Annotated in this window: 53 protein-coding genes, 2 pseudogenes and 1 riboswitch (2 of these 56 running past the window's edge); of the genes and pseudogenes, 17 read left to right on the top strand and 38 right to left on the bottom strand. The window is 67.2% G+C overall.

Going from position 1 to position 55,812, the window contains the following annotated elements:
- The 10 genes in view from SAZ01S_RS00720 to SAZ01S_RS00675 are tightly spaced (at most 12 nt apart) and all read right to left on the bottom strand, a layout consistent with a single transcriptional unit that may run on beyond the window.
- A protein-coding gene (locus SAZ01S_RS00720) for a ferredoxin family protein (RefSeq protein ID WP_245824464.1) crosses the window boundary here: on the bottom strand, positions 1 to 70 show its start. The gene continues 248 nt to the left of window position 1, outside the view; 70 of the gene's 318 nt are visible here — the first part of the coding sequence; the start codon lies at positions 68 to 70; the stop codon falls past the left edge of the window.
- The gene (locus SAZ01S_RS00715; protein ID WP_084579047.1) at positions 61 to 1,368 is read right to left on the bottom strand and encodes an FAD-dependent oxidoreductase; all 1,308 of its coding nucleotides are present in this window, start codon (positions 1,366 to 1,368) and stop codon (positions 61 to 63) included. Before SAZ01S_RS00715 ends, SAZ01S_RS00720 begins: the two co-directional genes overlap by 10 nt.
- Before the next feature lie 10 nt (positions 1,369 to 1,378).
- Positions 1,379 to 2,467 (bottom strand): electron transfer flavoprotein subunit alpha/FixB family protein, encoded by a 1,089-nt coding sequence (locus SAZ01S_RS00710; RefSeq protein WP_084579045.1) that lies wholly within the window; start codon positions 2,465 to 2,467, stop codon positions 1,379 to 1,381.
- A gap of 12 nt (positions 2,468 to 2,479) precedes the next feature.
- Complete coding sequence (locus SAZ01S_RS00705; RefSeq protein WP_084579043.1) at positions 2,480 to 3,331, bottom strand: electron transfer flavoprotein subunit beta/FixA family protein; 852 nt, start codon at positions 3,329 to 3,331, stop codon at positions 2,480 to 2,482.
- 2 nt (positions 3,332 to 3,333) lie between these two features.
- Positions 3,334 to 3,684, bottom strand: a complete 351-nt coding sequence (gene nifW / locus SAZ01S_RS00700) for a nitrogenase stabilizing/protective protein NifW (protein WP_084579041.1) — start codon at positions 3,682 to 3,684, stop codon at positions 3,334 to 3,336.
- Entirely contained in the window at positions 3,681 to 4,400 is a 720-nt protein-coding gene (gene cysE, locus SAZ01S_RS00695) for a serine O-acetyltransferase (protein WP_084579039.1), read from the bottom strand. The genes nifW and cysE overlap by 4 nt, the downstream gene beginning before the upstream one ends.
- On the bottom strand, positions 4,397 to 5,542 hold the full coding sequence (gene nifV, locus SAZ01S_RS00690; RefSeq protein ID WP_139809860.1) for a homocitrate synthase: 1,146 nt from the start codon (positions 5,540 to 5,542) through the stop codon (positions 4,397 to 4,399). The genes cysE and nifV overlap by 4 nt, the downstream gene beginning before the upstream one ends.
- A 9-nt stretch (positions 5,543 to 5,551) precedes the next feature.
- Positions 5,552 to 6,751 carry a cysteine desulfurase NifS gene (nifS, locus tag SAZ01S_RS00685; RefSeq protein ID WP_084579035.1) on the bottom strand — a complete coding sequence of 400 codons (1,200 nt, stop codon included), beginning with the start codon at positions 6,749 to 6,751 and terminating at the stop codon, positions 5,552 to 5,554.
- An 11-nt stretch (positions 6,752 to 6,762) separates the two neighbouring features.
- Positions 6,763 to 7,674 (bottom strand): Fe-S cluster assembly protein NifU, encoded by a 912-nt coding sequence (nifU, locus tag SAZ01S_RS00680; RefSeq protein WP_084579033.1) that lies wholly within the window; start codon positions 7,672 to 7,674, stop codon positions 6,763 to 6,765.
- Positions 7,675 to 7,685: 11 nt separating this feature from the next.
- Positions 7,686 to 8,006, bottom strand: a complete 321-nt coding sequence (locus tag SAZ01S_RS00675) for a HesB/IscA family protein (protein WP_084579031.1) — start codon at positions 8,004 to 8,006, stop codon at positions 7,686 to 7,688.
- 245 nt (positions 8,007 to 8,251) lie between these two features.
- Here SAZ01S_RS00675 and SAZ01S_RS00670 point away from each other — a divergent pair, with 245 nt between their 5' ends.
- Entirely contained in the window at positions 8,252 to 8,857 is a 606-nt protein-coding gene (locus SAZ01S_RS00670; protein WP_084579029.1) for a hypothetical protein, read from the top strand.
- A 15-nt stretch (positions 8,858 to 8,872) separates the two neighbouring features.
- Here SAZ01S_RS00670 and SAZ01S_RS00665 read toward each other — a convergent pair whose 3' ends face one another.
- Positions 8,873 to 9,244, bottom strand: a complete 372-nt coding sequence (locus SAZ01S_RS00665) for a Rieske (2Fe-2S) protein (RefSeq protein ID WP_084579027.1) — start codon at positions 9,242 to 9,244, stop codon at positions 8,873 to 8,875.
- A gap of 98 nt (positions 9,245 to 9,342) precedes the next feature.
- On the opposite strand from SAZ01S_RS00665, the gene SAZ01S_RS00660 reads away from it, so the two are divergent.
- On the top strand, positions 9,343 to 9,657 hold the full coding sequence (locus SAZ01S_RS00660) for a hypothetical protein (RefSeq protein WP_084579025.1): 315 nt from the start codon (positions 9,343 to 9,345) through the stop codon (positions 9,655 to 9,657).
- 5 nt (positions 9,658 to 9,662) lie between these two features.
- Here SAZ01S_RS00660 and SAZ01S_RS00655 read toward each other — a convergent pair whose 3' ends face one another.
- From SAZ01S_RS00655 to nifH, 11 genes are all read right to left on the bottom strand, one after another.
- On the bottom strand, positions 9,663 to 10,046 hold the full coding sequence (locus SAZ01S_RS00655) for a group III truncated hemoglobin (RefSeq protein ID WP_245824461.1): 384 nt from the start codon (positions 10,044 to 10,046) through the stop codon (positions 9,663 to 9,665).
- Positions 10,043 to 10,681 (bottom strand): nitrogen fixation protein NifQ, encoded by a 639-nt coding sequence (locus SAZ01S_RS00650; RefSeq protein WP_084579021.1) that lies wholly within the window; start codon positions 10,679 to 10,681, stop codon positions 10,043 to 10,045. Before SAZ01S_RS00650 ends, SAZ01S_RS00655 begins: the two co-directional genes overlap by 4 nt.
- The gene (fdxB, locus tag SAZ01S_RS00645) at positions 10,668 to 10,958 is read right to left on the bottom strand and encodes a ferredoxin III, nif-specific (RefSeq protein ID WP_245824459.1); all 291 of its coding nucleotides are present in this window, start codon (positions 10,956 to 10,958) and stop codon (positions 10,668 to 10,670) included. The genes SAZ01S_RS00650 and fdxB overlap by 14 nt, the downstream gene beginning before the upstream one ends.
- A complete protein-coding gene (locus SAZ01S_RS00640; protein ID WP_084579020.1) occupies positions 10,955 to 11,155 on the bottom strand; it encodes a CCE_0567 family metalloprotein in 201 nt (66 codons plus the stop codon). The genes fdxB and SAZ01S_RS00640 overlap by 4 nt, the downstream gene beginning before the upstream one ends.
- A 10-nt stretch (positions 11,156 to 11,165) precedes the next feature.
- Entirely contained in the window at positions 11,166 to 11,627 is a 462-nt protein-coding gene (locus tag SAZ01S_RS00635; protein ID WP_084579018.1) for a NifX-associated nitrogen fixation protein, read from the bottom strand.
- The gene (gene nifX, locus SAZ01S_RS00630; protein ID WP_084579016.1) at positions 11,627 to 12,031 is read right to left on the bottom strand and encodes a nitrogen fixation protein NifX; all 405 of its coding nucleotides are present in this window, start codon (positions 12,029 to 12,031) and stop codon (positions 11,627 to 11,629) included. Before nifX ends, SAZ01S_RS00635 begins: the two co-directional genes overlap by 1 nt.
- Positions 12,028 to 13,401, bottom strand: coding sequence for a nitrogenase iron-molybdenum cofactor biosynthesis protein NifN (gene nifN, locus SAZ01S_RS00625; RefSeq protein ID WP_084579014.1), 1,374 nt, complete (start codon positions 13,399 to 13,401; stop codon positions 12,028 to 12,030). The genes nifX and nifN overlap by 4 nt, the downstream gene beginning before the upstream one ends.
- Positions 13,401 to 14,876 (bottom strand): nitrogenase iron-molybdenum cofactor biosynthesis protein NifE, encoded by a 1,476-nt coding sequence (nifE, locus tag SAZ01S_RS00620; protein ID WP_084579012.1) that lies wholly within the window; start codon positions 14,874 to 14,876, stop codon positions 13,401 to 13,403. Before nifE ends, nifN begins: the two co-directional genes overlap by 1 nt.
- A gap of 43 nt (positions 14,877 to 14,919) precedes the next feature.
- Positions 14,920 to 16,479, bottom strand: coding sequence for a nitrogenase molybdenum-iron protein subunit beta (nifK, locus tag SAZ01S_RS00615; protein ID WP_084579010.1), 1,560 nt, complete (start codon positions 16,477 to 16,479; stop codon positions 14,920 to 14,922).
- A gap of 89 nt (positions 16,480 to 16,568) precedes the next feature.
- Entirely contained in the window at positions 16,569 to 18,071 is a 1,503-nt protein-coding gene (nifD, locus tag SAZ01S_RS00610; RefSeq protein ID WP_084579008.1) for a nitrogenase molybdenum-iron protein alpha chain, read from the bottom strand.
- Positions 18,072 to 18,145: 74 nt separating this feature from the next.
- Positions 18,146 to 19,027 (bottom strand): nitrogenase iron protein, encoded by an 882-nt coding sequence (nifH, locus tag SAZ01S_RS00605; RefSeq protein WP_084579006.1) that lies wholly within the window; start codon positions 19,025 to 19,027, stop codon positions 18,146 to 18,148.
- A 349-nt stretch (positions 19,028 to 19,376) separates the two neighbouring features.
- Between nifH and SAZ01S_RS00600 the strand changes: the two genes are divergently transcribed.
- Both SAZ01S_RS00600 and SAZ01S_RS00595 read left to right on the top strand, forming a co-directional pair.
- Positions 19,377 to 19,808, top strand: coding sequence for a response regulator (locus tag SAZ01S_RS00600; protein WP_084579286.1), 432 nt, complete (start codon positions 19,377 to 19,379; stop codon positions 19,806 to 19,808).
- Positions 19,809 to 19,814: 6 nt separating this feature from the next.
- A complete protein-coding gene (locus SAZ01S_RS00595) occupies positions 19,815 to 20,237 on the top strand; it encodes an ArsC/Spx/MgsR family protein (RefSeq protein WP_084579004.1) in 423 nt (140 codons plus the stop codon).
- On the opposite strand, the gene SAZ01S_RS00590 is transcribed toward SAZ01S_RS00595, so the two are convergent.
- The 5 genes and pseudogenes from SAZ01S_RS00590 to SAZ01S_RS00570 form a co-directional block, all read right to left on the bottom strand.
- On the bottom strand, positions 20,215 to 20,646 hold the full coding sequence (locus SAZ01S_RS00590) for a TOBE domain-containing protein (RefSeq protein WP_084579002.1): 432 nt from the start codon (positions 20,644 to 20,646) through the stop codon (positions 20,215 to 20,217). The two genes, SAZ01S_RS00595 and SAZ01S_RS00590, sit on opposite strands and share 23 nt — an antisense overlap.
- Positions 20,647 to 20,675: 29 nt before the next feature.
- Entirely contained in the window at positions 20,676 to 21,017 is a 342-nt protein-coding gene (locus SAZ01S_RS00585) for a (2Fe-2S) ferredoxin domain-containing protein (RefSeq protein ID WP_084579000.1), read from the bottom strand.
- A gap of 3 nt (positions 21,018 to 21,020) precedes the next feature.
- Positions 21,021 to 21,338, bottom strand: a complete 318-nt coding sequence (gene grxD / locus SAZ01S_RS00580) for a Grx4 family monothiol glutaredoxin (RefSeq protein ID WP_084578998.1) — start codon at positions 21,336 to 21,338, stop codon at positions 21,021 to 21,023.
- Positions 21,339 to 21,356: 18 nt separating this feature from the next.
- Positions 21,357 to 21,590 carry a BolA family protein gene (locus tag SAZ01S_RS00575; protein WP_084578996.1) on the bottom strand — a complete coding sequence of 78 codons (234 nt, stop codon included), beginning with the start codon at positions 21,588 to 21,590 and terminating at the stop codon, positions 21,357 to 21,359.
- A 158-nt stretch (positions 21,591 to 21,748) separates the two neighbouring features.
- A pseudogene (locus SAZ01S_RS00570) lies at positions 21,749 to 22,399 on the bottom strand (molybdenum ABC transporter ATP-binding protein); the annotation flags it as partial.
- Positions 22,400 to 22,539: 140 nt separating this feature from the next.
- On the opposite strand from SAZ01S_RS00570, the gene SAZ01S_RS00565 reads away from it, so the two are divergent.
- A complete protein-coding gene (locus SAZ01S_RS00565; protein ID WP_084578992.1) occupies positions 22,540 to 25,857 on the top strand; it encodes a hybrid sensor histidine kinase/response regulator in 3,318 nt (1,105 codons plus the stop codon).
- 79 nt (positions 25,858 to 25,936) lie between these two features.
- Here the strand turns inward: SAZ01S_RS00565 and SAZ01S_RS00560 are convergent, their stop codons facing one another.
- Positions 25,937 to 26,578, bottom strand: coding sequence for a response regulator transcription factor (locus SAZ01S_RS00560; RefSeq protein WP_084578990.1), 642 nt, complete (start codon positions 26,576 to 26,578; stop codon positions 25,937 to 25,939).
- A 13-nt stretch (positions 26,579 to 26,591) separates the two neighbouring features.
- On the bottom strand, positions 26,592 to 28,541 hold the full coding sequence (gene acs / locus SAZ01S_RS00555) for an acetate--CoA ligase (RefSeq protein WP_084578988.1): 1,950 nt from the start codon (positions 28,539 to 28,541) through the stop codon (positions 26,592 to 26,594).
- 182 nt (positions 28,542 to 28,723) lie between these two features.
- Between acs and SAZ01S_RS00550 the strand changes: the two genes are divergently transcribed.
- Complete coding sequence (locus SAZ01S_RS00550) at positions 28,724 to 30,178, top strand: DcaP family trimeric outer membrane transporter (RefSeq protein ID WP_084578986.1); 1,455 nt, start codon at positions 28,724 to 28,726, stop codon at positions 30,176 to 30,178.
- Between the two features lie 55 nt (positions 30,179 to 30,233).
- Positions 30,234 to 31,967, top strand: coding sequence for an MFS transporter (locus SAZ01S_RS00545; protein ID WP_084578984.1), 1,734 nt, complete (start codon positions 30,234 to 30,236; stop codon positions 31,965 to 31,967).
- Positions 31,968 to 32,185: 218 nt separating this feature from the next.
- On the opposite strand, the gene SAZ01S_RS00540 is transcribed toward SAZ01S_RS00545, so the two are convergent.
- Positions 32,186 to 32,932, bottom strand: coding sequence for an HAD-IIB family hydrolase (locus SAZ01S_RS00540; RefSeq protein WP_084578982.1), 747 nt, complete (start codon positions 32,930 to 32,932; stop codon positions 32,186 to 32,188).
- Positions 32,933 to 33,597: 665 nt separating this feature from the next.
- On the opposite strand from SAZ01S_RS00540, the gene SAZ01S_RS00535 reads away from it, so the two are divergent.
- The 3 genes from SAZ01S_RS00535 to SAZ01S_RS00525 all read left to right on the top strand — a co-directional run bounded on the left by SAZ01S_RS00535 (position 33,598) and on the right by SAZ01S_RS00525 (position 37,565).
- Entirely contained in the window at positions 33,598 to 36,330 is a 2,733-nt protein-coding gene (locus SAZ01S_RS00535) for a TonB-dependent receptor (protein ID WP_245824457.1), read from the top strand.
- A 423-nt stretch (positions 36,331 to 36,753) separates the two neighbouring features.
- Entirely contained in the window at positions 36,754 to 37,014 is a 261-nt protein-coding gene (locus SAZ01S_RS00530; protein WP_245824455.1) for a hypothetical protein, read from the top strand.
- 11 nt (positions 37,015 to 37,025) lie between these two features.
- Positions 37,026 to 37,565: an SAM-dependent methyltransferase gene (locus SAZ01S_RS00525; RefSeq protein WP_139809858.1), complete on the top strand. Its 540-nt coding sequence runs from the start codon at positions 37,026 to 37,028 to the stop codon at positions 37,563 to 37,565.
- A gap of 187 nt (positions 37,566 to 37,752) precedes the next feature.
- On the opposite strand, the gene SAZ01S_RS00520 is transcribed toward SAZ01S_RS00525, so the two are convergent.
- Complete coding sequence (locus SAZ01S_RS00520) at positions 37,753 to 38,658, bottom strand: LysR family transcriptional regulator (RefSeq protein ID WP_084578974.1); 906 nt, start codon at positions 38,656 to 38,658, stop codon at positions 37,753 to 37,755.
- Positions 38,659 to 38,745: 87 nt separating this feature from the next.
- On the opposite strand from SAZ01S_RS00520, the gene SAZ01S_RS00515 reads away from it, so the two are divergent.
- Positions 38,746 to 39,780, top strand: a complete 1,035-nt coding sequence (locus SAZ01S_RS00515) for an aldo/keto reductase (RefSeq protein WP_084579284.1) — start codon at positions 38,746 to 38,748, stop codon at positions 39,778 to 39,780.
- Positions 39,777 to 40,949, top strand: coding sequence for an MFS transporter (locus tag SAZ01S_RS00510; protein WP_084578972.1), 1,173 nt, complete (start codon positions 39,777 to 39,779; stop codon positions 40,947 to 40,949). Before SAZ01S_RS00515 ends, SAZ01S_RS00510 begins: the two co-directional genes overlap by 4 nt.
- 10 nt (positions 40,950 to 40,959) lie before the next feature.
- Here SAZ01S_RS00510 and SAZ01S_RS00505 read toward each other — a convergent pair whose 3' ends face one another.
- On the bottom strand, positions 40,960 to 41,646 hold the full coding sequence (locus SAZ01S_RS00505; protein WP_245824453.1) for an anti-sigma factor family protein: 687 nt from the start codon (positions 41,644 to 41,646) through the stop codon (positions 40,960 to 40,962).
- On the bottom strand, positions 41,643 to 42,128 hold the full coding sequence (locus SAZ01S_RS00500; RefSeq protein ID WP_084578970.1) for a sigma-70 family RNA polymerase sigma factor: 486 nt from the start codon (positions 42,126 to 42,128) through the stop codon (positions 41,643 to 41,645). Before SAZ01S_RS00500 ends, SAZ01S_RS00505 begins: the two co-directional genes overlap by 4 nt.
- Before the next feature lie 87 nt (positions 42,129 to 42,215).
- Here SAZ01S_RS00500 and SAZ01S_RS00495 point away from each other — a divergent pair, with 87 nt between their 5' ends.
- Positions 42,216 to 43,451, top strand: a complete 1,236-nt coding sequence (locus SAZ01S_RS00495) for a S8 family serine peptidase (protein WP_084578968.1) — start codon at positions 42,216 to 42,218, stop codon at positions 43,449 to 43,451.
- A gap of 109 nt (positions 43,452 to 43,560) precedes the next feature.
- Positions 43,561 to 44,460 (top strand): hypothetical protein, encoded by a 900-nt coding sequence (locus SAZ01S_RS00490; protein WP_139809856.1) that lies wholly within the window; start codon positions 43,561 to 43,563, stop codon positions 44,458 to 44,460.
- Positions 44,461 to 44,781: 321 nt separating this feature from the next.
- On the opposite strand, the gene SAZ01S_RS00485 is transcribed toward SAZ01S_RS00490, so the two are convergent.
- Positions 44,782 to 45,669, bottom strand: a complete 888-nt coding sequence (locus SAZ01S_RS00485; protein WP_084578964.1) for an AraC family transcriptional regulator — start codon at positions 45,667 to 45,669, stop codon at positions 44,782 to 44,784.
- A 138-nt stretch (positions 45,670 to 45,807) separates the two neighbouring features.
- Between SAZ01S_RS00485 and SAZ01S_RS00480 the strand changes: the two genes are divergently transcribed.
- The 3 genes and pseudogenes from SAZ01S_RS00480 to SAZ01S_RS24690 form a co-directional block, all read left to right on the top strand.
- Positions 45,808 to 46,785, top strand: coding sequence for an SDR family NAD(P)-dependent oxidoreductase (locus SAZ01S_RS00480; protein ID WP_084578962.1), 978 nt, complete (start codon positions 45,808 to 45,810; stop codon positions 46,783 to 46,785).
- 786 nt (positions 46,786 to 47,571) lie between these two features.
- The gene (locus SAZ01S_RS00470) at positions 47,572 to 48,108 is read left to right on the top strand and encodes a hypothetical protein (protein WP_139809854.1); all 537 of its coding nucleotides are present in this window, start codon (positions 47,572 to 47,574) and stop codon (positions 48,106 to 48,108) included.
- A 528-nt stretch (positions 48,109 to 48,636) separates the two neighbouring features.
- Positions 48,637 to 48,744, top strand: a pseudogene (locus tag SAZ01S_RS24690) (PEPxxWA-CTERM sorting domain-containing protein); the annotation flags it as partial.
- 168 nt (positions 48,745 to 48,912) lie between these two features.
- On the opposite strand, the gene SAZ01S_RS00460 reads toward SAZ01S_RS24690, so the two are convergent.
- The 4 genes from SAZ01S_RS00460 to SAZ01S_RS00445 form a co-directional block, all read right to left on the bottom strand.
- Positions 48,913 to 50,415 (bottom strand): PepSY domain-containing protein, encoded by a 1,503-nt coding sequence (locus SAZ01S_RS00460; protein ID WP_084578958.1) that lies wholly within the window; start codon positions 50,413 to 50,415, stop codon positions 48,913 to 48,915.
- A 2-nt stretch (positions 50,416 to 50,417) separates the two neighbouring features.
- Complete coding sequence (locus tag SAZ01S_RS00455; protein WP_084578956.1) at positions 50,418 to 52,397, bottom strand: TonB-dependent receptor plug domain-containing protein; 1,980 nt, start codon at positions 52,395 to 52,397, stop codon at positions 50,418 to 50,420.
- Between the two features lie 178 nt (positions 52,398 to 52,575).
- A riboswitch (cobalamin riboswitch) is annotated at positions 52,576 to 52,795 on the bottom strand.
- Positions 52,796 to 53,699: 904 nt separating this feature from the next.
- Entirely contained in the window at positions 53,700 to 54,683 is a 984-nt protein-coding gene (locus SAZ01S_RS00450) for a DUF6607 family protein (protein ID WP_084578954.1), read from the bottom strand.
- Positions 54,684 to 54,700: 17 nt separating this feature from the next.
- A protein-coding gene (locus SAZ01S_RS00445; RefSeq protein WP_084578952.1) for a TonB-dependent hemoglobin/transferrin/lactoferrin family receptor crosses the window boundary here: on the bottom strand, positions 54,701 to 55,812 show its 3' portion. The gene runs 1,090 nt beyond the window's last position; only the last 1,112 of its 2,202 coding nucleotides appear in the window; its start codon lies off the right edge, out of view — the gene reads right to left on this strand; the stop codon is at positions 54,701 to 54,703.

Raw genomic sequence — 55,812 nt, 5'->3', positions numbered from 1 at the left:
GGTTCTGGTACAGCTTTTCCTCGACCCTGCCCTGCGGGGCGTTCGTCTGCGTCATCGTCGTCATCGCCATGCCCTCGCCAGTTTGAGTGCGTCGCCGATCATCCCGAACAGGCTGCGTCCCTCGCGGAACGAGCGCAGGATGGCCTTCTCCTTGCTCACCTTGTCGACCCCGTCGACGCGCAGCCAGGTCTGCGCCGCCTTGCTGATCAGCTGCGGGTAGAGGCCGAAAAAGGTCCGCTTGTTGTGGTGGAGCAGCGCCGGGATGCCGCGATATTTCTTGAGGTCCTTCATCACGAAGCTGTCGGCGAGCCGGCGGGTATATTCGGCGAGGCATACGGCATCGAGCGGCTCGCGCCGGCGCTTCAGCCACGCCACCGTCTCGGCCGCGACCCGCCCGGTGGTCATCGCCAGGTTCGATCCCTCGCGGTGCACCGCGTTGACGAACTGGCCGGCATCGCCGACGACGATCCATCCATCGCCCACCAGTTGCGGCATCGCCTTGTAGCCGCCCTCGGGGATCAGGTGCGCGGCATATTCCTTGATCTCGGAGCCGGCGAGCAGCGGCCGGATGCTCGGATGGTTCTTGAACGCGTCGAGCAGCGCATAGGGCGTCACCTCGCCCTCGGCGAAATCGGCGACGATGCAGCCGATGCCGACCGAGATCGATTCCTCGTTGGTGTAGAGAAAGCCGGTACCCGCCATGCCCTTGGTGATCGTGCCCATCGCCTCGATCACCACGCCTTCGTTGCCGGAGAGGTTGAAGCGCGCCTCGATCGTCTCGCGCGGCAGGAAGTGCATTTCCTTGACCGCCAGCGCGACCGACTCGGGCGCCACCTCCGGCCGGAGCCCCGAACGCTGGCCGACCAGCCCGTTCACGCCTTCGGCCAGGATCACCACATCGGCGAAGATCGCCCCGCCCGTCCGATCAGTGCGCACGCCGATCACCCGATCCTGGCCGTCCTTGACCAGTTCGGTCACCGTCGTCTCGCACAGCACGATTGCGCCGGCCTGCTGGACGCGGCGGCTGAACCACTTGTCGAACTGCGCGCGCAGGATCGTGTAGCGGTTGGGCTTCTCCTCGTTGAAGTCGTCCGAGCGATAATGGACGCCGGTATGGCTGCGGTCGTCCATCGTCCAGATGCGCTGCTCTACGACATGGCGCTCGAGCGGCGCGTCGTCGCGGAAATCGGGCATGATCCGCTCCAGCGCATCGGCATAGAGGATCGCGCCCTGCACGTTCTTCGAGCCCGAATATTCCCCGCGCTCGATCTGGAGGACCTTCAGCCCCTCCTTGGCCATGACATAGGCAGCGGCGTTGCCCGACGGGCCCGCCCCCACCACGATCGCGTCGAAGCGTTCGTCGATCATCTGCCCTCTCCTATCCTGCCAGCCGGTTGACCGAGAGCCGGCGCGCGAACGCCTCGGTCAGCGCCGGCAGCAGCGTCACCGCGTCGGCGACGATGCCGAGATGCGCGAACTCGAAGATCGGCGCGTTCGGATCGGTGTTGATCGCCACGATCAGGTCGGCGCCCTCGACGCCGACGCGGTGCTGGATCGCGCCGGAGATGCCCGCGGCGATGTAGAGCCGCGGGCGGATCGTCTTGCCGGTCTGGCCGATCTGGCGGTCGGCGGTGATCCAGCCCTTCTGCACGAGCGGCCGCGAGCCGCCATATTCGGCGCCGAGCACCTCGGCGAGTTGCTTCACCAGCTGGAAATTCTCGGCCGATTGCAGCCCCAGCCCGCCGGCGACGACGATATCGGCATAGGCGAGCTGCGCCTTGTCCGAATCCCGATCGGCGACGAAGTGCACCACCTTGGTGACGATATCGTCTTCGGCGAGCTCCAGCGGGTGCTCGACGATGGTGCCGGTGCGGCCGGGCACCGGCTCGGGCATCGCGAGCACGCGCGGGCGCACCGTCGCCATTTGCGGCCGGAAGTTGAGCGTGAAGATCGTGCACAGCAGCGAGCCGCCGAAGGTCGGCCGCGTCGCCGCGAGCGAGCCTTCCTCGTCGATCGCCAGTTCGGTGCAATCGGCGGTGAGGCCGGTCTCCAGCGTCGTCGCGACCGATCCGGCCAGGTCGCGGCCGAGATTGGTGGCGCCGAGCAGCAGGATCTCGGGCTGGTAGCGGTTGACCAGATCGGTCAGCGCCTTGGTGGCGACTTCGTTGCGGTAGTGTGCGAGCACCGGATCGCAGACCAGATAGACCTTGTCCGCGCCGAACTCGAAGGCGTTCGTCGCCGCCCGGTGCAGCGCCTCGCGGCTGTCGCCCATCACCACCGCCGCCAGTTCGACACCGCGCTTGTCGGCCAGCTTGCGCCCTTCGCCGAGCAGCTCGTACGAGACGCTGTGGACCTGGCCATGCTCCAGCTCCATCGCCACCCAGACATGGCGATAGTTCTGGAACTTCTCCGGCAGCGCCTTCTTGGTGCCGGCCCGGCTTGCCGGAGGAGGTGTCGCTTCAGCCATGTCGCTTCTCCCTCATGCTTGCCGCGCGAACGCGTAGAGATCGGCCTCGACCGCAGGCGCGCGCGCGAAGATCCCGGCGATCGTCGCCTCGGCGAGCGCGGCGGGGCCGCCCTCCGCCGTCACGATCTCGGCCTTTTCCGCGCGCGCGGTAGGCGCGAAGACCTTCTTCACGATGGTCGGCGAGCCGCGCAGCCCGCATTTGAGGAGATCGGCGATGCCGACATCGGCGGCATTCCAGGTCAGGATCTCCTGCCGCGCGGCGCGCAGCGCATTGTCGAGCGTGCCGCGGCGCATTTCGTTGGTCGCCTCCAGCATCGTGATCAGCACCGGCAGCGCGGTGTCGAGCGTCTGGGTTCCTCCCTCGGCGCGGCGCTCGACGGTAATGCGACCGCGGTCCGCTGCCACGTCGACGATCGACGAGACATAGGTCAGCTGGTTGTAGCGCAACCGCTTGGCGATCCCCGGGCCGACCTGGGCGGTATCGCCGTCGATGGTCTGCTTGCCGGTGAAGATGATCTCGGGCGCGCCGAAATCGGCTGCGATGCGGCCTAGCGCCATCGACAGGGCATAGCTGGTCGCCAGCGTGTCCGATCCGGCGAAATAGCGATCGGTCAGCAGCACCGCACGATCGGCGCCGAAGGTGAGTGCCTTGCGCAGCGCCTGCTCGGCAGTGGGCGGGCCCATGGTCAGCACGGTCACCGCGCCGCCGTGGCGGTCGCGCAGCCGCAGCGCCTCTTCCAGCGCGAACAGGTCATAGGGGTTGATGATCGTCGGCACGCCCTGCCGCATGATCGTGTTGGTCACCGGATGGACGCGGATCTGCGCGCTGTCCGGCACCTGTTTGATGCAGACGACGATATGCATGGCTATTCCCCTCCCGCGCCGGCCAGCGCCGACAGCGGCACGAACGGACGGTTCGGCACCGGCTTGGGTGCCACCGCGTCCTGGTGGACCTTGAACACGCGCTGCTCGATGGGCGAGGAGGCGACGAAGTCGGCATAGGCCTGCGCCAGATGCACCGCGCACAGCGACCGGATTGAATCGTCGGCAAGCCCGTCGAACGCGCCTTCCGCGCGGCTCTTCGCCAGATACTGGCCCATCCGCCGCAGGATATGCAGCCGGGCGACATGGACCTGCTCGGGCACATAGGGCACTTCGAGCGCGCCGAAGAATTCCTCGGCGGAAGACAATGCGTTGAGTTCGTCGAGCACGCTCATGCCGCCCCCTCCCCGTCCTGCCGGCCGCGCTCGCGATGCGCGAGCCGTGCCTCGAGAAACTCGATGCGATCGACCAGCGAGCGGATCGCTTCGCCCACCGGATCGGGCATCAGGTGATGATCGAGATCGATGCGGCCGCCGATCAGCCGGCGATCGCGCCGATCGCGGACCAGCCGGCCTGGGATGCCGACCACCGTCATCCCCGGCGGCACCGCATCGACGACCACGCTGTTCGCCCCGACCCGCGCCCCCGCGCCGATCGTGATCGGCCCAAGGATCTTGGCACCCGCGCCGATCAGCGCGCCGCTCTCCACCGTAGGATGCCGCTTGCCCGCGGACCAGCTCGTGCCGCCCAGCGTCACGCCGTGATAGAGGGTGACGTCGTCGCCGATCTCCGCCGTCTCCCCGATCACCACGCCCGCGCCGTGATCGATGAACAGCCGCCGCCCGATCGTCGCCCCCGGATGGATATCGACCTGGGTGACCAGCCGCGCGAACCAGCCCAGCAGCCGCGCCGGGAAGCGCAGCCCGCTCCCCCACAGCCGGTGCGCGAGCCGGTGCCACAGCAGCGCGTGCACGCCCGGATAGGTGAGCAGCACTTCGACATGGCTGCGCGCCGCCGGATCGCGGCCGCCCACGCAGGTCACGTCCTCCACCAGCTGGCGGACCAGCGAGGGGGGCGCCGTCCGCGCGGCGAAGAGCGCGACCGCGGTCATTCCGCCGCCACCGCGATTCCGGATCCCGCGTAGAAGCCGGCGAGTTCGTCCTCGCTGACCGCGCGCTTGGTCCGCACCGCACGCGCGCGGACTTCCTCGAGGATGCGCTGCACCCGATCGTGATCGGCATCGAAGCCGAGCGAGCGCAGCTTCGCGCGCACCGCGGCGCTGCCCGAATGCTTGCCGAGGATGATCGTCCGTTCGCGCGCGAACCGCGCGGGATCGAGCGCCTCATAGGTGCCGGCGTCGCGCAGCAGGCCCGCGACATGGATGCCCGATTCATGCGCGAAGGCGGCGCCGCCGACGATCGGCTTGCACGCCGGGATCGGCCGCCGCGCCGCCTCGGCTACCATCTCGGCCAGGCCGGTGAGCCTGCTCAGCGCGACATTGGTGCGCCGCCCCTGCGTCTCGCCGACCGCCGCCACCACTTCCTCCAGCGCGGCATTGCCCGCGCGTTCGCCCAGGCCGAGCACGCAGACGCTGGCATGCGTCGCACCGCCGCGGATCGCCGCCAGCGTGTTGGCGGTCGCCAGGCCGAGATCGTCATGGCCGTGGAATTCGAGCTCGAGGTCGCTGTGCGCGCACATCCGGCGGAGCACGTCATAGGTGTCGAACGGATCGAGCACGCCCAGCGTGTCCGCATAGCGGAAGCGATGCGCCCCCGCCTCCTCCACCGCCACCAGCACACGCAGCAGGAATTCCAGATCGGCCCTGCTGCTGTCCTCGCCGCCGACCGCGACCTTCAGCCCCTTGTCGAGGGCATAGCCGACGACATCGTCGATCCGCCGCAACAGATCGCCGCGATCGGTGCCGAACTTGGCGCGGATCTGGCGATCCGATACCGGTGCGGACAGGTTGACGCGCGTGACGCCGGTACGCAGCGCGGCATCGACATCGGCGCGGGTCATCCGGCACCAGGCAATCACCTCCGCGCGTTCGACCGTGCCGGCGATCGCGGCGATCGAGTCGATCTCCTCCGCGCCCATCGCCGGGATGCCGGCCTCGATCTCGTCGACCCCGGCGGCCTCCAGCGCCCGCGCGATCGCGAGCTTCTCTTCGGCGGTGAAGGCAACGCCCGGCGCCTGTTCGCCGTCGCGCAGCGTGGAGTCGTTGATCAGGACGGGAGGGAGCAGGCTCGGCATGATCGCACCTCAGGCATAGGTGGGGTTGAAGGCGGCGCTGGTGTCGCGCTCGCGCCAGAACGGAGACATGTCGCGCAGCCGCGCGATGATCGGCGGCATCGCCTCCAGCACGCGGTCGACGTCGACCTCGCTGTTCTCGCGACTGAACGAGAAGCGGATCGCGCCGTGCGCCGCGGTGTAGGGCACGTTCATCGCGCGCAACACATGGCTCGGCTCAAGCGAGCCCGAGGTGCAGGCCGATCCCGAGGAGGCGGCGATGCCTTCCTTGTTCATCAGCAGCAGGATCGCCTCGCCCTCGATATATTCGAAGGCGACGTTGCTGGTGTTGGGCAGGCGATGATCGGCATCGCCGGTCACGAAGCTGTTGCCGATCCGCTGGAGCAGCCCCTTTTCGAGCCGGTCGCGCAGGCCCGCCACGCGGGTCTGCTCGTCGGCCATATGGGCGAGCGCGAGTTCGGCCGCCTTGCCCAAGCCGACGATCGCCGGCGCGTTCTCGGTCCCCGCGCGACGCCCGCGCTCCTGGTGGCCGCCGCGGACCAGCGGGCGGAAGCGCACCCCCTTGCGCACGTAGAGCGCGCCGATCCCCTTCGGCCCGTGCAGCTTGTGGCCGGAGAGCGAGAGCATGTCGATTTCGCTCTCGGCCAGATTGAGCGGGATCTTGCCCACCGCCTGCACCGCATCGGTGTGGAACAGCGCGCCGGCCTCGTGCGCCAGCCGCGCGAGCTGCTCGACCGGGAAGATCGTGCCGGTCTCGTTGTTGGCCCACATGATCGAGACGATCGCGGTCTTCGGCCCCAGCGCGGCGCGATAGGCGTCCAGGTCCAGCCGGCCGCGCGCATCGACGCCGATCACATGGACCTTCACCCCCCGCGTCTTCTCCAGATGCGCGACGAGGCTGAGGATCGCCGGATGCTCGACCGCGGAGGTGATGATCTCGTCGCGGCCGATCTGCGTTTCGAGCGCCGAGAGGATCGCGGCATTGTCCGCCTCGGTGCCGCCCGAGGTGTAGACGATCTCGTGATCATATTCGGCGCCGAGCAGCGCCTGCAACTGCTGCCGCGCCCGCTTCAGCGCACCGCCGACCTCCGCACCAAAGGCGTGCATCGACGAGGCATTGCCGAACTGTTCGGTGAAATAGGGCAGCATTGCCGCGACCACGTCCGGATCGGTGCGGGTCGTCGCATTGTTGTCGAGATAGACCGGGGTCATCGCATCCTCCCTCAATGCCGGTTGCCGACGGGAATGACGAGCAGCGGCATGCCGAGCGCCTCGACCAGCCGCGCCTGCACGCCGTCGATCGTCGCGCCGGAAAGATGGCAGCCGACACAGGCGCCGGTGAGCCACACCATCACCCGATTGCCGTCGACGTCGACGAGCTGGCAGTCGCCACCGTCGCGCTGCAGGCTGGGGCGCAGTTCCTCGATCGTCTTCTCGATCAGCCGGATCTTCTGCAGCGTGGAGAGCTGCCCGCCCGCCTGCGGCTGCACCGGCTTCTTGCGCACCGGGCGTATCGGTGCGGTGCGGTCAAAGGCCTCTTCCGCCGGGAGCACGCCCTCGGCGACCATCGCGCCATTGACGCGCTCCAGCACGTCCTCGATCGCCTCGGCGCAGGTCGAGCAGCCACCGCCGGCCTTGGTATAGTTGGTGATCGCCTCGACCGTGGTCAGGCCGTTGGACCGCACGGTGCGCTCGATCATCGCCTCATCGATGCCGAAGCATTTGCAGACCAGCGCGCCTTCCTCATGGTCGTCGACCCAGGCTTCGCCGCGATAATTGGCGACGGCGGCGTGCAGCGCCTCATAGCCCATCACCGAGCAGTGCATCTTCTCCGGCGGCAGGCCGCCGAGGAAATCGGCGATGTCCTGGTTGGAGAGCTGCAGCGCCTCGTCCACCGTCTTGCCGATGATCAGCTCGGTCAGCGCCGAGGACGAGGCGATCGCCGATCCGCAGCCAAAGGTCTGGAACTTGGCATCGGTGATGATCTGGGTCGGTTCATCGACCTTGATCATCAGCCGCAGCGCATCCCCGCAGGAAATCGCGCCGACATCCCCCACCCCGCTCGCCTCTTCGAGGACGCCCGAGTTCTTCGGGTTGTAGAAATACTCTTTGACCTTGTCGGTATATTCCCACATCGCCGCGTTCCTCAGCCAAAGGATTTGCCGCACGAACAGCTGTTCGCCGCGTTCGGATTGTCGAAGGTGAAGCCGGAGCTCTCCAGCGCGACCACGAAGTCCACCGTGGTACCGGCCAGCAGCGGCTGGCTGGCGGGATCGACGAACACCGCGATGTCGTCGAACCGCACCACCGCGTCGCTCGCCTCGGCATCGCGGACCAGGCCCATGACATATTTGAAGCCGGCACAACCGCCCGCCTCGACCTGGATCCGCAACCCCCCGGGGGTGTCGCTGGCCCGTCCGATGGCGGTGCGTACCGCCTCCACCGCGCTTTCCGTGAGCGTCAGCATCTGCGCCTCCCGAAGCCTCGCACATCGAAGCTTCCTGACCCAGAGAACAGCAAGCATCGTGCCATTCGCTGTGAGGCCGCAAATCGCTGGCATCACCATCGGCGGCGAACCGCTTTTGTAGGATTCGTCACAATCACGACAATGCGGGGCTGTTTCGTTGCCCACAAAAGGCGGCTGGCCGGAGCACGCGCGCGGATTGGACCACTTCCTGCATGGCGCCGCGCGCTTGCGAAGAAGGAACGCCAATGACGACCATCGACATCATCACGCTCGACCGCACGCCGTTCGGCGCGCTCGACACCCAGGGCCGCCTGCTCAACGCGGTTCTGAAGGAGCCGCTGCCCGATTCCCGCCGCTTCGGCTATCGCGGCGACATCGCGCTCAAGTTCCAGGAGCAGTTCGCCGACGAGAAGCGGCCGCCCGAATACAGCATCGAGCAGGTGCTCGCCGCAGCGGACGTGGAAGCCGGGACGATCCCGGTGCTCGCCGCCTATCTGCACAATTTCGCCTGGCTGCGGGACGCCGAGACGGTGCTGGCGCCCTGGCTCGACGCGGCGGGGACCTATGTGTTCTTCGCCAACAACATCGATCTGCTGAAGAAATACCGCGTGCCGTTCGGGCCCGCCATCGCCCATGTCCTGCCGCTCGATGAATCGACGGTATGGAAGGAGACGCTGGAGCTGGTCGGGCTCGACAAGAACGACCTCAAGAAGCTCGACGGCGCGGGCAAACTCGCCAAGGTGCTCGACGAACTCAAGGGTATCCGCGGCAAGTTCGAGGATATCAGCTATGACGAGGGCGTCGCGCGGATGGAGCCGGTGCGCAACCGCAACGCCAACCGGCCGGTCTGAACGGAAGGCGGGGCCTTACCCCGCCTCCACCAGCTCCACGTCGGCGACACACACCTCGTCCTCGTCGATCACCAATGCGACGGGAGTGAGCGCGGCGCCGACGCACGGCCCGTCGATGCATGCCCCGCTCGCCAAGTCGAACAACGCGCCGTGCTTGCCGCACTGGAGCCGGGTGCCGCTGCTGTCGAGGAACTGCCCGCGCTCCCAATCAAGGTTGGTGCCGGCATGCGGGCAGCGATTCTCATAGCCGAGCAGATGCTTGCCCCAGCGGATCACCACGATCGGCCAGGGCCGGGGCTGGCCCTCGGCATCGCGGCGGAGCAGCACGAAGCTGCGCGGTTGGCGGCTCGGCAGCGCGGACAGGGGGCAGATGGCGTACAGGGTCATGGGGTCCTCCACGCGCCGCCATGCAAGAAGCGGGACAATCGCGCGCGATGTGGCACGCGGCTTGAATGTCAGCCCCTTGCATCACGGGGAGATCGCCAATGCCGACGCTGATCAAGACGACGCAGGACGGCCGCAAGCTCGAAGTCGCGGGCCTTGCGGTGACGCTGGACGGCAAGCTCGAATGTTTCGAGCTGATCGAGGTCGCCGCGCATCCGCGGCGGCGCGCAATCCTGGACGTCGCGCCCGAGGCGACCCATCTCGCCGGCCGGGTGACGTTGACCGCGGCGGAAGCGGCACGGGTGCGCGCGGCGTTCGCCGAGGCCGAGGCGGCAGTGCTGAAGGAACCGCGCGCGATCGCCGAGCGCTTCCGCCTGGCGGTGCAGCGTAAGGCCTGTGCCGAGGGGATCGAATGATTGCCTTAGGCGGCGGGCGGCTTGGGCAGCGGTAGCAGCCCGGCCTTGAAGCTCGCGGTCATCTGCCGCGCCCGGCCCAGCGCGCGCCCGGCAGCGGCGGGCGGCAGCGTTTCGCCGACGGCTTGCTCGAACGCTGCCATCCAGCGATCGAAATGCGCTGGTTCCACTTTCAGATGGGTGTGGTGGACATAAGGATGATCGTTGTAGCGATGCGTCCCCAGCACGACATGGGACCAGAAATCGTCGACGACCTGCATATGCGCCTCGAGATCCGCGATCGTCGCCCGGAACATCGGCCCTAGCAGATCATCAACGAGCGCCAGCGCGTAGAAACGCCGGACCAGCTGCCGGATCCTATCCTCGCCCACCGCTTCCGCCACGTCGCTCACAGCCGCATCTCCATCGGTGCCGCCCGCCGGGCGCGGGCGAGCAGGCTCTCGCCATCCTCCCCGCCGAAACAGGCATCGAAATCGTCGCATTCGCTGCACACCGGCGCGGTGCACAGCCGGAATTCGGCGGCGCTGCAGAGCATGCGGTAGAAGAACTTCTTCCACTTCATGTCGCTGCTGTTCTTCCTGGCGAGCCGCGGGAAATAGCGCTGCATCAGCGCGCCCAGCTCGCGCCGGCTGCCGAGCCCGAGATCCTGCCAAAGATGGTTCGGCCGCATGCTGCGCCGGGCGACCATGCGCACCAGGAAATGTTCGAGCGGCGAGCCCTCGCCGGCGTGCATCCAGAGCAGGTCGCGCAGCGCCGCCTCATCGGCGCTCGGCGCGGCCGCCCCTTCGGCGAAGGCGCGCAGCAACGGGAGCGCGTCGGGGAAGAGCAGCGTGAACAGCGCCCGCATCTCGACTGGGTCCAGCCCCGCCGCTTCGTGCAGCGTCCCCGCCTCGGCGCATTCCTGCGCGGCGATACCGAGGATCGAACCGACGACATGGAGCGCGAACGCATCGCTGCCCGCCGCCATGCCATGCCAGGTCAGCCGCGCATGGAGCCGTTCGCCGACGGGAAGCTCAGGCGGCAGCATGCGTCTGGCAGCTGGTGGGGCAGACGCGCGCGCAGGCGCCGCAGCCGATACAGGCATCGGGATCGTGCACCGCCATCACCCGCTTCTCGATCTCGTCGTCGTCATCGTCGAGCGGCACGATGTCGCCATCCTCGGTCAGGCCCTGCAGCGTCATCACGTCGCGGCCGCAGACCTTGAAGCAGCGACCGCAGCCGATGCACAGTTCGGGATCGATCGCGACCAGATAGTCGGGCGTCCAGCTGCGTCCGCCGCGGGTGAGCGTCGCCGCCATCGTCATGCCCGTTCGAGCAGCTTGAGCTCGGCGCGCTTCGCTTCCAGCGCGGCGAAGGCGTCGCGGGTGCGGAGCGCGACGTCCATCACGCCCTCCCAGCCCTGCGGCAGCTCCTCGGACAGGTCGTGCAGGTCCATCTTGGCCTGCATCGCCCGCGCGGAGAGCTTCTTGATCTCCGCCTTGATCGCTTCCAGATCGTCCATCGCCTTGGCCTCAATAATTCGCGACGTCGGGGAATTTCTCGATCATCGCGACGCCCGACCGGACGAGCTTCTCCCCCTCCTCGTTCAGCTTCTCGACCGAATCGAAGCCGAAGCGGTGGACGTCGCGCAGCTGCTTGTTGACCACCACCAGCCGTCCGCCGAGCAGCACGATGCGGCCGAAGCCTTCATGGCTCATCTTCATCATCGGCTGGACCATCACGCGGGCGCGCCGCTCGATCTCCAGGCAGGCGGTGTTGTAGAACAGCTCCAACCGCCACAGCGTGTCCGGATCCGGATCGCCGATGATCGGCAGCGCGCGCCGCGCTTCCTTGTCGATGATGAACGGCTCGAGCAGTTGCAGATCGCCCTTGCGGTCCCACGCGCCGTGCGTGTCCTGCGCGCGGATCTGCTGCACCAGCCCCTTGGCGAAGCCGGTGATCGCATCGGCTTCCAGAGTTGCGGCTTCGGTCATCAGGCGTCCTCCTCGTCGAATTCGAAGCTGCGTTCATGGCCCTTGCCCATCACCTTGCGCAGCCAGGGCGGCGGGTTGCCCTTCAGCACGTCCTGCAGCTTGCCGAGCAGTTCCTCGATCGGCTCGGGCTGCGGCACCTTCATCGGATGGATGTTCTGCGCCACCACCCGCGCGGCCCCCGATCCGCCGATCGCCGCGACATAGAGGATCGCGCAATCCTTGATCGCCGCCAGCTTCGGCGCCAGCTTGTCCTCGTCGCCATCTTCCTTGAGGTCGCCCTCGAACGCCTCCACCCGGTCGAGCGCCCAGCCCTCGGGCTCCAGATCGTAGATCGCGATGTTCTTGGCCCAGCCGAAATGCGCGTCGACGCGCGCCAGGTCCTGTGTTGCGAAGGCGACTTTCATTGCAGCGAACCTCCCGGTTGATGATCGGCCTGCGCGGCGGGCCATTCCCGCCAGCTCTCCGGATCGGCGCTATGGCCATGCTCCATCAGCAGGTTGGCGATGGCGAAGATCAGGTCGCGGCTGCCGCGATAGCCGACGCTCACCAGATGCCCGGCACCCAGCCGGTCGAACATCGGCAGCCCCATGCGGAAGAACGGCAGGTGCAGCCGCGCCGCCGCCTGGCGGCCATGGCTGTGGGTGATCAGCAGGTCGCAATCCCCGGCGCCCGCCTCCAGATCCTCGAGATCGCCGATCAGCACCCGCTCCGCCGGCACATCGGCGAGGATCGGGCTGTCGGTCGTCGTGACCGCGGCGGCGATCTCCGCGCCCATCTCGTGGAGGAAGCTGCCGATCGCGAGCAGCAGGTCGGGCTCGGCACCGATCGCCACCCGCTTGCCGCCGATCTGGAAATGGCCGTCGAGCATCGCGTCGACCAACTGGCCCCGCTCGCGCCGGACCTTGCGCGGCGCCGGCCGCCCGGTGATGTCCATCAGGAAGCGGACCAGCGCGTCGTTCGCCGCCAGCCCGGTCAGCCGGTCGAAGAGCCGGAAAGGCACGCCGGTCCGCGCCTCGAGCGACAGCGCCGCGCCGTGCATCTGCCGGCCGATCGCGATCGTCCAGGCTGCGCTGCCCATGGCGCGGATCTCCTCCACCCCTGCCCCGCCCAGCGTCGTCGGGGTGAAATCATTGGGGATGTGCCCGTCGAGCGAGCCGGCCAGGTCCGGCACGAACAGCGGATCGAGCCCGAACGCCTCGAACAGGTCCCGCAGCGCATCGATGTCGCCCGGGGTGAGGTGGCAGCCGGCAAGCACATTGATCCGCGCCGGATCGCGCACGCTGCCGGGCGCCGGCGCATCGACCAGTTCCTCGACGATGCGGGTGACGCACTTGGCCCAACCGTCCTGGAAGGCATCCTTGAAGTCGGGCGTCGAGACATAGACCAGCGCGATGTCGTCCAGCTCGGGATGGCGTTCGCGGATCAGCTTGAGGAAGCCGTCGACATCGTCGCCCTTGGTCTCGGTCACGCCGGTCGAGCAGATGCCGATGATCTCGGGCTTGGCGCGGGTGGCGATGTTGACGATCGCCTGCTCGACATTCTCCAGCCCGCCGAGCACCGTCGCGACTTCGGACATGGCGGTGGTCTGCAGCGGGATCGCCTCGCGGAAATGGCGGACGAACAGCACGAGGCCGAACGACGTGCAGCCCTGGCTGCCGTGGAGCATCGGCATGCAGCCGCGCAGCCCCATGAAGGCGAGCGCGCCGCCGATCGGCTGGCTCATCTTGAGCGGGTTGACCGTGCAGGCCTTGCTGCTGCGGATACGCTCGGCCATCACGCCACCGCCTGCAGGCGCGGACCCTCGGCGCGCACCGCCGCCGCCTCGTCGGGATCGAGCGACAGCGCCCGCGCCCGCCAGTCGTCGCCCAGCGTCTCCCAGGGGGCGGGCTGGCGAACCTGCTCCCAGATCGGGTTGGACAGCGCCTTGTCGATCTCGCGGACCAGCGCGACCATCCCCTGATAGCCGGCATAGGCGTAATGCCGTTCCTGGTTGATATCGAGCCACGGCATCGCCGCCTTGAGCGCGACGAATTGTGAGCGGCCGCCCGAAAGCATGATGTCGGCCTCGGCGCTCTTGAGCTTGCGGTACATCTCGCGCGGCGTGAGATCGTCGATCATGTGCGCGTCGTCGCCCATCAGCGCCTTGATCTTCTCCTTGTCCTCCTTGGTCGATTTCTTGACCGAGGTGCCGGCGATCTCCATCCCCGCTTCCTGCAGCGCGGCGACGACCGACCAGCTCTTCACCCCGCCGGTGATCAGCAGCACCTTCTTGCCGGTCAGCCGCGGCTTGAAGGGCGCGATGCCCGCCCAGGCACGCGCTTCCTCGCGCGCGATCACCGCCTCGGTGCGGTCCATCAGCTCGGGATCGGCGCCGCGCTCGATCAGCAGCCGGGCGATCTCGCGCAGGCTGTCGGACATGTCGCCGATGCCGTAGAAGCTGCCTTCGAAGAAGGGGATGCCGTAGCGCTCCTCCATCTTGCGGGCGACGTTGATCATCGCCTTGGAGCAGACCATCATCGCCGCGCGGGCGCGGTGCGACCAGGCGACCTCGCGATACTTGGCGTCGCCCGAGATGCACGAGAGGATGCGGATGCCCAGCTCGTCGAGCAGCGGCTTCACCTGCCACAGCTCGCCCGCCAGATTATATTCGCCGATGATGTTGATGTCATAGGGCGTGGTGAAGGGCGGTTCCTCGGTGCCGATGACGTGGCGAAGCAGCGCCTCGCCCGCCAGCTTGTTGCCGAGGTTCTTCGGTCCGACGAAACCGGGCGACTGGATCGGCACCACCGGCTTTGAGAACTTGGCCGCCGCGGCCTTGCACACCGCCTCGATATCGTCGCCGATCATCGCCGGCACGCAGGTCTGGTAGACGAACACCGCGGGCGGGTCGTATTTCTCGATCACCTCGCGGATCGCCTTGAACAGGTGCTTCTCGCCGCCGAACACGATGTCGTTCTCGGTGATGTCGGTGGTGAAGCCGGTGCGGTAGAGCGTCGAGCCGGAGGAATAGGCGCCGCGATTGTCCCAGCTATTGCCCTCGCAGGCGATCGGCCCATGGACGAGATGCGCGACGTCGGTGATCGGCTGGAGCGCGATCTTCGCCCCGTCGAAGGCGCAGCCCCCTGCGGCGGCGCCCGGCTGGAGCTGCTTGGTGCAGCCCTTTTTGCGTTCCTTTTCGGACTTCGCCTGGTTCTTGCCGCAGCCGGGCTCGTTGAACACGTCCTGGATCGTTGCCGAAAGCGAAGTCATCCTGGCGCTCCTTGCTCGAGTCCGGCTGCGGGGGTTCCTGGGATCAGCGAATGATGTCGTACGAATAGTCGGTCTTCGACGGCACGTTGGTGGTGGCGTCGATATGCTCGAAGATCCGGTCGAGGATCGTCACCAGCACGTTGAGCCCGCCCTGATAGCCCCACACCGGATAGCGATGCTTGTGGTGGCGATCGAAGATCGGGAAGCCGATGCGGATCAGCGGCGTGCCGGTGTCGCGCTCGAGATATTTGCCGTAGGTGTTGCCGATCAGGAAATCGACCGGCTCGGTGAACAGCAGCGAGCGCATGTGCCACAGGTCCTTGCCCGGATAGGCGGTGCAGTTGGCGCCGAAGGGCGAGCTGTCGAACAGCGCCTGCATCTTCTCGGCCCAGGCCTTCGACCCGTTGGTAGCGAGCACATGCGTCGGCTCGGCGCCGAGTTCGAGCAGGAAGGCGGCGAGGCCATAGGCGAGATCGGGGTCGCCATAGACTGCGAACTTCTTGCCGTGGATGTGCGCCGAGGAGTCGGCGATCGCGTCGACCAGCCGGCCGCGTTCCTTGGCGAGTTCGTCCGGGATCTCGACATCGGCGAGCCGGGCGACTTCCATCACGAATTCGTCGGTGCCCGCCACCCCGATCGGATGGTTGAACGCGACCACCTCCTGGCCGTGGCCGGCGATCCAGGGCAGCGTCTTCTCGGTGCAATATTGCTGCATCGAGATCGTCGCCCTGGCATGGACGGCATTGGCCGCATCCTCCAGCGTGGTGCCGCCGTCATACATGCGGAAGGTGCCGTCGGTCGGCGTGTCCCACACGTCGCTGGCGTCGCCCAGGATCGTGTAGTCGACGCCCATCAGCCCGAAGATCCGCTTGATCTCGCGCAGGTTGCCGACGGTGTAGCCGTCGAACCCGCCGAGGAAGTTGATCTTGTTGTTCGGCACGCGGACGAGCTTTTCGGTGGTGCCGGCCTTGCCGTCCCAGAAATGTTCGAGCACGCCCTTCATCGCATTGTCGTAGCCGGTGATGTGGCTGCCGACGAAGGCGGGGGTATGCGCGAAGGGCACGTCGAACTCGGCGGGGAGCGACTCCTTCTCCTTCGCCGTCTTGATGAAGGCGTTGAGATCGTCGCCGATCACTTCGGCCATGCAGGTGGTCGAGACCGCGATCATCTTCGGCTTGTACATGCTGTAGGCATTGGCCAGGCCGTCGACCATGTTGTTGAGGCCGCCGAACACCGCCGCGTCCTCGGTCATCGACGAGGAGACGCAGCTGGTCGGCTCCTTGAAGTGACGCGAGAAGTGCGAGCGGTAATAGGCGACGCAGCCCTGCGAGCCATGGACGAAGGGCAGCGTGCGCTCGAACCCCACCGCCACGAACACCGCGCCCAGCGGCTGGCACGCCTTGGCCGGATTGATCACGAGCGCCGAACGCTCGAAATTCTTTTCCTTGTATTCCTCGGTCTTCGCCCATTCGCGGACGCGATCGACTTCGGCCGGATCGACCGGGTTCTCGAACAATTGCTTCTTCTCGGCGAGCATCCGCTGATATTCGGGCCCGCGGAACAGCTCGAAATGGTCGAGCACGTTGTCGGCATTCTGTGGCATTTCAGACCTCCATCGGGCCAGAGCAGGTTGGGAAGGAAACCGGCGCCCCGCCGTGCAACAGGGAGCGGCGGGGCGCCGGCGCCGCCGGCTCACTCGGCGGCAAGCAAGTACGCGTCGTCCTCGGGCTTCTTCCACGGCGGCGGCGCGAGCTTCCACACCGGCGCGTTGATGGCCATGTCCATGTCGCGCGCGAAGATCGCGAAGCCGTCATAGCCGTGATACGGCCCCGAATAGTCCCAGCTGTGCATCTGGCGGAACGGCACGCCCATCTTCTGGAAGACGTACTTTTCCTTGATGCCCGAGCCGACCAGATCGGGCTGGATCTTCTCGACGAACTTCTCGAACTCGTAGCCGGTCACGTCGTCGTAGATCAGCGTGCCGTCCTTCACATAGTGCTGGGCGGTGCGCTGGTAATCGTCGTTGTGGCCGAACTCGTAGCCGGTGCCGACGACCTCCATGCCGAGGTCCTCATAGGCGCCGATCACGTGGCGCGGGCGCAGGCCGCCGACATAGAGCATCACCTTCTTGCCCTCGAGCCGCGGCTTGTAGCGGGCGATGACGGCATCCATCAGCGGCTGGTACTTGGCGATCACCGCCTCGGCGCCTTCCTTGATCTTGTCGTCGAAGAAGCTGGCGATGCGACGCAGCGATTCCGCGATCTTGGACGGCCCGAAGAAGTTGTACTCCACCCAGGGGATGCCGTACTTTTCCTCCATGTGCCGCGAGATGTAGTTCATCGAGCGGTAGCAGTGCAGCACGTTGAGCTTGGCGCGCGGGGTCGCCTCCAGCTCGGCGATGGTGCCGTCGCCGGACCATTGCGCGACGACGCGCAGCCCCATTTCCTCGAGCAGGATCCGGCTCGACCAGGCATCGCCACCGATGTTATAGTCGCCGATGATCGCGACGTCGTACGGGGTCGGTTCGAACGGCGCGGGCTTGTCGCCCATCTTGTCGAACACCCAGTCGCGGATCGCGTCGTTGGCGATATGGTGGCCGAGCGACTGGCTGACGCCGCGAAAGCCTTCGCAACGCACCGGCACGATCGTCTTGCCGTCATATTCTTTGGACTTGGCCTTGGAGACCGCCTCGATATCGTCGCCAATCAGCCCGATCGGGCATTCCGACTGGACCGAGATGCCCTTGTTGAGCGGGAACAGAGTCTGGATCTCGTCGATCACCTGGGCGAGCTTCTTGTCGCCGCCGAAGACGATGTCCTTCTCCTGGAAATCGGACGTGAACTGCATCGTCACGAAGGTGTCGATGCCGGTCGTGCCGATATAATAGTTGCGGCGGGCCGCCCAGCTATACTGGCCGCAGCCGACCGGGCCGTGGCTGATATGGATCATGTCCTTGATCGGACCCCACACCACGCCCTTCGATCCGGCATAGGCGCAGCCGCGGATCGTCATCACGCCGGGCACCGACTTGATGTTCGACTTGACGCCGCAGTCGCTGTTGCCCTCCTCGTGCACGCTCAGATGCTTGGCGCGCTTCTTGGCGGTCTTGACCGGGTAGACTTCGAGCACCTCCTCGATCAGCGCCTGGTTGCGCGCCTTGACCTCGGCGATGTCGGTGACGTTCGAGACGCTCATTGTTTCACCCTCCTTGCGGGGAATTGGTGGCCGGTGCACCGGCCGCACCCTGGAGCACGGCCGGTGGCCCGGGCTCAGGCCGTGGCGAGGGCGGCGGCGGTCAGGCCGACCTGGCTCTCGTCGACGCTCTTCATGATGCCGTGCTCCATCAGCAGGTCTTCGAGCTCGTCCATGCTGATCGGCGTCGGGATGATGCCCTTGCCGGCATTGTTGTGGATCTTCTGCGCGAGCTGACGATATTCGTCGGCCTGCTTGCTGTCCGGCGCATATTCGATCACCGTCATGCGGCGCAGCTCGGCATGCTGGACGATATTGTCGCGCGGCACGAAATGGATGAGCTGGGTGCCGAGCTTCTTCGCCAGCGATTCCGCCAGCTCGAGCTCCTTGTCGGTCTGGCGCTCGTTGCAGACCAGCCCGCCCAGGCGCACGCCGCCGGAATTGGCGTATTTGAGGATGCCCTTCGAGATGTTGTTGGCGGCATACATCGCCATCATCTCGCCGGACATGACAATGTAGATTTCCTGCGCCTTGTTCTCGCGGATCGGCATGGCGAAGCCGCCGCACACGACGTCGCCGAGCACGTCGTACGAGACATAGTCGATGTCTTCATACGCGCCGTTTTCCTCGAGGAAGTTGATCGAGGTGATCACGCCGCGGCCGGCGCAGCCGACGCCCGGCTCCGGGCCACCGGATTCGACGCAGCGGATGTCCTTGTAGCCGATCTTCATCACGTCCTCGAGCTCGAGGTCTTCCACGCTGCCGGCTTCGGCGGCGAGGCTGAGGATCGTGTCCTGCGCCTTGGCGTGCAGCATCAGGCGGGTCGAATCCGCCTTGGGATCGCAGCCGACGATCAGGATCCGCTGGCCGAGATCAGCAAGCGCGGCGAGCGTGTTCTGGGACGTCGTCGACTTACCGATGCCCCCTTTGCCGTAGAAGGCGATTTGGCGAAGTGACATGTTGTGCTCCTTCAAACTTGCCTTTGTTCCGCGCAGTCGCCTGCGCTTCAGGGTCCGCTCCCGTGAGCTGGGCTCGGCTGGCGGATCGAAGCGGCACTGGCCGCCCCGATCCCGCACCGGATGCTCTGCAACCGCCATGCCATTTGGCTAAGGTTCTGGAATCGCTGCGTGTCAGGGCGAGCACGTCGCCGAACGTCTGCGACCGGACCTGTTCCGAATACGACAAAGCCCCGGCATCTGTCGCAAAGCCCACAAGCCATGCGCGCCACGCCGCCCCTCGTGGAGGGTGCGCGACACTGGAACGGAAATTGCTTCGCCTGCGCCCGACGCTTCATTGGAGGAAAAGGCCATGCAGATCGGAGTCGAGACCGCAAAAGCCGTTGACCAGCGCCGGGTGTTCGTCGTCGACGAAGACGAAGTCACCCGCGCCGCGCTGCAATTCATGCTGCACGACGAGATCGAGACACACGAGATGGGAACCCTGAACGAGGCCTATGCGCGCGGCACCGACTGGCTGGTGCCCGACGTGCTGCTGCTCGGCGTCGGCATGCTGAAGGGGCAGCCATCCGCGGCGATCGGCGAGATCGTCGCCCGCTACCCGGCGATCCGCATCCTGATCGTCACCGGCAAGGAAGACGAGGCAGCGGCGATCGCCGGGCTCAAGGCGGGCGCGCACGGTGCGTTGGTCAAGCCGCTGCGGATCGAGACGGTGCGCCAGAAAGTGGACACGGTACTGGGTCGCGCCGGCGCCGCGCCGCTGGTGCAACTCGGCGGGCTGTAAGGCGCCGTGGCGCGCATCATCTTCTACCAGAAGCCCGGCTGCCGCACCAACACCCGGCAGCGCGCCATGCTGCTCGCGGCCGGGCACCTGGTCGAGGCGAGGGACCTTCTCGCCGAGCCCTGGACCGCCGAGCGCCTGCGCGCCTTCTTTGGTGCGCTGCCGGTGGCCGAATGGTTCAATCGCGCCGCGCCAAGGGTGAAGAACGGGGAAGTCCTACCCACCGCGCTGACGGCGGAAGCCGCCCTCGCCCTGATGGTGGCCGACCCGCTGCTGATCCGCCGCCCGCTGCTCGAGATCGACGGGCACTGCCGTGCAGGCTTCGATATCGCGCGGCTTGCCGGCACCGAGATTGCCGATGCGCGGGAAGACTGCGCGCATCCGCAATCCGGTGCCGACTGCGGCGCTGCTAGCCTTCCACCGCCAGGATGATGCTGGAGGCCTTCACGCAGCACACGATGGGCTTGCCCGGCGCGATCCCGAGATCGGCGGCGCTGTGCGTCGTCACCACCGCGACGATGGTCGTCCCGCCACCGATGTCGACGAGCACCTCGGCGCTGACCGGCCCCTCACGCACCTCGGTCACCGTGCCGCCGAGCTGGTTGCGCGCCGACAGCAACAGCCCCGGCGTCGACTCGGCCAGGATCACCGAGCTCGACTTGATCAGCGCCCTTACCTTGCCGCCCGGCTTCAGCCCGAGCCGCTCGACGCTGCGATTGGTGATGATCGCATCGAGCACGGTCTGCTCCCCCAGCAGCAGCCCCACTTCGGCATTGACGCCGCCATGGGCAATCGACGTCACCACCGTCGGCAGCATGTTGCGGGCACTGGTCTTCAGCATTGGCTTCTCCCCCTTCTCGTCGCCCGCGGTCAGCGGGACAGCACCACGACCTGTTCGGCTTCGAGCCGATCCCCCTTGAGATGCGCCTCGACGATCGCATCGACATCGGCGATGCTTTGGGGTCGGTACCAGACGCCTTCGGGATAGATCACCAGCAGCGGCCCCGCCGAGCAGAAGCCGAAGCAGCCGGCGAGCGTGAAGCCCACCGCCTGCTGCAGCCCCTCTGCCCCGATGCGCTTGCCCAGATGCTCCCAGAGCGGTTGCGCGCCGCTCGCCCCGCAGCTGCCGCGCGGGTGCGTCGTCGGCCGCTGCGTCGCGCAGGCGAAGACATGGCGTTTGTAGAGCGGCGTCAGTTCCTCGGGCAGTTCCATCGCTCAGGCCGCGTCCTGCGGGGCGAGCATCGTCTGCAGCTCGCCGCTGGCATACATCTCGCGGACGATGTCGCAGCCGCCGACGAAATCGCCGCGAACATAGAGCTGCGGGATCGTCGGCCAGTCGGAATATGCCTTGATCCCCTCACGGATCGCCATGTCGGCCAGCACATCCACCGCCTGATAGGGCACCTGCAGCTGCGCCAGCACCTGGACGGCGGCGGCCGAGAAGCCGCATTTCGGCAGCGCTGGCGTCCCCTTCATGAACAATACGATCGGATCGGCGGCGATGATCTCTGCGATGCGTTCCCTGGTCGACATGATGCGCGCTCCCGTGGTTCAGGCTGGAAGGAAAGTCTGGAGCGCGAGCGCGTGGAGGTCGCCTCCGACGGTGGGGCCGATCGCGGCATAGACGAGCTTGTGCTGCTGCACGCGGCTCTTTCCCGCGAAGGCGGCGGAAGTGACGCGGGCGCCCCAATGGTCGCCATCGCCGGCGAGGTCGACCATGATCACCTCGGCGTCGGGCAGCGCTGCCTTGATCCGTCGCTCGATCTCCTCGCCGTCCATCGCCATGCCGCGCGCCTCGCTCTCGCCCATTGTCGCGCCAAGCTCTGCAAGCAGGATGCCAATGCCGCCGTCGGGGTGTTCGCGACGAACGACGGCGCCCCGCGTGTACGGAATGCGACAAAGCGACCGCCACGAATGTCCGGTTCGCGACGCGACGGCAGGGAAATCGGGACCCGGTCGGTGGCGAGGCGCGCGACTTCCGCAGCATCGTGGCTCACATAGAGGATCGGCAGGCGCAGTTCGTCGCGGATCCGCTCGATCACCGGCAGGATCTCCGCGCGACGGTCTGCGTCGAGCGCCGCGAGCGGCTCGTCCATCAGCAGGAAGCGCGGCGCGCTGAGCAATGCCCGGCCAATGGCGACACGTTGCGCCTCCCCGCCTGATAGCGTGGCGGGCCAGCGCGCAAGCAGGTGGCCGATCCCGAGGAAATCGACGGTATCGTCGAGCGACAGCACGCGCTCGCCGGAGGTCCTGGCGCCGTACAGGAGGTTGTCGATCACCCGGCGATGGGGAAACAGCCGCGCCTCCTGGAAGATGTAGCCGGCGCGGCGGCGCTCGGGAGGCACGTTGACACGCAGGGCGCTGTCGAACAGCACCTGCCCCGCAACGGCAATGCGCCCTGCGTCCGGCCGCCGCAACCCGGCGACCATGTTGAGCACGCTCGTCTTGCCGGCGCCGGAGGGACCGAACAAGGCCGTCACGCCTGGTCCGGTGCTGCAGTGGCAGACGATTTCGGTCGCGCCGAGCCGCAGGCGGACGGCGATCTCGAATGCCGGCAAGAGGAGGGGCGAGGGCGCAAGCACGCTATCGGTCATGTCGGGAAGGAAGCATGGTCCATGCCAGTCGTTCGCAACGCGTCCGGCGGGCTCGACGCGCCATCCGGAACATGTAAGGTTGCCCGCACGAACCAGAACACCCCGCCTGCGAGGCGCGCGGGAGAAGGAGGGGGCACACGATGATCGGCCCTGGGGCCGCCGCGCTGCTGGCGTTGGGACTGGTGCTCGCACTGTTCTGCGTGGCGGCGATCGCCGAGCGCCGCGCGGCACTTGCCGCCCGATCGCCGCTCCGTACCGCCGCCTATACGCTGGCGCTTGGCGTCTATTGTTCCAGCTGGACCTTCTACGGCGCAGTGGGCAGCGTGGCGCGCGACGGCTGGAACTATCTGCCGATCTACGCCGCCCCCATTTTCGCGCTGCTGTTCGCGCCAGGCTTCTTCCGGCGGCTGGGCGAAGCGGTGTCGGCCGAGCGGGCGACCACCGTGTCCGATTTCATCGCCGCGCGCTTCGGCAGCGACATCGTCGTCGCCCGACTGGTGACGGTGATCGCGCTGCTCGGCTCGGTCCCCTATGTCGCCCTGCAGCTGCGGTCGATCGGCATCGCGCTCCGCATCGGATCGGGCGTCGCGCTCGAGCAGCCGGTGATGATCGCGGCGGCGGTGCTGCTGGCGCTGTTCGCCATCCTGTACGGCGCGCGTCGCTTCGAACTGGCCGGGCGCAGCGAAGGGTTGCTCTATGCGATCGGCCTCGATTCGCTGGTGAAACTGCTCGCGCTGCTGGCGGTGACGCTGCTCGCGGTGCACGTGATCCTCCGCCAGGGCGAACAGCGCGCGCTTGCCGGCGTGGCGCGCTTCGCCGCGCTGTTCCGCGCCGAGCATCTTTCGATCGATACGCTGGTGATCGGGCTGATCGCCGCGCTGGCGATCCTCGGGCTGCCGCGCCAATTCTACATGGGGCTGGTGGAAGCGCGGGGCCCCGGCGACCTGGTCCGCGCGCGCTTCGGCTTCGCGGCCTATATCGCGCTGATGGCGGTGCTGGTGCTGCCGATCGCGCTGGCGGGGCTGACGGTGCTGCCGCCGACGACGGCGCCCGACGTCTATGTGCTGGCGCTGCCTGCCGCGATCGGATCGCCGCTGGTGCTCAGCATCGCGCTGGTCGGCGGGATCAGCGCCGCCGCCTCGATGGCGGTGGTGGAGGCCAATGCGCTGGCCACCATGGTATCGAACGACCTGATCTTCCCCAGCATGCTCCGGCGCGGACTGCCAGATGGCGCCGGGCGGATCGGGCGGCGGATGCTGGCGGTGCGGCGCGCCTCGATCGCGGCGGTGATGCTCGCCGCGCTAGGCTGGGGGCTGGCGATCTCGGCGCGCAACTCGCTCGCCTCGATCGGCCTGATCGCCTTTGCCGCGACCGCGCAATATACCCCCCATCTGATCCTCGCCGCACTCCGCCGCGACAATGATCCGCTTGCCGCCCGCGCCAGCCTGGCGACCGGCATGCTGTTGTGGCTCTACACGCTGGCCTTGCCGCCGGTGCTGCCTCAGGCGATGCTCGACGCGCTGGCCGGCACGCTGCTCGATCCGCTGGCGCTGCTCGGCGTGCAGGGGCTCTCGCCGCTGGTGCACGGCGTGCTGTGGAGCCTGGGCGGCAACCTGCTCGCCTTTGCGGTGCTCGCTGCCCGAAGGATGGGCCCCCCTGCCATGCCCCGCTTCCTGCGCGACCAGCGGCGGATCACGACGATCGGAGAACTGCGCCGGCTGACCGCCAGCTTCGTGGGCGAAGAACGCGCGCTCGCCGAATTCGCCGAGGAGAGCGACCAGCGCATCGATGGCAAGGCGGCGCGGCGCGCGCAGGAACTGATCGCCCGGGTGATCGGCGCCTCGTCCGCCCGCGCGCTAATCGCCTCGGCGCTCTCCGGGGGCACGATGCGGCTCGACCAGGTCACCCGCCTGCTCGACGAAGGCGGCCAGTCGCTGCGCTTCTCGCGCGCGCTGCTCGCCGCCACCTTCGAGAATATGGATGCCGGGGTCAGCGTGGTCGACGCCGATCTCCACCTCGTCGCCTGGAACAGCCGCTATCTCGAACTGTTCGATTATCCCGAGGGGATGGTGCGCGTGGGCGTGCCGGTCGCCGAGCTCATCCGCCACAATGCCCGGCGGGGCGACTTCGGGCCGGGCGGGGCCGATTTCCACGTCGAGAAGCGGCTCGAACATCTCCGCCGCGGGCTGGAGCACAGCTTCGAGCGGACCCGCGCCGACGGGCGGGTGATCAAGACCGTGGGCGGGCCGATGCCCGGCGGGGGCTATGTGATGAGCTTCACCGACGTGACCAGCGAGGCCCGCGCCCGCGCCGCGCTGCGCGAGACGCTGGAGGCGCTGGAGGATCGCGTCGAGGCCCGCACCCACGAACTCTCCGAGGCCAATCGCCGGCTCGCCGAGGCCGATCGCGACAAGACCCGCTTCCTCGCCGCTGCGAGCCACGACCTGCTCCAGCCGCTCCACGCCGCGCGGCTGTTCGCGGCGGCGCTGGAGCGCGACATCGCGCCGACGATGCGGCCGATCCTCGCCCGGCTCGACGGCTCGATCCGCGGCGCCGAGGAGTTGCTGCGCGCGCTGCTCGACATCAGCAAGCTCGATGCCGGCGGGGTGCAGCCGGCCCTTGAGACGATCGCCCTCGCCCCCTTGCTGACCGAGCTTGCCGAGGAACTGCGGCCGATGGCCGAGGCCAAGGGGCTGAAGCTGCGGATCGGCCCGCTGCCCGGCGCGATCCACAGCGATTCCGGGCTGGTACGCTCGGTGATCCAGAACCTGCTGGTCAATGCGGTGCGCTATACGGCCAAGGGCGGCGTGCTGATCGGCGTGCGGCGACGGGGTGGCGACTGGCGGATTGACGTGGTCGATAGCGGCGTCGGCATCCCGGAGGACCAGATCGGCAGCATTTTCGGCGAGTTCACTCGGCTGGGCATGGTCGACGTCGAGGGCCAGGGGCTGGGGCTGGCGCTGGTCGTGCGCATCGCCCGGCTGCTCGGCGGCACGGTCGAGGTCCGCTCGGTGCCGGGGCGGGGCAGCCGGTTCAGCCTGCGCCTGCCCGGCGGTGCCGCGCCGGCGCCGGTGGCCGCAATCGCGGCGCCGCCGGCATCCTCCGGCCGGTCGCTGCGGCTGCTGGTGGTCGACGACGATCCCGGCATCGTCGAGGCGAGCGTGACGCTGCTGCGCCAGCTGGGGCATGTGCCCATCGCCGCACAGGACAGCGCAACCGCACGGGCGGCGCCAGGCCCCTTCGACGCGGTGATCGCCGATCTGCGGCTGGGCGAGAATAGCCTCGACGGGCTGGCGCTGATCGCGGCGCTGCGCGAGACGCGCCCGGGGCTGCCGGCGGCGCTGGTCACCGCCGAAAACGGCGCTTCGCTGGTGGCGCAAGCCGCCGCCGCCAATGTCAGCCTCTACGCCAAGCCGATCGACCCGGAGGCCCTGCGCCGCTTTCTGGATGGGGTGTAAGCGTAGATGGCGGGGCGCCCCATCGGAGGCAGAACGATAGCAGCGGTCCGACAACCACCGGCAGCCAAGCCGCCCTTTCTCAGTGGCGCAGGTCCAGCCCTAGCGAGCGGGCGACCAGCGCCGCCTGGGTGCGGTTGCGCACGTCGAGCTTGCGCATGATCACCGTCATGTGCGCCTTCACTGTCGCCTCGCTGATGCCCAGCCCGTGGGCGATCTGCTTGTTGAGCTGGCCGTCGAGCACCGCCAGCAGCACCTTCAGTTCGGTGGGGGTGAGCTTCGCCACGGTTTCGCGCACCGGCGCCAGTTCGGCATCGGCGGGGGCACCAGCCGGCGCTGCCCGCCCGTTGAGCGCCTTGGCGATCGCCGCTTCGATCGCGCCGAGATCGCTGTCCTTGCGCAGGAAACCAATCGCGCCGAACGCCCGCGCTTCCCCGGCCGCCGCCGCACCCTCGGCGCTGGAGACGACCAGGATCGGCACGCCCGGGCATTCGGCGTGGAGCAGCGCGATCCCCGAATAGCCTACCGCGCCCGGCATCTTCAGATCGAGCAGGATCAGGTCCAGCCCGTCGCCCACTGACCGAACCTCCTCCACCATGCGCGCGGCAGCGGCGAGTGTCCCGGCCTCCACCACCCGCGCCTCGGGCCGCACCCGGCTGACCGCCAGATGCAGCGCCTGGCGATACAGCGGGTGATCGTCGGCGATCAGGATGGCGCTGCCCAACTTCCCCTCCGGTTCAGGCCTCCGCTAGTTGCGGACGGCCGGCGATCAACGTGGCGACCACCGACGGATCCGCCAAGGTAGAAATATCCCCTAGATTGGAGGTTTCGTTCTCGGCGATCTTGCGCAGAATGCGCCGCATGATCTTGCCGCTCCGAGTCTTGGGCAGGCTCGGCGCGAACTGGATCACGTCGGGCGTGGCGATCGGCCCGATCTCGTGGCGCACCCATTGCACCAGTGCGCGGCGCAGCGCTTCGTCCGGTTCCACTTCGGCATTGGTGGTGACATAGGCATAGATGCCCTGCCCCTTGATCGCGTGCGGCATGCCGACCACCGCCGCCTCGGCCACCGCTTCGTGCGCAACCAGCGCGCTTTCGATCTCGGCGGTTCCCATGCGGTGGCCGGAGACGTTGATCACGTCGTCGATGCGGCCGGTGATCCAGTAATAGCCGTCGGCGTCGCGGCGGCAGCCGTCGCCGGTGAAATATTTGCCGGGAAAGGTGGTGAAATAGGTCTGGAAGAAGCGCTCGGGATCGCCCCACACCCCGCGCATCTGGCCCGGCCAGCTCTGGGTGAGCACCAGGCAACCCTCGGTCGCGCCTTCCAGCACCTTGCCCTCGCCGTCGACCAGTTGCGGGGCGACGCCGAACATCGGCTTGCTCGCCGATCCTGGCTTGAGATCGGTCGCCCCCGGCAGCGGGGTGATCATGGCCGCGCCGGTTTCGGTCTGCCACCAGGTATCGACGATCGGGCAGCGCCCCCCCCCGACGACGCGGTGATACCATTCCCATGCCTCCGGGTTGATCGGCTCGCCGACCGAACCGAGCAGCCGGAGCGACGACCGGCGGGTCTTCTGCACCCAGTGATCGCCTTCGCGCATCAGCGCGCGCAGCGCCGTGGGGGCGCCGTAGAAGATCTCCACGGCGAACTTGTCGACCACCTGCCAGAAGCGCGAGGGATCGGGCCAGTTGGGCACGCCTTCGAACATCACCGTGGTCGCGCCGTTGATCAACGGGCCGTAGACGACATAGCTGTGCCCGGTGACCCAGCCGATATCCGCCGCGCACCAGAAGATCTGCCCCGGGCGATAGTCGAACACATATTGGTGCGTCATCGACGCCCACACCGCGTAGCCGCCGGTGGTGTGCAGCACGCCCTTGGGCTTGCCGGTGGAGCCCGAGGTATAGAGGATGAACAGCGGGTCCTCGGCGTTCATCGCCTCGGGCGGGCACTCAGCGGATTGGCCTGCCACGCCTTCGTGCCAATCGACGTCACGCCCGGCCTGCATGGCCACGTCCGCTCCAGTGCGGCGAAGCACGATGACGCTGTCGACATCGGGGCAATGGCTCAGCGCCTCGTCGACATTGGCCTTGAGCGGCACCCGCCGCCCGCCGCGAAGCCCCTCGTCGGCGGTCACCACCAGCCGCGAGCCGCAATCGAGGATGCGCCCCGCCAGCGCATCGGGCGAGAAGCCGGCGAAGACGATCGAGTGGATCGCGCCGATCCGCGCGCAGGCGAGCATCGCCACCGCCGCCTCGGGCACCATCGGCAGATACAGCGTCACCCGGTCCCCGCGGCCCACGCCGCGCGCCTTGAGCAGATTGGCGAAGCGGCACACCTCGGCGTGGAGCTGGCGATAGCTGATCCGCCGCTCGGGCTCTGCGGGATCGTCGCTTTCCCACAGGATCGCGATCGCATCACCGCGCACCGCGAGATGCCGGTCGAGGCAGTTGGCTGCGATGTTGAGCGCGCCGTCCTCGAACCAGCGGATGCCGAAATCGGCTTCGTCGAAGCTGGTCCGCTGTACCCGCGTGAACGGCGTGCTCCAGTCGAGCCGCTGCGCCTCCTGCCGCCAGAAGCCGTCCGGATCCTCCACCGACTGGCGGTAGAGCTTGGCATAGCGATCGGCATTGATCAGCGCGTTCTTCGCCCAGGCTTCGGGCACGGGGTGGATGGCTTCAGGCATGGCGCTCTCCTTCGCGTGCGGGCGGCGGGGTTCGGGTCGCCGCGCTTTCCCGCTGCATAGCCCTGCCACCGCGCGCCCGGACCCCCGACCATCGTCGCCCCTCCCCGACCATGGTCCCGCTGTCGGCAACGTCTCGATTGCGGGACAGTCGGCGAAAGAAAAAACGTTGTTGGGAGAGTAGCATGTCAAGGTCGAAGACCGCCCTGGTGGCGGCGTTGCTGGGTGCGACCGCGCTCCTGTCGCCGGCGCAGGCGCAGGAGCGCGGCAAGCCGAGCGCACGCGAAGCGGCGCTCGAAGCGCGGCTCGCGAAGATGGAAGCCGAACTCGCCGAGCTGCGCACCGCGCTCCAGACGAGCCGGGCCCAGGCCGATGCCGAGAGCGTTGCCAGTGCCGCACGGGCGGCACAGCTCGCCGACGCCGCCAAGGCCGCGGTTGCCAAGAGCGACGCAACCGCCGCCAAGCTCGCCGCGCTGGAGGCGAAGCCCGTACCGGAGGGCATGCGCAGCGGCAATACCACCATCAAGCTTACCGGCTTCGTGAAGCTGGTCGCCGCGAGCAGCCACTTCGCCAACGGCGCGGTGGCCACCAATTCGCTCGGCCGCGACTTCTACCTGCCGCAGACCATCCCGGTCGGCGGCGCCAAGGGCACCACCGATACCGATTTCGGCGCCAAGCAGACGCGGCTCGCGCTCAACCTGGCTTCCAGCGTCGCCGGGCACCGGGTGCTGGGCTATGTCGAGACCGACTTCCAGGTCGATTCGAACGCCGCCCCGGCGATCACCGGCGGCGGATCGCAGCGCACCACCAACGGCTATACGCTGGCGCTGCGCCGCGCCTGGCTGCAGGTCGATCGCCTGCTGGTCGGCCAGGAATGGACCAATTTCCAATATGTCGGCGCGCTGCCCGAAAGCACCGACTATGTCGGCGCCACCGAAGGCACCGTCTTCGTCCGCCAGCCGCAGATCCGCTACACCGCGCCGCTGTCCAAGGCCGCGACGCTCAGCGTGGCGGTGGAAAATCCGGAAAGCGCCACCGCCACGCTCGCCGCCCCGGCGCTGGTCGAAAACGGCACCGATCATCTGCCCGACGCCACCGTGCGGCTGAACCTTGCCGGAAGGCGTGGCGAGGTGTCGCTGGCAGGTCTTGTCCGCCAAGTGCGGGTGGAGGCGAGCGGCACCGGCCTTACCCAGACAGGCTATGGCGTGTCCGCGGCCGGCAAGCTGTGGCTCAACACCGCCAAATCGGCCGATCTGCGCGCGATGCTCACCTATGGCCGAGATATCAGCCGCTATGTCGGGCTGAACTTCGCGCCCGACGCCGTCCTCGTCTCCGCGAGCAGCCGTCTCGAGCATGTCAAGGTGCTGGCCGGCCTGGTGGCGGTGCGGGTGCCGCTGGCCGCCCAGTTGCGTGCGAACCTGATCGGATCTTTCCAACAGGTCGACTATGCAAGCGCGCTGCCGCTTGCCAGTATCGCCGCGTACAACAAGCGCGCCTTCAGCGTTGCAGGGAACCTGTTTTATTCGCCGGTCAAGAATGTCGATCTCGGCATCGAAGTTCGCCACGGCGAACGCGAGCTGGTTTCCGGGCAGAAGGGGCGCCTGGATCGAGTGGAGTTCGCCGCAAAATACGGGTTCTGAACCGAACCGTCCGAACAACGGGCGGCACGGACCCGCCGAACGAGGAGAGAATGCGATGGCTACCAGCGTTGACGATGCCTTGCCACGGCATCACGAGGCGACCCGAAGCGAGAAACTGGTGATCACCGCCAGTTCGCTCGGCACGGTGTTCGAATGGTATGATTTCTATCTCTACGGGCTGCTGACGACGATCATCGCCGCGCAGTTCCTCACCGGGCTCAACCCCACCACCTCGTTCATCATGGCGCTGCTGGTGTTCGCCGCCGGCTTCATCGTGCGGCCGTTCGGCGCGCTCGTCTTCGGGCGGATCGGCGACATGGTCGGGCGGCGCTACACCTTCATCATCACCCTGCTGGTGATGGGGCTTTCCACCTTCCTGGTCGGCTGCCTGCCCACCTACAAGACGGCCGGCGTCGCCGCGCCGATCCTGCTGGTGGTGCTGCGCATGTTCCAGGGCCTCGCCCTGGGCGGCGAATATGGCGGGGCAGCGACCTATGTCGCCGAGCATGCGCCGGAGGGGAAGCGCGGCTTCTACACCAGCTGGATCCAGATCACCGCCACCGCCGGGCTCGCCATGGCGTTGCTGATCGTCATCACCGTCCGCTCGCCGATCACCGGGGTGGGCGAGGAGGCGTTCAAGGCGTGGGGCTGGCGCGTGCCCTATCTGCTCTCCGGCCTGTTCCTCGCCGTCGGCCTGTGGCTGCGGCTGAAGCTGCACGAGTCCCCGGTGTTCAAGAAGATGAAGGCCGAAGGCACCGCCTCCAAGGCCCCGCTCACCGAGGCGTTCGGGCAGTGGAAGAACCTGCGGATCGTGCTCATCGCGTTTTTCGGCGCGATCGCCGGCCAGGCGGTGATCTGGTATACCGGCCAGCTCTACGCGCTGTTCTTCCTCGAGAAAATGCTCAAGGTCGACGGGCTCACCGCCAACATGCTCGCGATCACCGCGCTCGTGCTGGCGACCCCCTTCTTCCTGTTCTTCGGCTGGCTGTCCGACAAGATCGGCCGCAAGCCGATCATTCTCACTGGCTGCGCGCTGGCGGCGGTCACCCTGTTCCCGGTGTTCCATGCGCTGACCAACGCCGCCAATCCGGCACTGGCCCGCGCGCTGGCCTCGGCCCCCGTCACCGTCACCGCCGATCCGGGCGAATGCTCGTCGCAGTTCGACCCCGTAGGCCAGAACAAGTTCGACACGACGAGCTGCGACATCGTCAAGAACGCGCTCGCCAAGGCCGGCGTGAACTATGAGAATGTGAAGGCCGCCCCCGGCACGCTCGCCACCATCACCATCGGCGGCAAGCAGTTCACCGCGCCCGATCCGCGCCAGGTGAGCGGCGACGCGCGCAAAAAGGCGATCGCTGCCTTCACCGCGCAGGTGGTCGGCGCGCCGGCGGTGCCCGCCAAGGGCAACGATCCGGCCAAGCCCGCGGTCACCGGCGAGCTCGCCAAGGTCGGCTATCCGACCAAGGCCGATCCCGCGGCAATGAACAAGCCGCTGGTGGTGGCGCTGCTCTTCTACCTCGTGCTGCTGGTCACCATGGTCTATGGCCCGATCGCGGCGATGCTGGTGGAGCTGTTCCCCAGCCGCATCCGCTACACCTCGATGTCGCTGCCCTATCATATCGGCAATGGCTGGCTGGGCGGGCTGCTGCCGGCGATCGGCTTCGCGATGGTCGCGGCCAATGGCAACATCTATTACGGGTTCTGGTACCCCGTGGTGGTGGCGGCGGCAACCTTGGTGTTCGGCCTGATCTTCCTGCCCGAAACCTTCCGGCGCAACGTCGACGGCTGATCCTGCGCCCCTGTCCCAGCAAAAGGCCCCCGCGGATCCTCTCCCCGGGGGCCTTTCCCCATCGGGCGATGTCGATCGGCCCACCCCGCCATGCGCAGGTGAGCGTTTCCCTGCCTGCCGCCTGCGCTACCGAACGGTAGCGCGCGACGGCGGGAGGCCTGCAAGGCGCAACGATCACGCTCAGGCGCCCCGATTTGGGTTGATCCCCTTGCGCACACTTACCGATTCCAGGCGACCAGCGCTTCGATGATCGCGACGGTTTCGGCCGGGTCCCGCACGCGCACGCTGTCGATCCCTGCGGCGCGTACCGGGTCGTCGTTGCCGCCCGGATAGATCGCGTCTCCGAAGAACAGGATCGCTGCGCGCGGGACGGCGGCATGTTCGACCAGCCGATCGATGGCATAGGCCTTGTCGACACCTTCGCGGGTGATGTCGATCGAGGTCGTGCCGCCGATTTTGATCGAGAAGCCCCGCAGCTGGTCGGCGAGCCGGCGCTGCAGCGCCGATCGTTTGGCCTGGTCAGGATCCCACGCCTTCTTCGCATCGACCGGCGCCGCCTGCCCCAGCGCCGAGAAGGTGATCTGCGTGCCGCGATCCTCGATCTGCGGCCCCCACAGCCTTTCCGGGCGGAGGCCCGCATCGGCGACGGCACGCTCCAGCGCCGCCAGGATCTGCGCGCGTTCGGCGGCGGTGAAGGAGTCCGCATAGATCTGCCGCCAGCCGCCGTCGGCGAAGCGATACAGCTTGGCACCGGTGGTCGGCAGGATGAACAGCCGCGCCAGGTTCGTCTCGGGCGGCAACCGCGAGATCACCTGCACCTCGAACTGCTTCCAATCGCCGCCGGAAATGATGGCAACCATGGCGATGTCCAGCAGCGCTTTAAGACGGGCCGCCATGGCCTGCTCGAGCGGCTGCTTGCTTTCGGCGAGCGTACCGTCGAGGTCGAAGGCAACCAACTGCTTCATGCGCTGCTCCCGAACGCGACTTGCAGCGAGTGCAGCGCACTCGCCCCGTGAGACCTTCGACCGTCGCTGGCTCGCGATCTTGCCGCTGCCCAGCCAACGTCAAGCACGTGCAGATGCGTTTTCGTCGACCGGCACGGTTCAGGGCCATCCGATTACGAGCCGTGCACAGCGATAACGCGAGGAACGGCGAATGGTGCCGCATGGTACCCCGGCGAGAGGCCCGGAATGTCGCGCCTGCCACAGCCGAAATCCCCGCCCGTAAGCGCGGCGCCGTCCGCCTGAATGCGTACTTGTCCTACAAAACTTCTAGACTCCAACTTTCTCCTGTGCGATTTAACTTTTGCATATGAATTGAAGCGATGCGGCGGAGCGTGGCGAACACGCCGGCCGGCGTCGTGATCAGGGATGACGAACGCGATCGGCAAGCAGCCGAGGCGTCGCTGCCGCCCTGTCTGGGAGAGTCGAGTTGAAACGGTCAAAAATCGTCAGTTCCTAGCGTTTTAGGTCGGCCGCCACAGCGGATGTTGCACCTTGCCATGCAGGACCGCGCGCTTCGCGCCACCACTTCCTGCGGCCGATCTCCAAGCGAACCAAAACATGCAAAAGGGGACCAATATTCCATGAGAAACATGCAATTGCACCGGATCGCGCTACTTGCAGGCACGATGATGACGCTAGCTTCGGCCCCCTGCGCCATGGCGCAGTCTCACGAAGTACAAGACAGCGAAGCACCTGCTGCCGACACGGACGGCCAGATCCTGGTTACCGGCCTGCGCGCGTCGCTCCAGTCGGCAAGCCAGCTCAAGCGCAATTCAGAATCGATCCTGGATGCCATCGTTGCGCAGGACATCGGCAAATTGCCTGACAATCAGGCGATCGAGGCGCTTGCCCGCCTGCCGGGTGTGCAGGTGACGCGCAGCGACGACGAGGCCAATGGCATCCTGGTGCGCGGCCTGCCCAACGTGACGACCACGTTCAACGGCCGCGAACTGTTCACCGTGGAGAATCGCCGCGCCAACCTGCAGGACTTTCCGGCCGGCGCGCTGGCGGGCATCGAAGTCTACAAGTCCGCCACGGCCGATCTCGTCGATCCGGGCCTTGCCGGGCTGATCAATGTCCGCACCCGGCGGCCGTTCGACTTCAAGGGGCTGGAACTCGCCGGCAGCGTTCGCGGCGCCTGGAACGAGCAGACCAAGAAGATCGACCCGACCTACAACCTGATGGTCTCCGATCGCTGGAACACCGGTATCGGCGATATCGGTCTGTTGGTGAACTACTCGCTGGTGCAGACCCGCTATCGCAACGCCGTCCGCTTCATCAACAGCGACGTGACCACGATCGACCGCGGCAACAGCAACGCGGCGGACGACGTGCTGGTGACCACGCCGGGCATCGGCGGCAACGTGCATGTGCCGAACGAGATCGGGCTCTACTACAGCCGCGGCAAGCGCGTGCGGCCTTCGGTCAACGGCGCCTTCCAATGGCGGCCGGCACAGAATTTCGAGATGTATCTGGAAGGTTTGTGGCAGGGCTATCGCGGCAAGAATGCCAATGATCGCTTCGGCACCAACCTGGTCGACCGCAGCGACGCCGGGCTGCAGGCGACATTCAGCAACGTGGTGCTCGATCCCAAGGATCCGACGCGCATCACCAGCCTGACCAAGAGCGGCGGCAAGCCCGGCGAGACCTATCGCTCGACCACCAACGACCAGGGCGACACCTACCAATATGCCGGCGGCTTCAAATGGAACACCGGCCGCGCGGAGATCACCGGCGAAGGCGCCTGGACCAAGAGCGTCTACACCTGGAAGACCTACAGCCTCGACGGGCAGACCAGCACGTCGCCGACGGTCGACGTCAACTTCGATCGCGACAACGGCGTGTCGTTCGCCCTGCCCGGCTTCGCAGGCCTCGACCCGAAGAGCTGGATCTGGCGCGGCTTCTACGACAGCCGCGGCCGCTCGGAAGGCGCAGGCACCCAGTGGCGGATGGACGTGAAGCTGGATACCGACTGGGCGGTAGTGAAGCGGCTCGATTTCGGTCTGCGCGCCACGACCCATACGGCGCGTACCCGCTCGGGCGATCGCTATGCCTGGACGGCGCCGCTCGCCCTCCCGCTCGCCTCGCTGCCGATCGGGCCGCTGGAAACGGTGACCGACGGCTTTCGCGGCGACGTCCAGCCCTTCAAGAACTGGCTGACGGCCAGCCGCGACGGGATTCGCGACAATTACGAGAAGCTCCGCCTCGCCTCGCTCGATGCGATGAAGAAGCTCGACTGGGCCAGCGACATCGCCAACTGGAGCACGCCGGAGGCGCAGATCCCCGCCCGTAGCGGGTTCGACGCGAGCGAGAACAGCTATGCCGCCTATGCGCAAAGCCGCTTCGACTTCGAGCCGGCCGGTGTTCCGGTGGACGGCACGCTGGGCGTCCGCATCGTCAACACCGACGGCCATTATTCGGGCACCTTCCAGCAAACCGATGCCAACGGCGTCGTCACGCTGGTGCCGCTGACCACCAAGCAGAACTATGTGAACGTGCTGCCGACCTTCCAGGCGCGGTGGAAGATCACGCCGAAGCTCCAGCTTCGCGTGGGCGCGACCCGCACCTTCACCCGCCCCTCCTTCGGTGACCTCAACCCCACCCGCACCATCTCGATCGTCAACCCGACGAAGAGCCCGAACGAGACGCGCGCCGCCTATGTGAGCAGCGGCAATCCGAACCTGACGCCGCTCACCTCCGACAATTACGACGTCAGCCTGGAATATTATTTCGGCAACGCCGGTTCGGCCTCGGCCGCGGTGTTCCGGCGCGACGTGAACGGCTTCATCAACACCTATACCCGCGACGTGCAGTACGGGAATTACGGTCTGGTGAGCCTCACCCAGCCGGAAAATGCCGGCAAGGGCAAGATCCAGGGGTTCGAACTGTCCGGCCAGACCTTTTTCGACTTCCTGCCAGGCTGGCTCTCCGGGTTCGGCGCGCAGGCCAACCTGACCTATCTCGATGCCAAGAACGCCCTGCCGGAAACGTTGGGAACCGGGGCGCCGATGGTCGCGATAACCGGCGTATCCAAATGGACGTACAACCTTGCCGGCTTCTACGAGAAGGGTCCGCTGGCGGTGCGGCTGTCCTACAACCGCCGCAGCGGCTGGGTGAACAGCTACAGCCGCAACAGCAACGAGAGCCAATATGCCGGCGAACTGGCGCGGCCGGTCGCCCGGCTCGACTTTTCGACCAGCTACGAATGGAGCAAGAACGTGACCTTCACGTTCGAGGCGAGCAACATCCTCGCCCAGCCTTACGAGAATTACCGCTACTATAGCGAAACGGCCTATTACGCGCGCGACGTGCGCGACGAGGGCCGGTTCGTGTCGCTGGGTGCGCGCTTCAAGTTCTGACCGCCCGCGGGCAGGGTCTACTACCCCTGCCCGCCACGTCGCGCCGTTGCACCGAGCGCATCGGCTGGGCCAAGGCTCCCATCTACCACACCGCGCTGCTTTCCACGGCCGGACCATAGCCCGCCCACCTGACCGAAAGCACGAAGGGCCGCCCCATTGCTGGAGCGGCCCTTCCATTGCCTACCACTGAAAGCGGGAGGTCAGAAGCGGCAAGCCTCGCCGAGGTTCGCCATGCTCATCCGATCCGTGTTCAGCGGCATGTGAGAATGAGACATTCGACCACCTCCTTTCCTGTCCCCACGCAAGTTTATGCAAATCTAACGCGACGCTCCCGAGTTCGATCTCGAAGCTTAATGCGCTTACGCTCTACCTCGCCGTTGCTGACTACCGGTTGCCAGCACCTGTGAGGAGTATGTTTGCGTGGTGTCTGACCGCATCGAAGCGCCTGAGCAAGGTGCCACCATCCTGTGGGTGGGGCAGGACCGTGATGGGCATTGGCTGGTCCAGGAAAATCATGGCCTGATGGAAGGGCGGTTCGTGTCCCGCACAGCGGCGTGGCAGTTCGCCCGCGCCGAGCGGCACGCCTTCCCCGGCGCAGCTCTTATGGAGGCGGAGCAGCCGCTCGTCGCAAGCACCTCCTTCGATCCCCCGGCGCCGGACGAATGCGCCCGGCGGGCCGCGTAAGGGAGGGCGTGATGCAATTTGCTCATGCCTTTGCGCTTCCCGCCACGCCCGCGGCACCCGCCCTGGCGGCTCGATTGCGTCACGCCCTGTGCGATGCCGCCGATCGCGCCGCGATGCAGGATCTGCGCTGGCCGGTCGTGGCCGCGCGCCTCGAGGCGATGCGCGAGGAGGGACGCCGCAGCATCCGCATTGTGGACGCCGCCTGCGGGGATGCAAGCCTGTTGCTGCTGGCGCTCCGATCGGCGCGCGCCCTGGGTTTTGTCGCAATCGAGGCGCGCGGCGTGGATCGCGACGGCGCGCTGCTCGCCCAGGCGCGTCGCGTCGCGACGACGATACGGGATCCGGCGATCGATCTTCGCTTCTACATCGGCACCGCCGCGGCGGCGATGCGGGACGAGACTGCCTTCCCTGCCGACATCCTGCTCTATGCAGCGGCTCCCGGCGAAGCTTCGGCGCTGATGTGGCTGGCCCGGCGCGCCGGGCGAATGGCTCTCGCGGGGCCGCGATCGGGCGGCTGCGCCAGAGCTTCCTCGCCGCCGGGCAAACGCTGAGGAGCGCCGGCATCGTCGTCGACGCCGACACCGTCGACGGGTATCTGGCCGAACGGCATCGCTGGGAGCCACGGATCCGGCATGTGGCGCCAACGCTCGGCTACGACATGGTCGATGTCGATCGCCGCTCTGCGGAAGCACGGCACGCACCGGAGCCCTGATGCGCCGGCGTATCCGCCCCACGACCCTAGCGAAGGTTGGTGGCCAGAAAGTCCACAAATACCCGCACCCGCGCCGGCACATTGGGCCCGCCCACGAACACCGCATGGATCTGTTCGATGTCGCCGGGGTTGAACGCCTCGAGGAGCGGGACGAGCGTGCCGTTCGCGATCTCTTCCGCCACGCTGAAGGCGCCCACCCGCGCGATACCGACTCCGATCGCCGCGAGCTGCCCCAGCGTCTCGCCATTATTGGCCTCGAACCCGCCGCGCACCGATAGCGCGAAATCGTGGCCATCGCGGCGGAACGGCCAGACGGGTTCGGAACGACGGAAGCTGAAGTTCAGGCAATTATGCGCGAACAGGTCCTCGGGCACCCGGGGCGTTCCGTGGCGCGCGAGATAGTCGGGTGCCGCGACGATCACCCGCCGGGTCTCGCCGAGCTTGCGGGCGGTAAGCGCGCTGTCCGGCAGCGGTCCGAACCGCACCGCGACATCGGCCTGCCCGGCGGCGATGTCGACCAGCGTGTCGGTGAGCGCGATGTCGATCAGGATATCGGGGTAGAGTGCGGCGAATGTGCCGAGCAGCGGCACCACGCACAGCCGACCATGCGACAGCGCCGCGCTGACCCGCAACCGCCCGCGCGGACTGCCCTGGTCGGCAATCTGCTGCTCCGCATCGTCGAGATCGGCGAGGATCCGCCGCGCCGCCTGCAGATAGGCGCGGCCCTCGGCGGTGAGCGAGAGCGCGCGGGTGGAGCGCAGCAACAGGCGCACGCCCAGCCGGGCCTCGATGCGGTCGACCGCGCGCGCCACCGCCGACGGGCTCATGCCCAACTGGCGGGCCGCAGCCGAGAAGCTGCCCTGCTCGATCACGGCGGCGAACAGCGCCAGCGCATGCGCCCGGTCGCTGCCGCCGCTCAGCTTTGCGTCCATTGCACAAATCCTTCGCGTTCGCTCCAGCTACACCGCCGCTGCCACGCCGTCCATCTTTGCCTCCGAACAGGTAATGGGATGATGATCATGGAATATCGGCAATTGGGACGATCGGGTCTGCGCGTGCCCGCGCTCAGCTTCGGCGCAGGCACCTTCGGCGGCCAGGGGCCGCTGTTCAGCGCCTGGGGCCAGAGCGATGCGACCGAGGCACGCCGGCTGATCGACATCTGCCTCGATGCCGGGGTGACGCTGTTCGATACCGCCGACGTCTATTCGGGCGGCGCGTCGGAAGAAATCCTGGGTGCGGCGATCCGCGGCCGCCGCGACGCGGTGCTCGTCTCGACCAAGACCGGGCTGCCGATGGGCAACGGTCCGCAGGACTGGGGCGCCTCGCGCGCGCGCCTGATCCGCGCGGTGGAGGATGCGCTGCGCCGGCTGGGCACCGACCATATCGACCTGCTCCAGCTCCACGCCTTCGACGCCTCCACGCCGACCGAGGAGGTGATGGGCACGTTCGACCTGCTGATCGCTTCGGGGAAGGTGCGCTATGCCGGCGTCTCCAACTATCCCGGCTGGCAGGTGATGAAGGCGCAGGCGGTGGCGGAGCGCCATGGCTGGCCGCGGCTGGTCGCCCACCAGGTCTATTATTCGCTGATCGGCCGCGCCTATGAGGCGGACCTGATGCCGCTGGCGGCGGACCAGGGCGTGGGCGCGCTGGTATGGAGCCCGCTCGGCTGGGGCCGGCTGACCGGCAAGATCGGCCGCGATCGTCCGATCCCGGAAGGCAGCCGCCTGCACGCGACCGAGCAGTTCGCGCCGCCGGTTGAGCCCGAGCATCTCTACCGCGTCGTCGATGCGCTGGAAGCGGTCGCCGCCGAGACCGGCAAGACCGTGCCGCAGATCGCGATCAACTGGCTCTTGCAGCGCCCGACTGTGTCCTCCGTGATCATCGGCGCGCGCGACGAAGCGCAGCTGCGCCAGAATCTCGGCGCCGTCGGCTGGAGGCTGAGCCCGGAGCAGATCGCCGCGCTCGATCGCGCCAGCGAGGTGCTGCCGCCCTATCCGCACACCCCCTATCGCCAGCAGGAGGGCTTTGCCCGCCTGGCCCCGAGGCTCGCATGAAGAACCAGCTTGGCCTGCTGGCCCTTGCCGTCGGTGCGTTCGGCATCGGCGTCACCGAATTCGCGCCGATGGGGCTGCTGCCCGTCATTGCCCATGACCTGCAGGTGTCCATCCCCGCGGCGGGGCTGCTGATCAGCGCCTATGCGCTGGGCGTGATGCTCGGCGCGCCGCTGATGACGCTCACCACCGGGCGGGTGCCGCGGCGGATGCTGCTGATCGGCCTGGCGGGCATCTTCACCGCGGGGAACCTGCTTGCCGCCGTGTCGGACAGCTATGCGCTGCTGCTCGTCGCCCGCGTGCTCACCTCGTTCAACCACGGCGCCTTTTTCGGGGTCGGCTCGGTCGTGGCGGCGGGGCTGGTGGCGCCCGAGCGCCGGGCCAGCGCGGTCGCCTCGATGTTCATGGGGCTGACCATTGCCAATGTGGTGGGCGTGCCGCTCGCCACCTGGGCGGGCGAGCATCTCGGCTGGCGCGCGTCCTTCTGGGGCATCGCCGGCCTCGGCGTGCTGACGATGGCAGCACTGCGCCTGACCCTGCCCGCGCTCCCCGCACCCGAGGGCGGCAACGTGCGCGCAGAGCTGCGGGTGCTCACCCGCAAGCAGGTGCTGGGCGCGCTGGCGCTGACCGTGGTCGGATCGAGCGCGATGTTCACCGTGTTCACCTATATCACCCCGATCCTGCGCGAGGCGACGCATGCGTCGCTGGGCTTCATCACCGCGATGCTGGTGCTCTATGGCCTCGGATTGACCGCAGGCAACTGGCTGGGCGGCCGCTTCGCCGATCGCTCGGTCGACCGTACCTTGCTGATCACGCTGGCCAGCCTCTCCGCCATCCTGGTCGCCTTCGCCGTGCTGATGCCGCAGGCAGGCCCGAGCGCAGTACTGATCTTCCTGTGGGGCGTCGCAAGCTTCGCGCTGGTGCCGCCGCTGCAGGTGCGGGTGATGACCGCGGCCGCGGATGCGCCCAACCTCGCCGCCGCGGTCAATATCGGCGCATTCAACCTCGGCAACGCGTTCGGCGCGGCGCTGGGGGGCGGCGTGATCGCCGCGGGGCTCGGCTATCCGGCGGTGGCGCTGGCCGGGGCCGTGACCTCGCTGATCGGGCTGGTGGCGCTATGGGCCACCAGCGCCGGCAAGACCCAGCGCCGACCGGCGTGGAGCGGCGCATAGCCCGTCGCCGCTATTTCCATCCGGCGGCCCGCGCCCGTGCCTCGGCCGCGGCATCGAGCGGGTCCCCTGCCATCAGCTCCTGCGCCGCGGCCATCAGGGCGGGATCCGCCGAGCCCGCTTGCGCATAGCCGCTGGTCGAGGCGCGGCTGCCGCCCATGGTCTGCCGCAGCGCCCAGCCCTTTTCCTCATGACATGCAATGCCGTCCGCTGGCTGCGACCGGAACACCCGACAATAGCGCCCCTCGCGATCGCGGAAGCTCACGACCATCTGCACCGCACCGCCATTGGCGGCGAGCTGCTGGTCGAGCGCCCCCGCCAGCGATCCGGCGGCATAGAGCTGCCCGTCGCGCGTCCGGACCACGCCCTGCTCGGGTAGCCCCTTGCCGACGAAGAGCCCGAGCACCAGCGCCGCCGCGACGGCCCCGCTCCATGGCGCCCATGCCGGCATGCGAACGGTACGGCGGCGCGCCGGCAGCTCGACGACGCGTGGGCGGAGCATGGCCGCGAGATGCTCGGGCACCGGCTCCTGCGCCACCGCGGCGAAATGGCCATCGAGCCTGGCCCGCAATGCCCGGTGGCGCGCGACTTCCTCGCCGAGCGCCGGGTCGGCGGCGATCGCCCGCTCGACGCGCTTCGCCTCGATCGGGCCAAGCTCGCCATCGGCATAGGCCATCAGCAGTGCGGGATCGATGCTCACAAGGTTTCTCCCAGCCGTGCCATCAACGCCTGCCGCCCGCGCACCAGCCGCGAGGTGAGTGTGCCCATCGGCACGTCGAGCACCTCGGCCGCTTCCTTGTAGGCCAGCCCCTCGACCAGCACGAGCGCCACCGCCTCGCGCTGCTCGTCGGGAAGCGCATGCAGCGCCGCATCGACCTCGCTGAGCGCGATCCGTGCCTCGGCACCGCCGTCCACGCCGATATCGGCGCCCGCATCGGCATCGAGGAAGGTCTGTCCGGCGCGCTGCCGGCTACGCGCCATGTCGATCCAGCTGTTGCGCATGATCCGATACATCCAGCTATCCATTCGCGTCCCCGGCTGCCAGGACGCCTTGCCCAGCAACGCCTTTTCCAGCGCCATCTGGCAAAGATCGTCGGCATCGGCGGGGTTTCGGGCGAGCGCACGCGCGAACCGCCGCAGACGCGGCAGCAACGCGAGCAGATCGTCCTCAAAAGCCGCCAACCGCAGGGTCCCTTGTTCGTGGATGAAACGTGTGGCCTGCACCGTTTCATCCACAGCTTCGAAATCTTGTGCAAGGATAATGGGACGATGCGACGGCTATGGCACTCGATCGGGCTCGTTCCGCTACTCGCGGCAACGCCCGCGCTCGCCCAGCTGGTGCCGCCCGTTCCGCACCTGCCCGCGCCGCTGTCTCCCGATCGGCTCCTCAGCCGCGTCGATGATGCGTTGGAGAGCACCACCGATCGCGTCGCGCAGCGGCTTGAGGCGATTCGGCGCAGCACGGCCGCCAGGCTGGTTCGCGCGTATCCCGACCGCATCGCGCTGGATCCGGACGGCAATCCCGCGCGCGCGGGCGAAGTCGTGGTCGATGATCCGGACGAGGCAATGCTCGCGACACTGCAGGCCAGGGGCTATGGTGTGCTCACGCGCGAGGAGGTGCTGGGGGTCCGCTATGCCCGCCTCGCCGTGCCGCACGGCCGCTCGCTCGGCCAGGCGATCCGTGAACTCCGGAAACTGGGCGCGAGCGGCGTCACCGCCGATCAGCTCCATGCGACGAGCGGCAGCGTGCCCGCCAAGCCTGCGCCTGCCGACATGGGAGGCGGCACGGTGGTGGGCGTCATCGATGGCGGCGTCGCAGGCGCGACGCTCCGAGCCGGTTTTGCCAGCGGCGCCCCGCGCGACAGCGACCATGCCACCGCCGTCGCCTCGCTGATCAGCGGCGCGGGGATCGTGCGGGGCGGCCTGCCCGGCGCGCGGATCGCCTCGGCCGATGTCTATGGGACGGATCCTGCCGGTGGCAACGCCACCGCCATCGCCCGCGCCATCGGGTGGATGGTGGAGCACCGGGTGAGCGTGGTGACGATCAGTCTGACGGGCCCCGCCAATCCGGTGCTGGGCAAGGTGATCGCGGCGGCGCAGGCCCGCGGCACCGCGATCGTCGCCGCGGTGGGCAACAACGGACCAGCGGCGCCGCCCGCCTATCCCGCCTCCTATCCCGGCGTCCTCGCCGTCACCGGGGTGGACGCGCGAGCCCGAGTGCTGATCGAAGCCGGGCGGGCAAGCCATCTCGACTATGCTGCCCCCGGCGCCGACATGCTGGCGATGGGGGCCAGCGGCCGGACGATGCGGGTGCGCGGCACCTCCTTTGCCGCGCCGCTGGTCGCGGCCACGCTCGCGCGCTTCTATCCGGCGGCAAGCGCAGGCCAGCTCCAAGCAGCGATCGCGAAGGTGAACGCCGTCGCACGCGACGCCGGCGCGCGTGGGCCAGACCCGGTATTCGGGCGCGGTATTGTCTGCGAAGCATGCCGCACGCCTGCCCAATAGGCTGATTCCAAAAGACAAATTCTCGCCCGCAAAATTTTCGTCGTTCTCGGGATTAAACCGAAGCCGGGCCCCGTTCTCCCCATGTCAGTAGCTTTTTGGGAGAATGGACATGATCAAGATCCTTGGCGCCAGCGCACTTCTCGCCATTGCCGTCGCAACCCCCGCCTCGGCGCAGATCCTCGGTGGCGGCGGGCTCGGTGGCAGCCTGGGCGGTACGCTCGGCGGCCTTGGCGGCCCGATGGGCGGTCCCGGCATGCTCGGCAGCACGTTCGAGCGCTCCTCGCGCGACCTGCCGATCGCCGGCGACGCAACCGGCAGCCTGCGCGGCTCGACCCGGAGCGAACGCAGCGTCGACACCCGCAAGGGGCACGTCAAGGCCTCGAACGAAACCAGCCTGGACTCGGCCATTGCGAACAGCGCCCGCATGGGCGATCACGCCGTCAGCGGCACCGCCTCGGGGAGCGCACGCGGCAGCGGCAGCGCCGACGCGCAGCTGATCGGCACCGATGCGGTCCGCAGCGCGGCCGGTAATGCGGTGCACGGCACCCGCAGCACCGCTTCCGCGGTACGCGGGAATGCCACTGCCGCTGTGACCAACCTGCGCGAGGCGACCAGCGGGGCCGTCGGCGCCACGCGGACGGGCGCGGAGACGACGCTCAGCCGGGTCCGCAACGCTGCGCCCAACCCCGGTGACGTGGCCGCCGGCGCTGCGCACTCCGCCAGCGGCGCCGTCGCGTCCAGCAGCGGCACGCTGGCCCTTGCCGGCTCGGCGGCGGCGAGCGGCGCTGGTGCCTTCCCGGTGACGCCCGGGATGGTCGTCACCGACGCGAAGGGCCACGCGATCGGGACGGTGCAGTCGGTGCGGACCTCTGGCACCGGTGCGGTCCAGCAGGTGCTCGTCCGCGTGAAGGACAAGACTGCAACGCTGCCCGCGGCGAACTTCACGGGATCCGGTGACGCACTGGTCTCCGCAATGGGCCGCGGTGAGGTCCGGAAGACAGCAGACTGATCCGCAAGAACACGGGCCAAGGCCTAGCGGCGCAGCGATATTATTCGCTGCGCCGCATTTCCCATTCTACTCAGTTCCAGCCGCCGGACACGCCGATTCTCGGGCGCTCCTTCACCAATGGAGGCGGGCCATCTGACATGCTGATACCAGGCTGCGTTGATACCGTCTCCTCCAGCCTATCCCCGTCATCCCGGCGAAAGCCGGGATCCATTCGCCTCTCGGTCTCAGCAAACGCCGATAGCGAGACCGCAATGGACCCCGGCTTTCGCCGGGGTGACGATGTGGAGGACGAAGATAGGTTCTTCTCCGTGCAGGTTGGCATTAGGCGTCGATCTGCTCGGCCGGCCTTGCCCGCAGGCGCGCAGCGTCCCGCGCAGGTGGCAGACCGAACAGCCGGGCATAGTCGCGGCTGAACTGCGAGGCGCTTTCGTAGCCGACCCGGTGTGCGCTCATCTGCGCGCTGCCGGTATCGCGCAACAGGCGCCTCGCCTCCTGAAGTCGCAGGGTCTTCTGAAATTGCAGCGGGCTCATCGATGTCGCCGCCTTGAAGTGACGGTGAAACGACGCGCGGCTCATGCCGGCCAGATCGGCGAGTTCGTCAATACGTATGGTTTCGTCATAATGGGCACGGAGCCAGCCAATCGCGCGATGGATGCGCGACAATCGGCTAACCTCCCGCGCGATCTGGCGCAGTTGTCCGTCGTCGTTCTGGAGCAGTCGATACAGCAGTTCGCGATGCCGGGCCTGTCCGAGGACGGGAATATCCTGCGGCATGTCGAGCAGTTCCAGCAGCCCGCGCAATGCACCCAACAACGGCGCGGTGACGGTGTTCACTGCGAAGCCGCGCGGCGAGGCGGGCAATTGGTCCGGCAATTCGTCCAGCAGCGCACCGATGGCGGCGCGGTCGACCGCCACGCTCACCGCCAGATAGGGCGCATCTGCACTCGCGTCGCTGACGCAGCCGCTGGCGGGAACGGCGACACTGGCGACGAAATAGCTGGCGGGATCGTAGCGATAGGTCTCGCCATTGATCGTCACCTGCTTCGCGCCCTGCAAGACGATGCACAAACGCGGCTCAAGGACGCCCGACGCGGCCGGGCTCGGCTCGGTCGCACGCAGCAATGTCAGGCCGGCAATGGCGCTCTCGGTCCGGTCCCCGCGAGCGTGGCGCGCGACAAGATCGCGCAAGGGGCAGAGTTGCTCCTGCATGACCGATCCATGGTCCTGCGCGGCGTTCGTTGCAACGCGCGTGAGACGATCGGGCAAGATTTCGCGCCGATCGGGCGAGGGAAAACGTTCAGGCAAGACGATCTCGTGGCGGCGCGATGGCAAATTGGAGCGTTGGACATGACGATGGAGTTCAATGATTGCACCACCACCGACGACGTGCTGGAAGGGGTCGATCTATCCGGGAAGCGTATCCTCATAACGGGTGTGTCCGCCGGTCTGGGCGTGGAAACGGCGCGTGCGCTCGCCGCGCATGGTGCCCAGGTGGTCGGTGCAGCGCGCGATCTTGCAAAGGCGGCGGGCGCAACCGCCGTCGTTCGCGAGGCGGCGTTCGCTGGCGCGGGAAGCTTGGAGCTGGTGCAACTGGACCTTGCCGATCTCGCCAACGTGCGTGCATGCACCGATGCACTGCTCGCCGACGGGCGCCCCATCGACGTCGTGATCAACAACGCGGGCGTTATGGCGACGCCGTTCGGCCATACCGTGGATGGGTTCGAGACGCAGTTCGGCACGAACCATCTGGGTCACTTCCTGCTCGTCAATCGCATCGCGCCGCTGATCGCTTCGGGCGGACGGGTGGTGTCGGTCGCGTCCGCGGGGCACCGCTTCGCCGACGTGGACCTCGAGGACCCCAATTTCGAGCATACCCCTTATGCCCCCTTCATCGCCTATGGCCGATCCAAGACGGCCAATGTGCTGTTCGCGGTCGGCTTCGATCGTCGCTTTGGGTCCCGCGGCATCCGGGCAGCGGCGGTGCACCCCGGCGGGATCAAGACCGACCTCGGCCGATACACCGCTCCCGTGGCGGAGGCAGAGATGATCCGCGCCATCAACGAACGCAACGCCGCCGCCGGTCTGCCGCCGTTCCGCTACAAGACGGTGCCCCAGGGTGCGGCGACCAGCGTCTGGGCCGCGGTCGTCGCCGATGGCGATGCGGTCGGCGGTCGCTATTGCGAGGACTGCCATGTCGCCGAGGTCGCCGACAATCCCGAGGTGCGCGGCGGCGTTCAACCCTACGCGCTCGATCCGGACCGGGCGGACGCGCTTTGGGCGTTGAGCGAGAAGATGGTCGACGAGCGGTTCGACGGGGTCGACTGAAACCAGGCGCGGGCGGGATAACGGGCCGCCCGTCACCTTTCCCGAGACCATCGCAGCGGTTCGCACCCACCGGCCCGCTATGGGCCAAGGCCGCTTCCGCCAGCCCCGGTCATTCACCGCATGCGACGGGAACGACGGCATTTGGGTCGCCAGGCGCGCCCTCGCGTGTGAATGACATCGCCCCACAGCAAAAGCCGTTGGTCCGGCTCTCGATCATGTAGCCGCTCTGGCCTGGCGTATGGCCACGCGGCGGGATAGCGCGAACGCCCGGGAACACCGCAGCCGGTGCGTTGCCTGTCTTCAGGCGGCCTGCGACGACATAAGGTCCGATCGTTGGCACGGTTCTATCAGCGTGCAAGCCGGGTTGCGGAGTGCGCGGTGTTCTCGGAAGCGATGGTAAAACGGGAAATCAGCCGCCACCACGGAGCCTTGCAGCAGCGATGCAGCTGCGTTAGGACAGCAACACACTGGGCAGGGAGGCTCGTGGTCTTGGAAGAGTATCGAGCGCCGGCCATAGCAACGCTGGCGGCGCAATCGCGGCCACGAGCCTTCCGGCTTTCCGCCTCCGAGCGGCGGATACTGCAGCGCTGTTGGCAGCCATCATGCTTTAATACCGATCAAAAAGAGTTCATCGCACAAATAGGACGATGAAGTATATAGTAAATATTTACGGCGGTCGGTAAAAATCGAGACATGTCTAATGTTCAATCATGCATTTTAGAATAGTAATGCCATTCTATTAACTGCATATCGGGCGAACTGTTTAAGGCAGCAGAAGGAACATTGATGAAAAAGAGTCTACTCTGCTTTACCGCTGTGTTGTTCACCCTGAGCAGCCCGTCGCTGGCGCAAGACAGCGACGGCGAGGATCACCCGATGCTGCCGCGCTATCCCCAAGCCGTCATCGACGGCTATCGCGCACCCTCGCTGGACGAGATCGTCATCCCGACGGGCCCGATCGCCAATGTCGAGACGCAAACCAATCGAACGGTGGTGGAAGGCAAGGTCACCCATATCGACTATCGGATTAAGCCGGCCACCGCGCCATTGCAGATCGAGCGCTATTATGTCGATTTGCTGAAGAGAGCAGGCTTCTCGATGGCGTATTCGTGCGTCGGCACGGCCTGTGGGCGCGACATGGGTGCCCTGATCCTCAACTCCGGCAAGGTCGCGCCGACCGGTCTGGCGGACGGCCTGTTCAATGACAGGATCCGGGTGCTGGTCGCACGTCGCGCGAATTCCTGGGTCGTGCTGCACATCGCCGAAGGACCGGATCGATCGCAGATATTCCAAGCCATCGTTGAAGACGCATCAGCGCGGTAATCGGGGCATCTGTCAGCGACCGACAGCCGCCTATCCGTGATCGCAGGCAACGCGAACGCGAGGAGATACATTGTGAAGAAGGCTATTTTTGCAGTAACCACCATAGCGGCCATGCTTTGCGCTGTTCCGGCCAATGCTGCGCTGGTTAACCTGAACTACAAGCTTTCATATTCCAGCGGCTTTCAATATCAAAGCAACACCCCCGTACTCTCGGGACTGGTCGCTGATTTCGACGTCGCCTTCGACGATTCAGCAGATATCGCCCCGACGTCCAGCGGACTGACCATCCATATGCTCAACCTCGGATGGACGAAGCCCGTTACGTTTGCGTACAATGCTTATCTCAAAAAGATCATGCTCAGCACCAATCCTGGAGCCACATGGGGGCATAATGACAATCCCGCTGTCAATGGCTTCGGCGTCTTTCTGCGAACGGACCAGCCAGAGACAACGGTATATGCCGCCTACTCAAACGGATCGGGTATGTCCTATGAAGGCACGCTCGGAGTATTGAGAACCGAGTTGCAGACTTCTGCCGTCCCCGAACCGATTACGTGGGCCATGATGCTGGTCGGCTTTGGAACAGTCGGTGCGGCCGTGCGCTACCGTCGCCGCAAGGTCGCCATTGCCTATTGAGCGGCGGTGTTGACCGTCCAGTTTTTGTTAATGCGATGATAACCGCCGCATTTCGCCCATCGAAAATGGTTGATGCGGCGGTTTTCTATTGCCCTACCTTTCCACAAAGGAAGATTCAACGGACAGCATTGGGTACAACGGACCGCGGGTTTACGCGGCTGGCGCGCGCTACCCAGAAGAGGGAGGCGCTTGCGCCGAACCCACGCGGCGTCGCCGAAGCACGCGGCGCAAGTCTCGCTTTGCCTTGCGCAGCCCCATCCAGCTACCAGTGGCGCAAACCAACGTGACCATGCCGAGCAGCGGCAGCACGACCAAATCCCAAACAGGCCGTGCCCGAAGGCCTGGCAGGTCGAACCGGTGGAGGCCGTCTTGCAGCCAGCGAGAAGCGCGGGCATTGCCGTCAAGCGTGCGGAGCAGCGCGCCGCTATCGGCATCGATGTAGAGCCGCGTCGCTTGCCCGTCCGCCAAGTCCGCCCGCCAAACCGGCAGCGCCGCCGGAACCTTGTGGCCGTAATAATAGGTGTCCTCTACGGTCAGCAGCGTGAGGCTGGCAACCGGCGGCCCGGACCGCAGCGCTGCCGCCAGCTCGTCACGCCGCAGTGGCGCTAGCCGCCCCTCAGCATCGAAGCGCGTGACTACCCCCGCGCCGTTGACGGCCAGCAGGAATATGTCCCCTCCTAGCGGAGCACTTTCCAGCCGCCGCGTATCGGCCGGGATCTGCTTGATCCGCGCCAAAGCGGTGCGCAGCGCGCCCCAGGTCATCGGCCCGGCGAGCCGCTGGCGCTCGACGGCCCCGGCGCTGCTGCCGAGAAAGCCCCACGGGTTCATCGAGAACAGCCCGCTCGCCACCCAGGTCAGCGTCAGCACCCCGAAGGCGAGTCCGAGGACGTGGTGCCACCACCACAGCCCTTTGTAGGGCGAACCGAAGCTGCCGTCCCTCCTTCGGCGCAGCCGGGCGATCCCGACCCAGAGGCCGGTTACCGTCAGGAAGCAACCGATCAGCGAGGTCCAGATCACCACCTGGCTCCAGAGCGCGGAATTCTGCCGCAGGAGCACGGGATAGAGCCAATGCGGCACTGCACCGAACCAGCCCCAGAAGCGCTCGAACCGCGTCGTTTGCTGAACCACCTCGCCACGCTTGCCGGCAATGTACACGGTGGTGCCGGCGGGGTCGGCATAGTCGACGCGGAAGAGCGGACGGTCGCGGCGAAAGGTCTGCACCGTCCACTGGTCGATGCCGGTCTCCACCACGCGTGCCGATGCGCCTGCTACACCGGCCTGCTCGGCATAGTCGGAGGCGACCCGACGCAGGTCGGACGGGGACAACGCGGCCAGTGGAACTCCCCTGGCGAGATCGTAGCTGCCCGGAATCGACCGAACCGGCTCGATCCGCCGCTCTGGCGCCGTGGCGGGAACGACGCGCAAAATCGTCCGGCCCGCCATGGTCTCCAGCCGTGCCGAGGCCAGCTCTAGATCATCCGGCAGGTCAATCCGTGCCAGAGCCGCCGCTGCGGGCAGCCGCAGCGGCGGCAGCCCCCGCACCTGCTCCGCCGGTGTCAGGCGAGGATAGTCGACATACATCATGACGAAGCCGGACAGGCACCAGAGCGTCATCACCATGCCGATGATGACGCCCAGCCAGCGGTGCAGTATGAGGACCGCCTTGGGCATCGTCAGAAGCCTAGGCCGTAGCTGACCCGCAGTGTCCGCGGTACACCGCGGGTGAAGTAGAGGAACCGCCCCACCCCGCTATCCGGAACGGCAGACTGGAAACCGCGCGTCGCATAGTCGCGATCGAACAGATTCTCCACGTTGATGCCGAAGCGGTGGCGGCGTGCCGCATCGGGGAAGAGGGTCAGGCCGGCATCGACGATCGCATAGTTGCCATAGTTGCGGCGCCCGAAGCCGCTCGCCGTGGCATAGGCGTCGCCGACCCAGTTGACCGAGGCACTGGCCCCCACCGGCAGCCGCCGGGGACGCCACGCGACCGTGCCGCGCGCCAGTTGCTCGGGGGTGCGGTCACGCTGGAGCGACGAGCCCTCGGTACGCGCGCGGGCATAGGTGTAGCTCGCGTCCAGGTGCCAGGCATCGGCGATCACCGCGCCCAGCACCACCTCGGCACCGCGCACGTTCACGCGGGATGCCGAGTTCGTGTAGATGCCGTCGGGATAGGCGGGGTTGGTCGTGTCGATGTCGATCAGATGATCGATGCGGCGGGCGAAGACCGTCCCCTGCCAGTGGAGCAAACCGCCGGCGAGGGTGCCGCCGATGGCGGCATTGATGCTCAGGCTCTCCTCGGGCTTGAGGTTCGGATTACCCAGCTCGCAACACGGATCGATCTGGTAGAGCTGCGAGGCGCTGGGCAACAGGAACGACGTCCCGCCATTGGCCTGCACGAACAGGGTGTCGGTCAGTTCGATGCGACCGGAGACGTTCCACACCGCCTTCCGCGATCCGCTGCCGTCATTGTATCGTACCCCCGCCGAGAGGCGCGCGCGGCGTGAAAGATCGTCGTTGGTGCGGATCTGGAAGGTACCGGCATGGACGCGTTCCCGGGTCGCGGCGATCCGAAGCACGTCGTCGCGGCCGCTGAACTGCTGGAAATCATAGCCGATCAGATAGTCCAGCCCGCGATGCGGCCGCAGCTGCACCAGCGCACTGCCGCCATAGTCCTTGAAGCCCCAGAAGGTGCCGGCCGGATACACCACGATCGGCGCGCCGCCGCCCACGGGATTGCGGATCTGGACATAGGCGGTCTTCCAGTCGTGGAAATATCCCTTGAGGAACAACTGCACCACGTCGTTGCCGACATAATCGAGCCGAACGCTGGCGATCTCTTCGTTGCGATCGTTGCGGCTCTCGCGAGTGCGGGTGGGGCTCAGATTGTCGAGCTTCGCCTCGGTGTGGATATATTGAAGGCTGAATCGCCAGTCGGGGCCGAGATCGTAGCGATATTTGCCGCCGACCGACCACAGGTCGTAGCCGCGGGCGCGATCGGTCGCGCTCGGCTCCATCCGGCTGAAGGGCTGGTATCCTTCGGAGCGATTGTACGCACCCCATGCGACGAACTGGTGCCGGCCTGATCCACCACGCACATAGCCGCCGAGGTTGGTGCCGGCGAAGCTGTCGACGCTGGCGTCTACCTGCCCGCCGAAGCGGTCGGCGAAGTCGCGGGTGACGATATTGATCACGCCGGCCGCGGCCTGGGTGCCGTAGAACAGGCTCTCGCCGCCCTTCAGCACCTCGACCCGCTCGATCATGCTGGCGGGCAGGGTGTCGTTGGGCGAGGTGCTGCCGTAGAGTCGGTTGTTGATGCGAATGCCGTCGACCGTCCACAGCACGTCCTGCGTCCGAGAGCCTTGCAGCGAGACGTCGACATAGCTGAACGGCCCGCTGCCGGGCTGCACGTAGAGGCCCGGGACCGTGCGGAGCGCACTCGCGACATCGACCGCGCCGCTGTCGCGGACCTGGGTTTCGGTGAGGACGGCGAGATCGCTACCATAGCGGGCACGCTGGCGCGGCAGCGTCTCCTCGAGGCTGGTACCGGTGACAACCAGCGTTTCGGCCGCGTCCTCGGTCTGCGCATGGGCTGGCTGGAGGGCAGCGGCAAAAGCGAACACGGTCGCGAACCGCGAAACGGACAGAAGATTCATCAAACATACCCCCGGCGTCGTCGACGTCGGGCGGGAGCGTGCCGTTCACACGAACGGTCGGCGCACGGCGCCGGCCGGACGCCATGGGCGACCGACGCACGTGACCGATGCGGCTCCCGCCGCTCGTTCGTCGCTCAGACGGAGTACACCGTGCCGCGGCCATCCCCTGGACCAGGGCAAGAGCGACCAGACGCCGGCAGGTCTCCTGGCTCACGGGTCGTCGCTCGATGCACGCCTTCCCAGACCCTGAGGCCCAGTGGCTGCTTCCGTGGAAGGAAGCCCGTGCGTCTCGCTCACCGCTTACAGTTGCAGGGACAGCCTCGGATTAGGGCGGCATGCCGCCTTCACCGCGTTCCCTTTTAAGTTCCTTTCGGAACACCAGCGCGATCTGTGCTCGCGGCGAGGAATGCCGAAAGCGTTGCGTTGATAGAAGCGTACGGTCGGCACGGCAAGGCAGCGGTCGGCATCCTCGCCGCGAGGACCTGGACCTTCCTCTTCCGCATCTTCGTACGGTTGAAATTTTTACGGCAACTGGGTCTAAGCAACGTAGAGATTCCGCGCGGCGGATTCAGCAGCGCCGCACATAGCCAGACATCAGCCAGCGCGGTTAGGTACGCCGCCTGTTGCCTTCGGCTTCGCTGCGATGGTCTGCGTTGTAGTCATCTCATCTGACATTCTTTACTCGCTCTTTTATCGTGACTTTCAATCAGAACATTATGCGCAGACGGGACAGCATCCAAGGCCGCAACGGTTTGGTTACGGTGCTGCTCAGCCGCCGCAACCAGGTGTAGGGGTTTCATCAAGGGTTTCATGGTGATTTCCTCTGCTATGCTGAGCAAATCACCAGCGCGCACGACCATGTCGAACGCTCAATTGGCGCGTGGTCGCAGTGCTGGAGCGCAACGCCAACATGGACTATTGCGTTGATGGCGCAGAGGGGCGACCGCGGCCCAGCAGAACAACCGTAGTCGGGAGCATTGCAGAGCGGTTATTTGCGCCCGCCGAATGGCGGGTTTCAGCGAAAGCCGTCGATCGCATCGGCGAACGCAATGTGCCGCGTTGGTCGGCTGCTGCCGGCCTTTCGTGGGGACATAACGGCCGTCACAAAACGGCGCGTCGAACGGGATCTCTCTCAGAATCCGACGTTTAGCGGCGACGGGATCGCGTGCCAGACGACAGCAAGCGGACCGGGCTCATTCTACCGCCTTCCACATCGATTTGGGGTCGAGGCAAATACTGAACGCACCCTGTCCCTTCGCGCGCGGGCCGGTGGCCTTCGAACTCCCCGGCCCGCGCGCAGGATCAGGCGGCCCTGGTCGCCTGATCCATAAGCGTCTTCGCCAGCGCGATCGCGTCGGCTTCCTTCCTCTTGCCGGCCTGCACCTCGTCGGCGATCTCGAGCAGCCGGCTGGCGATCACCGTGCCCGCCTGCGCCGCCTCCGTGATCCTGAGCCCGTTCTTGGCGTTGGCGATGCGATCCCATTCCGCGCGGATCGCCGCCCAATAGTCCTTGGTCGCCGCCCAATAGGCGTCCGCCGCCTTGACGTCATAGCCGTCGAAGCGGGTGTAGCTGTTCAGCACATATTCCTGGACAACCGGCTGCAGCTTGCCGTCGATCACGCCCATCTTGGTGTTGTCCTGCCAGTGGATCCAGCCGGTCGGCGTCGGCTGGTGGCGGTTGATGCCGAGATAGCGGTCATAGACCGGTCCGCGCACCGCGTCGCGCCGGGCGAGCGGGCGCCAGGTCCAGCCGGAACGCCAGCGCCGCACCCCGGCTTCGGTGGTCCACTGGCCCCAGCTGCCATAGCGCGGGCTGTCGTCGACCTGGTACACGGTCTGCGACCAGCGGCCGCGCCGCATCGCCTCGGGCACCGCTTCCCACTTCCAAGCGTTCGGACCGGCATAGACGAGCACGCGGGCGGGTTCATACTCCCAGTCCTGGCGCCAGTGCTTGATCACCATGGTCTTGCCGTCCTGCTCGACCACCAGCAGGTGCTGGAGAACGATCTTCCGGCCGGTGTCCTCGATCACCCGCACCACTTCGTTGCCGCCGGAGACCGAGCGGTCGATCGGGGAATAGTCGGCGCGCCACGCGGTCGATTCCTGCATGTCGAAGCGCACCTTGAAGGTGCCGGCCATGGCGAGGATGTCGTGCCGGTCAGCGTCGAAGGATGCCTGTTCCTCGGCGGCGCTGCGCGGTTTGAGCGGGCCGTCCGCTGCCGCAGGAAGCACCGGCACCATGGCCGCGAGGCCGAGGGCCAGCAGGCCGAAACGTCGAAACTTCATGATGTGCCCTCCGATGTTCAGAAGCGGTAGCTGATCGAGACGCTGCCGTTGCGTCCCGGCTGGGTGTAGGCGTCGGTGATCGTCGAGCTGGCGGCGAGGCCGCGCACGTCGTTCCACCAGGCATATTTGGCGTCGAACAGGTTGAAGATGCCCGCCCGCAGCGTGAGCCCCTGGGTCAGCCGCACAAAGGCGGTGGCGTCGACAATGGTGAAGGCGTCGGGCCGATAACAGGCGGCGGTGCACACGCCCGTCGTGGCGCTCGCTTCCTTGCGGGTGCTGTGGGTCACGGTCAGCTGGCCGCCAAAGCCCCCGTCCGGTGCGCGATAGCCGAGCCCGCCGACGATCTTCGCCGGATCGACCGTCGACAGCGAAGACTTCACGCCCTGCCGGATGACGTCACCATCGGCATAGGCGAAGGCCAGGTTCGCGCTGAAGCCGCGGCCGAGCTGGGCATCCACCCGCCCCTCGATGCCGTTCACCCGCGCCTCGTCGAGGTTGATGAACTGGTAGACCGCCGGGTTTGCGGGCGTGAACGCGCCGCCCACCACTTCCTGCGAGATGAAGTTATCGTAATCGGCATGGAAGCCGGTCAGCTGCATGCGCACGCCGCCGCCGCCGAAGCGGATGCCGCCTTCGACGCTGCGGCTGGTCTCGGGCTTGAGGTTCGGATTGGGCTCGGAGCGATAGCCGAAGGCGAGGTTCTGGAAGAACTGGTTCACCTGGCTCGGCTCGGGCGCCTTGAATCCCTGCGCATAGTTGGCGAACAGGCTCACGTCCGGGCTCAGCGCGAGCGTCGCGCCGATCTTCGGCGAGACACGCGAGCCGCTCTGGCTGGCCGAGTTGAACGCCGGCAGCGCGGCATCCTTTTTCGGATCGAGCGCATAATGGTCGAAGCGCAGCGCCGGGAACAGCGTCACCGGGCCGAGGCTGATCTCGTCCGAGACAAACAGGCCGGCCAGCGTGAAATCGGTGATCGGGAAGGCGCGGGTGGGATAGGTCTCGCCCGCCGGCGGCACGGTGCCGTCGCGGATCCCCTCCTGCCGGGTGCGGCTGGCGTCTGCCCCGATGATGAGACGGTGGCGGAGCGCGCCGGTTTCATAGCCGAAGATGATCTCGCCCGATCCGCCGA

This window comes from Sphingomonas azotifigens NBRC 15497 (assembly GCF_002091475.1).
Classification (GTDB): Bacteria; Pseudomonadota; Alphaproteobacteria; order Sphingomonadales; family Sphingomonadaceae; genus Sphingomonas; species Sphingomonas azotifigens.
Note: the sequence above shows the minus strand (reverse complement) of the source record. Positions and strands in the feature narration are given on the sequence as shown.

Coding starts and splice junctions, on each gene's coding strand:
- acs (WP_084578988.1), bottom strand. CDS start 28,541: ATGCCTGAAGCCATCCACCCCGTGCCCGAAGCCTGGGCGAAGAACGCG.
- fdxB (WP_245824459.1), bottom strand. CDS start 10,958: ATGACGATGGCGGCGACGCTCACCCGCGGCGGACGCAGCTGGACGCCC.
- SAZ01S_RS00535 (WP_245824457.1), top strand. CDS start 33,598: ATGATGACGCTAGCTTCGGCCCCCTGCGCCATGGCGCAGTCTCACGAA.
- nifS (WP_084579035.1), bottom strand. CDS start 6,751: ATGACCCCGGTCTATCTCGACAACAATGCGACGACCCGCACCGATCCG.
- SAZ01S_RS00710 (WP_084579045.1), bottom strand. CDS start 2,467: ATGGCTGAAGCGACACCTCCTCCGGCAAGCCGGGCCGGCACCAAGAAG.
- nifH (WP_084579006.1), bottom strand. CDS start 19,027: ATGTCACTTCGCCAAATCGCCTTCTACGGCAAAGGGGGCATCGGTAAG.
- SAZ01S_RS00600 (WP_084579286.1), top strand. CDS start 19,377: ATGCAGATCGGAGTCGAGACCGCAAAAGCCGTTGACCAGCGCCGGGTG.
- SAZ01S_RS00545 (WP_084578984.1), top strand. CDS start 30,234: ATGGCTACCAGCGTTGACGATGCCTTGCCACGGCATCACGAGGCGACC.
- SAZ01S_RS00490 (WP_139809856.1), top strand. CDS start 43,561: ATGATCAAGATCCTTGGCGCCAGCGCACTTCTCGCCATTGCCGTCGCA.
- nifD (WP_084579008.1), bottom strand. CDS start 18,071: ATGAGCGTCTCGAACGTCACCGACATCGCCGAGGTCAAGGCGCGCAAC.
- SAZ01S_RS00450 (WP_084578954.1), bottom strand. CDS start 54,683: ATGAAGTTTCGACGTTTCGGCCTGCTGGCCCTCGGCCTCGCGGCCATG.
- nifX (WP_084579016.1), bottom strand. CDS start 12,031: ATGAAAGTCGCCTTCGCAACACAGGACCTGGCGCGCGTCGACGCGCAT.
- SAZ01S_RS00635 (WP_084579018.1), bottom strand. CDS start 11,627: ATGACCGAAGCCGCAACTCTGGAAGCCGATGCGATCACCGGCTTCGCC.
- SAZ01S_RS00705 (WP_084579043.1), bottom strand. CDS start 3,331: ATGCATATCGTCGTCTGCATCAAACAGGTGCCGGACAGCGCGCAGATC.
- nifU (WP_084579033.1), bottom strand. CDS start 7,674: ATGTGGGAATATACCGACAAGGTCAAAGAGTATTTCTACAACCCGAAG.
- grxD (WP_084578998.1), bottom strand. CDS start 21,338: ATGTCGACCAGGGAACGCATCGCAGAGATCATCGCCGCCGATCCGATC.
- SAZ01S_RS00585 (WP_084579000.1), bottom strand. CDS start 21,017: ATGGAACTGCCCGAGGAACTGACGCCGCTCTACAAACGCCATGTCTTC.
- SAZ01S_RS00460 (WP_084578958.1), bottom strand. CDS start 50,415: ATGCCCAAGGCGGTCCTCATACTGCACCGCTGGCTGGGCGTCATCATC.
- SAZ01S_RS00540 (WP_084578982.1), bottom strand. CDS start 32,932: ATGAAGCAGTTGGTTGCCTTCGACCTCGACGGTACGCTCGCCGAAAGC.
- SAZ01S_RS00510 (WP_084578972.1), top strand. CDS start 39,777: ATGAAGAACCAGCTTGGCCTGCTGGCCCTTGCCGTCGGTGCGTTCGGC.
- SAZ01S_RS00675 (WP_084579031.1), bottom strand. CDS start 8,006: ATGCTGACGCTCACGGAAAGCGCGGTGGAGGCGGTACGCACCGCCATC.
- SAZ01S_RS00640 (WP_084579020.1), bottom strand. CDS start 11,155: ATGGACGATCTGGAAGCGATCAAGGCGGAGATCAAGAAGCTCTCCGCG.
- SAZ01S_RS00480 (WP_084578962.1), top strand. CDS start 45,808: ATGACGATGGAGTTCAATGATTGCACCACCACCGACGACGTGCTGGAA.
- cysE (WP_084579039.1), bottom strand. CDS start 4,400: ATGACCGCGGTCGCGCTCTTCGCCGCGCGGACGGCGCCCCCCTCGCTG.
- SAZ01S_RS00660 (WP_084579025.1), top strand. CDS start 9,343: ATGCCGACGCTGATCAAGACGACGCAGGACGGCCGCAAGCTCGAAGTC.
- SAZ01S_RS00470 (WP_139809854.1), top strand. CDS start 47,572: ATGAAAAAGAGTCTACTCTGCTTTACCGCTGTGTTGTTCACCCTGAGC.
- SAZ01S_RS00485 (WP_084578964.1), bottom strand. CDS start 45,669: ATGCAGGAGCAACTCTGCCCCTTGCGCGATCTTGTCGCGCGCCACGCT.
- SAZ01S_RS00650 (WP_084579021.1), bottom strand. CDS start 10,681: ATGCTGCCGCCTGAGCTTCCCGTCGGCGAACGGCTCCATGCGCGGCTG.
- SAZ01S_RS00550 (WP_084578986.1), top strand. CDS start 28,724: ATGTCAAGGTCGAAGACCGCCCTGGTGGCGGCGTTGCTGGGTGCGACC.
- SAZ01S_RS00575 (WP_084578996.1), bottom strand. CDS start 21,590: ATGGCGATGGACGGCGAGGAGATCGAGCGACGGATCAAGGCAGCGCTG.
- SAZ01S_RS00665 (WP_084579027.1), bottom strand. CDS start 9,244: ATGACCCTGTACGCCATCTGCCCCCTGTCCGCGCTGCCGAGCCGCCAA.
- SAZ01S_RS00670 (WP_084579029.1), top strand. CDS start 8,252: ATGACGACCATCGACATCATCACGCTCGACCGCACGCCGTTCGGCGCG.
- SAZ01S_RS00565 (WP_084578992.1), top strand. CDS start 22,540: ATGATCGGCCCTGGGGCCGCCGCGCTGCTGGCGTTGGGACTGGTGCTC.
- SAZ01S_RS00495 (WP_084578968.1), top strand. CDS start 42,216: ATGCGACGGCTATGGCACTCGATCGGGCTCGTTCCGCTACTCGCGGCA.
- SAZ01S_RS00715 (WP_084579047.1), bottom strand. CDS start 1,368: ATGATCGACGAACGCTTCGACGCGATCGTGGTGGGGGCGGGCCCGTCG.
- nifE (WP_084579012.1), bottom strand. CDS start 14,876: ATGACTTCGCTTTCGGCAACGATCCAGGACGTGTTCAACGAGCCCGGC.
- SAZ01S_RS00525 (WP_139809858.1), top strand. CDS start 37,026: ATGCAATTTGCTCATGCCTTTGCGCTTCCCGCCACGCCCGCGGCACCC.
- nifW (WP_084579041.1), bottom strand. CDS start 3,684: ATGAGCGTGCTCGACGAACTCAACGCATTGTCTTCCGCCGAGGAATTC.
- SAZ01S_RS00455 (WP_084578956.1), bottom strand. CDS start 52,397: ATGAATCTTCTGTCCGTTTCGCGGTTCGCGACCGTGTTCGCTTTTGCC.
- SAZ01S_RS00520 (WP_084578974.1), bottom strand. CDS start 38,658: ATGGACGCAAAGCTGAGCGGCGGCAGCGACCGGGCGCATGCGCTGGCG.
- nifK (WP_084579010.1), bottom strand. CDS start 16,479: ATGCCACAGAATGCCGACAACGTGCTCGACCATTTCGAGCTGTTCCGC.
- nifN (WP_084579014.1), bottom strand. CDS start 13,401: ATGGCCGAGCGTATCCGCAGCAGCAAGGCCTGCACGGTCAACCCGCTC.
- nifV (WP_139809860.1), bottom strand. CDS start 5,542: ATGCCGAGCCTGCTCCCTCCCGTCCTGATCAACGACTCCACGCTGCGC.
- SAZ01S_RS00515 (WP_084579284.1), top strand. CDS start 38,746: ATGGAATATCGGCAATTGGGACGATCGGGTCTGCGCGTGCCCGCGCTC.
- SAZ01S_RS00590 (WP_084579002.1), bottom strand. CDS start 20,646: ATGCTGAAGACCAGTGCCCGCAACATGCTGCCGACGGTGGTGACGTCG.